This window comes from Pseudoalteromonas sp. SG43-3 (assembly GCF_014164385.1).
In the GTDB taxonomy this organism is placed as follows: Bacteria; Pseudomonadota; Gammaproteobacteria; order Enterobacterales; family Alteromonadaceae; genus Pseudoalteromonas; species Pseudoalteromonas distincta.
On record NZ_JACJFC010000016.1, the window covers coordinates 57672 to 111644 of the forward strand.

Consider the following 53973-nt stretch of genomic DNA (forward strand, 5'->3'; position numbering starts at 1 on the left):
GCTAAAGACTCATTAAGTTGTAACTGTTGTTCAAGAGATACAATGTCAGCATCGCGAGATTTAATTGGAACATACTGAAGCGTAGCAAGCGCACCTTGGTAATCGTCTAAAGCACGCAAAAACAGTGCATGGCTATACCTAAGCTGTGAATTTAGCGGAAATTGCCACAATACATTATTAAACAATGAGCGGGCTTTGTCGGTGAGTCCTTTTTGTTGATATATAAACGCTAAGTCGTAATATAACCAAGGCTCTTCTGGTGTTGCTTGAATAGCCTCTTTTAATATTTTTTCAGCCTCTTCTAATTCACCAGCTTCAGTTAGCTTTGTTGCCTTAGTTCTATACACGCTACTTAATGAGCTTAAATATGACGCTCTTAATATTTCTTTTTGTGAAAATGAAAGTCGATTAAAAAAAGAGGTGAGCGTTTTTTCACTTTGTTCAAGCTTTGCAATTTCGAGTAAGCCAAATAGGGCGCCTTCGTTTAACGGCTCGCTTTTAAGCACCACTTGGTAGGTAAGCGCAGCTTGTGAATATAGCCCTTGGGCAAATTGTAAGGTGCCACGATTTGCCAGTACGGTATTAGGTTCTTCTTCTAATGCGGCGGCTAAATCGAGTTTTAATTTGGCAACTCTAAATTCACTGCTGTCTATAGCGTCTCTTGCTTGGCGAATATACAGCCAAAACGTAGCTGTTTTAGCCATGCTTTTAAGGGTATTTCGCTCTGCAAAGTCGGCAGTGTATTTTTGTGCACGTGTAAAATAGTTATAGGCTTTACCATGCTCCCCTAATTGTAGGTAAAGCATGCCTAAGCTGTTCATTATTTCGCCGTCAGTAGGGCGGCCTTTTAATGCTTTTAATAGAAGAGGTTCTGCTGCATTTAATCTTTCTTGTTCGAGTAGCTTATTGCCTTTTAACCAAAGCTGATAAGCCGGGTCGGCTAATAATTTTTGGCGTGCTTTTAATTGCTTTTTAAAGTCTTGATACTGTAACTCTCCCTTATTACTAAACGGGTAAAGTATAAAGTATTGCTGAAATTGCTTGTCAGTATTACTGTTTATTGGCATATTTTTTAATGCAGAGAGCCAAATACCTTCAACTTCATCACTAAAACCCGATGTCGATCCATACTTACTTAAAATACGCATTGCTGCTTTATCGCGTGGGTTACGTCTTAGCAAATGTCTGGCATAAGCAACTTCTATAGTGCCTAGGTTGTCATAGCGTTTTAATAATTGCTTGTAACCATTTTTAACCCCTTGCCATTGAGCGCTGTCTTGTGCATACCAGCCTAAATGCTCAAGCTCAAAGTTTAAAGTAGGATAAACATCATTAAATATTTTATTGTAAATTTGACGTGCTTGTTCATATCTGCCGGCACGAGCAAGCAGCTTTGCTTCTTGAATTACTGCCTTGTCTTTACCTTGAATACGAGACATAACCTTGAGTTTTTTTACGCAAGGTGTTTGTTGTGTTAGTTGGTTATCAAGCTTATTTAATAACAAGTTTGCCTGGTCTGTATTGCCATTCGTAAAGTCGTAATGTGCAAGCGCACATTGCGTTTCTATTCGCGTAGGGGCAATTGCAACCAATTTTTGCAGGCTATCTTCAACAAGTCTTTTGTTTTGTTGTGCTTCACCAATACTAATTTGGTTTAATAACCAATCAACCGATTGTGTATCAATATCATTTATTGTTGCGGCATTTAAATTAGTGCTTAGTGCCAATGTACAAGCTAAGGCCAACCTTAACGACATTCAGTGCTCCAAGTAGGTTGTAGCGTTCCATCAGCCGTTATTTTAAAGCGCTTGTTTACAGCACTTTCACCAAATAAATGCAATACACTGTCGTAATAACGTGTTTGCGTAAAAGACTTATCAATCATTAGCTTTTGCTGAATGGCCATTACTAGCTCATCATTACCTTGCTCTGCTAACAAAGGCAACAGGGCAGCGTTAAAGCCCAAAGGTCCTCTTTTTTCAGATTTACCTGATTGAGCGTACGTATTTAAAGGAACATAGCCGCGCTCTTCAATAGTATCCACAAATGGTGCAAACTGAGCAAGAAGCTCTTGTTTGTAGGGTGCATCTTTTGCCATCATACTTGCCCAAAGGTAAACACGAATTGCATTATAACTACCTAAATCTGTATTTTTTCTGTTGTAGTAAAAACCACGGTTTGAATCAAACATAACCCAATCAGGGCTAACGCCTTGCTGTGCGGTATCTAAAATTAGCTTAGCTGATCCTTCGTGCAGTTGGTGCCACGGTGAATGTGGATAAAGCTTTTTAAATTGCTGGTAAATAAATAACGGCGAGTAGCTAGGATTTAGCTTATAGCGCTCATTGTCAAACTCAAAACCGGCAGGTGCGGGGAGTAAAGACAGGCCAAGGCCCGTTATGTAGGCGGTTTCTTCTCTGATTATACGTTGAGCAAGCACTGCGGCTAAAATACTATAGCGGCGTTCATCCCATAAAATTGCCGCTTGCGATAAACTGTAGGCAATCCATAGGTCTGAATCTGACGCAGGGTTTGAATCTAAAATACCCCCTACGCGGTTTTTATCTAGTCCCCATTTCCATGCTGGTAAACGCGTACTTAAATCGCCCTCTGATAAATGCTCTTGGGTCCAATTTAAAACAGAATCAAAAGCGGCTTTATCGTTGGCAATAAGCGCAAAAAATAGTGCATATGATTGGCCTTCAGAGGTTGTGATACTTTGATCACTGCCCAAGTCAATAACGCGGCCGTCTTGGCTTATAAAATGATTTTTAAACACTTGCCACGACTGCCAAGGTTCGCACTGTTCAACTTGTGCGTTGGCATTGAAAGCAAATAGTGCCATCACAGTAAAAAACATATTAACGAGTGATTTCATTATTCGTCTCCTTCAGCTAAACGCTTGTAAGTTAGTGCTTGTAATAATCGCCATAAAATAAATGAGATCAGCAATAGCGTTAAAATAGACAGTAATGCCAAAATAAATGGATGATCAGATAAGTGAAACCACACTAATGTATAGACTGGGATATGGCCTACAAAGTATTGCTCATCTACTTGAATGGTTTTAATACCCTGTGAGTTGATAATGGCTGCACTACCTTTTACTTGAGCTAATTTTTCTGAGTTCATTAGAACATCGTCAAGTATAGTAAATGCATTTTGCGTCGTAGCACTCAACGAGACGATAGAGCGGTCTGAGTCAAACGGTGATTGAAACCCTGTTATAACAGCCATATCGCCACTACTTTTAATACTAACCTCTACTTTATCGGTCGTTTGTTCGTCGTATGCACCATTATAAATTGCTTGTTTAATTGCGCGCTGATTATTGTTAAGCAAAACATTTGTTTGTGCATCTTCATCTAAGTCATTAGCAATACTGTTAGGTTTAGCAATAACGAGTATGTCTTTATCATCTAAATCAGCGTCCTCATTTAAATGAGCAACACTCATTCTGTGGGTTGGGTAGCCGGTGATTGCGCCAAAGTGCCCCGTTAAGTTAAATAAAACGGTTAAAGCATTAGGTGTTGGGTTTTCATCAATAAGTACAAGTGTTTTTTGTAAATCAGCATATTTGGTAAAAGGAAAGCCACTATTAGCAAATACGTTCAGATCTGGTAATGCGATGTAGTGATCAAATTCACTTACGTCAATGCTTGAATCGCCATCAATAACACCAAACTCACCGCCAGGAGGTGCAACAGCACATTCGCCTTTTTTGAGTACGCCAAACCTAAAGTCAAAGTTAAGTTCATTTCTGTTAGCTAAATTAATGCCATTGACAGAAAAGCCTTCTGTACTTTGTGTGGTGTCAGTATTGGCAACTAGTGGCAACAACGCTTGTGTTGTTTGTAATAAATCGTTGTTTTCATCTAGTAAAAAACCACTTATAAATTCTTGGTTTATTAGCATATTTAAACGAGAGTCGATGGCTTCTGATTCTGGCGTGCTACGGTACTGAAGAGTAATAGGTATTCCTCTTTCACGCCACGTGAATAGATCAGGTGCAAAGCGAATGTTTAGTTTTACTGGACCATTATTAAGACCTTGCGCCTGTAGTTGCGTAGGGTAGTCAATAAGCTCGTCAAAATGCACTGGACGATCGCTTCTAAGCCAGCGTGGTGCATCATACGCTTTTCGAAGTGGCAACTGATTTATGGCTTCAATACTTGCGCTTCTTCCAGTCATTACTTTGTGGCCAAATGCAAGGCCAGTCACCGCTGTTTTTAAATCAGCTTCATCACGGCCCAATATCAGTAACATTTTATAATAACGATTAAATGGGTTTGAAATGATTTCAATCGTTGGTTTTTCAACATCTGGGTAATCTTTCAAAAAATCAGGTTTTGAATCATTAGTAATAAAAACCACACTGTGTTGATCAGGCGATTTATTTAACGTTACGGGAAAATTAAATCCACGCCAATCAGCTTGGGCTCCAAACCAACTCGATAGCGTTGCTGCTGCTTCAATTGCTTGGGTGTTGGGTGTTTTAGCAAATACAAAGGGTAGGTTAAGTTTATTGTAATCTTTTTCATCAAAAAACGGCTCAGGAAGGTATTCTAAACGGCTATCGATAGCTAGTTGCTTTTGATCGAGCGTTATGTTGCTTGATTTATTTATTTCTGTCCAAATAGTACGGCTGAAGTAATCTTGACATCTAAGGTCGTAATAACCAACCAATTCAAAGCGTACTTGGTTGTAATCTTGGATATATTTAGCGTTTAGGTCGAGGCTATGTTGCACAGTGTTCTTTACAATACTAAGTTGTTCGTTAATAGGTAAAACAGTGACTAAATTATCATTAAAGTATACTTTTAAGTGCGAAACATTCGCGATTAATGAAGGCGAGTTAGTATACGAAAAGTTAAGCTTTAAATTGGTACTCAATTTATCTATTCGGTTTGTAAAGTCAACGCGGGAGTTGTTATTTACCCCGTTAAGCCTAAAACCTGTAAAGCCTAACGCTTCAAACTCTAAACGTAAACTCGACACCTGAGCGCTCTCAGGGTACCCATTAATGAACATTGATTTATTTTGTAATGGCTCAATTGCATGCACAAAGTAAGCGCAACAAATAAGCGACAATGTTAGGGATATATTAAGCAACTTTTTAATCATAATTATTATGCACTATTGGTCTTTTTGGAGTAAATGAGTTTACGTATACAACTATATCAGTAATAAACTGAATGGTCGGTTGGAGCGCTCGTGGCGCATGAAATAGCAAATTACTAAACCCTCTAAGGCTTGTTTTTTGCACTTCTTTAAAACTGTAAGATGGGCGGTCATGTCTAAAGTTATTTTGCCAGTCAAGCCACGCATCAGCTCGTGAAAATGTACATTGTATAAACGCGCGCTGTTTTTCAAGAGATAAATCTTTAATGGTTAAGCCAATTTGATTACCCCGAGTATTACAAACATGGGTAGTAAACGAAAATTGCTTATTACCGCGGCTCATTAATAATTCTATTTTATCGTTTACACGACAAGCATGTGCATGGTCGGTTTCTATTCCTACGCCGTTATCGGAGTAATCTGTAATTTTTACTTTTAATGTGTGGCCATTTGCTAAACGAACTCCCGCTGGGAAGTTTGCTTTAATGCGGTGTGAATGCCTCACTTGGCGTGCTTCTGCTGCCACGGCAACCGCAGCACCCAAAATGATAATATTATAAAGCGCCCACCCCATACTAATCAGCAGTACACCAACTTGCGTAGGGTCGCCAAAAAACAGGCGTAAAATACCGACTAACATACCGACTAAATTAATAGCGAGTAAAACCAAATATGGCTTAGAAATACCCCAGTCATAATGCTCTTTATCGTTTAATCCACCTTTTTCGGTAACGTTAAATTTACCTTTGTTTGGATTAAACAAAGCAACTGTTGTTGGCTTTAATATGTACCAAGCAAGCACAGATTCGTAAACTTCGCCCCAGAACGAATAGCGATACTTACCTTGTATTCGTGAGTTAGTTGCTTTTATTTGAATAAGTGTAGGTACAACGTAGATAAAAATAGCTAAAAATGGCGCGTAAATAATGTACGCATTAAAGTATATGAGTGCCAGGGGCGCGGTTAAAAATACAATGCGCGGAATACCTGATAGAAAATGCAGCATAGCGTTTAAGTAGCAAAGTCGCTGAGGGATGTTCAAGCCTTTGCCTAAAAGCGGGTTATCGAGCCTAAATATTTGCGCCATGCCCCGTGCCCAACGAATTCGCTGGCCAATATGAGCTGATAAACTGTCAGTGGCAAGGCCAGCAGCTTGAGGGATATTTATATAGGCAGTTTTATAACCTGCGCGTTGCATTCGCAGCGCAGTATGAGCATCCTCGGTGACGGTTTCAAAAGCGAAGCCACCTATTTCATCAAGCGCTTCTCTTTTGAGTACCGCACACGAACCACAAAAGAACGTAGCATCCCACATGTCGTTTCCGTCTTGAATAAGCCCGTAAAACAGCATGTTTTCGTTTGGAATTTGACTGTGGTTATTTAAGTTTCTCTCAAATGGATCTGCGGAGAAAAAATGATGTGGTGTTTGTACTAAACACACTTTACTGTCTTTTAAAAACTGTCCCATGGTCATTTGCAAAAACGAACGAGCAGGTACGTGGTCGCAATCAAAAATGGCAATATAGTCACCATCTGTGTAGCGCATAGCACTATTCATATTTCCGGCTTTTGCATGGTTATTATCTGGTCTTGTTAAATAACCCGCACCCACTTGTTTAGCAAATTCACCAAACTCAGGACGTTTACCATCATCTAAAATATAGACTTTCAGCTTATCTGCTGGCCAATCTATGCTTAATGCGGCAAGGGTAGTCGGCCTTACAACACTTAAAGGTTCATTATAAGTAGGAATGTAAATATCTACCGTTGGCCATAAGTCAGTATTTTTTGGCAACATGACAGGTTTTCTTTCAAGTGGGTTAATAGTTTGAAAAAAACCTAAAATAAGTACCATCCATGCGTATGTTTCTGCTAGTAACAAGCCAGCACCTAATGTAAGTGCTAAAGGGTCATCCCAATTAAGTGTTTCAGTGTATCGCCACCACAAGTATCGAGAAGATGTAGTGACAGATAAGGTGATCATTACAATCGTGGCCATATGGCCTTTTACGCGTTTGAGCGCGTAAGCAACCAGTAAAATAAAGCTAATAAACACCGCTTGCGCTTCAAGGCTAAAGGGAATAGTAACAAATATGGCAAGCAAGAATAATATCAGTGCAACAACAATGTATTTAATAAGTTTGTTCTGCCAAATACGAGCGTCGGCCATTGTTTTAAAAGCACTTTTTTTAGGCTTGTTGTTTTTGGAAAAAAGGCGCCTTATTAATCGGCCTAATTTAAGGTCGTACCAACGAAGTTGCCTTAGGCTATAACTGACTCCATCATAAAAGTAATTTACAGCATGTTTTTTTATAGACACTGATTTTTTTCTGGGTTTATGAACAGCAAAAAGCAAAAATATGCTCTGAATAACAAAGCGTATAATATTAGAATAGATATAAGTTCTGTATGGCAACCTTAAGTGTGGATAATAGTTATATAACGCTAACTCAAAGTTTTCTTTGTTCTTTTTTATATTCACAAATAATGAACCGAACAAAGTTATGAAGGGCATTAAAAAGGCTTCAATTACATTTACTTTGTGCTGATTAAAGTAACTATGAAATTTAAATAAAATATAGCGCACAAGCTTATCAGTGAATAATATACTCAAAAGAATATACAATGTACTGTGTATGGGCCTTTTATAAAAAAGAGTAAAGCTCATCGTCAGTTAGCCGCCTTACTTACAAGCCAACCGGCAAGTGTTTCAAAGTCATCGTTCGCTACACTGTATGGAGCGCAATTAAGGGCTACATTACGATTAGCTGTGGCCTCTTTAATAACTTCATCGCTGTTAATAAAAAACGGCGCCATAAATGGCAATGTAGATTGCCAAAGAGAAAATAGATCAAATTCTAACACTGAGGCTGCGTTGTAACGATTAACGACAAAAAAGTGTTTCCAAGTTGACTCTACTGACTTAAGAGTTTGAAGGCGCTTGTATATGAGGCTATGACAAATTGCATCGCAAGTGACTAGCTCAATAACAATATCGTTTTCTTCTAACGGGTAGTGAGAAATATTAATATGTGAAGGGCAATCGAATATTATCCAAGCAGATTCTTTATAATCCAGATTTTTGCAATTGTTAATTGTGGTTATAATTTCATCTAACGTTGATTCATTATCGCCATGGGGTAAAAAAAGAACGCCATCGCTATCTTTACGAAAATGTAATAATGCATCGACAAAAGTACTCTCGTTGCTCCAACCTTTTGTGGCTGTCCATTTAAGTCCAAAGTGCAAACCAAGGTCACTTTTAACATCTAGGTCTATGGCAACCACATCAACATCAGATTTTTTCAAAACGCACGCTAAGTTTGCAACAACTGATGTGCTACCTATGCCGCCTTTAACACCTTTAATAAAAATCCTTTGCAATGGTATTTACCTTTTTTATTTTTTTTCTTTAGATGTTTTTAATGCGTCATCAATTTCTTTCAATAGCGCATACTTGTTAATTGTTTTTTGATTTTTTTGTGTATTCATAATTTCTATATAGTCGTCACTTTTTCCACCAAAACGGCGAGCTAGGTTTTCTATGTCACTTGATGTGAGTATTTGTGAGCTTTTTGTAGCTAAATTGTTCATCACAACCTTTGTAAGCGTAATATTTATTTTTATTAAAAGTGGACAATATTTGGCTATTATATATAGAATAGCGGGCAAAACTAGTAAAAAAGTATTTTTTTTGAGGGCTTTTTAAGTGCATAACTTTAACATAACGGGTTTAGAGCCGGCTGCAAAAGAGTTAAAATCGGCTTCAAGTTATGCTGTTTTAGCCCCTTTAGATAATTTTGTGGTTGAATTTGCTTTACATGCAATTAACCAAAATTGCGCAAACGATATTTACATTGTTTCTCAAGACGTTGAATCTTTTTTTGAGTCGTCATTTTCTGCAGCAATTAATACTGCGTACAAACGTAGTAAAGTTCATCCATTTTCTCTCTCATCTGAGACACAGCATTACTCAATAGAGCGAATAAACAAAGGTATAATTAAAGAGATAGGCGCGTATAAAAAATTAAAAAATGCGCTAGTGTTTATCCACTTCAACACAGAGCTACTTAGTGCAGCAACCGAAGCTAGCACAAAAACAATAATGAACGATTACAGTGAGTTTGCAAAAAAAACAGGGGTTACCTTATTATTTTTGCTATCTGGTCCAGAAGTAACACACTATCGATTTTTAATAAGGCAGCTTAATAAATCTTTTGATGGATTAATTTTTGTAGATAATGATTCCGCTACCCGCGTTTTAGAGTACGATTATTGGCACCACACTACGGGTGTATTTGCTGATATGCAGTTTCAACTGTCGCTTGAAGATAATAAGTTTTTGGTACAAGAGGGAACTGTAAACGATCTAAAAGTATTCAATGGCTCGCATTTTCCAGATGAGGACGATGTCTGGTTAGTGCAAAGCGCGGTGCCAATCGGTACAAAATTGCCTACGCATTATTATACCGCAAAAGACAATAATGAGCTGTTTGACAAAGGCCCCAAATTAAAAGCGGCAACATTGGTGTTTGCTGTTACGCGTTACACAGATTTAGCACTGCTTGGTAAACAGTGCTTTGAACTGAGGAAAAGCTGCGGTCGTTGGTTAAAATTGGTAGTACAAAATGTTGATGGCGTTATTCGCCATCAAGATGAATGTTTATTTTTAACTTTAGGCGTTAACCTTATTTTGTATAGCTTTTCTGAACCTTCGCGATTATTATCTCAAATTCAATCTATTCAAGGGTTTCAATTTTCTAGACCGTTACCGCCATCTGTCGAGCACGTTCTGAAATATACTGAAAATACGTTTTCTAAAGGCTATTTACCTTTTGATGAATTTACGCGCCAAGTGGAGGTTCATAGTGACTCGGCTGTTAATCTTGGGGTTAGCGGCGTGTTGGTTAAGCTTGAGTTACTACCCCGCATAGAGCCCATTCACCCTTTACACTTGTTTCATATTAAGCGTGAAGGGGATGTATTTAGCCTTGCAGACAACACCGTGTATTTGTACTTGCATGCGTGTAGAGAGAACGACGTAAATAATGCAATCAAGCATTTATTCAAGCTACAAACGAGTGACTTTTTTGTGCAGCAAAATGTTATTTCAGATCATTTTCATATACAGCAAGAATGTAAGCAATTAAGGCGGCTTTATAGCGGTAAACAGGTTACTGATTATTCTAAACAGTTAACAGAGAATGATAGCTATAAGTTTGAACCCGGTGTGTCAAAAGGGATTACTGAGTCATTAGACACACCTGAGTTTACAAATGATGCGCGCCCCGATGCTGTGTCATTTGTAATGAGATTAAAGGCTTAACCAATGAGTATTAATCAGCTTTTTATTACCGTTATTTTGGCAATTATAGTCGGTATTGTGCTTTGTATGTCGGCAACTCAAATATTGGCCAGAGTAAAAACATATTATTACAAGCTTACTTTTAAACACGAAGTACTTGAACCTTATACACCGAATAAAAAAAAGAAGGATGAGCAGTGAAATTATCAGGTTTAGGAGTGTGGAATCTTTATTTCTTAGCTAAATTTGCCTTGTTTTATTACGGCGCAATTGATTTTAATGTATTAACCAATGCAGCCCTTGCAGCACTTTTAGCAATCAAATTTAAAAAAGCGATTATTGAAAAGTTAAAACATGTACTTGGTGGTATTTTTGCGATTGTCATACTTTACCAAGACTCTTGGTTGCCCCCAATAAATAGGCTGACAAAGCAAGCTGGTAATGTTCAAGATTTCAGTTTTGGCTATTTTTTTGAACTTTTAGCACGTGTCATCAGTGTAGATATGCTATTGGCATTATTCGTTATTACCGTGTGTTTTTGGTATACATCTCAGTGGTTACGTTTTACAACAATAACAATTGTTGGGCTGCTTTTGATAGGATGGCAAGGAGAGGGTGAACAATCAGGCACAGTAGTAAATGCCTACTCTACAAATACAACAATTAGAAATGAGCCTACTAATCAAGCACAAGTCATTACGCGCGAAAGCCAAACACCTGATCAAAAATTGTCAGACTTTTATCAACAACAAAGCCATTTAATTAGCCATTTTCCTTCGCAAGTTAATGGCGAACTGTTCGATGTCATCGTTTTAAATATTTGTTCAATGGCGATTGATGACTTGAACGCTATTGGCGTTAGTGTTGAAGACATGTTTAATGATTTTGATGTGGTGTTTTCAGATTTTAACTCAGCAACATCTTACAGTGGGCCTGCAGCTATAAGGCTTTTACGCGCAAGTTGTGGGCAAACAAGCCAAACAGCTTTATTTAGTGATGCACCAGAGCAATGTTATCTATTTAAAAATTTAGAAAAATTAGGGTATCAAAGCAGCGTTGTGATGAACCACGATGGCCACTTCGATGACTTTAAAGGCTTGGTTAATCGCTTTGGTGGCCTAAACGATAAACCACTTAATATTGATTCACTTCCAGTAGCGCAATACGGCTTTGATGACAGTCCTATTTATTCTGACGGTGCAGTGCTAGATAGTTGGCTTAAAAATGAAGCGCAAGATTGTGAGCCGTGTGCAATGTATTACAACACAACAAGCCTTCACGATGGTAACCAGCTGGCCAATAAAAAACGCATGAATAGCCTTGAAAGTTACCCAATCAGGCACGCTAATTTACTATCTGATATTAATCGTTTTATTCAAAACCTTGAAAAGCGCGGCCGTAATGTCATGTTAATGATAGTACCTGAACATGGTGCAGCATTAAAAGGTGACAAGGTACAGTTTGCTGGCCTTCGTGAAATACCAAGTCCTACTATTGTATCTGTACCAGCTGCTATTAAATTTATTGGCCCAGACGTTAAAAGCTACTCGCAGATTATGATTAACGAATCGACTAGTTACTTTGCCTTATCTGAAATTGTTGCAAAAACACTTGAGACAAATGTTTTTGGGGGTAATAACAGCATCGCTAATTTAGTTGAAAACTTGCCAAAAGCCCCAAAAGTTGCTGAAAATGCCGGCACAATCATGATGTATGTTAATAAACGACCTTACATACAACTTGATGGCGAAGAATGGTCTGCTTACCCTCAAGGTTAAAAGTAATTTAGCTATGCAGCAGGCTATCTCTGCTGTGTAGCGTGTTTATGTTGTTATTCTTATGTGTTAATTAAAACGCAGACTTGTCCAAAAATGTTTACAATAAGCTACCTTATCAAAGCGACTTAGCGTATTATTCGGCTAATTTAGTTTTTCCTGCTTTGAGGATGTATGCGTCTAGATATTCACTGTGCTGATCGGATCGGTATAGCCCAAGAAATCCTTAATATTTTAGTTAACTACAGTGTTGATTTAAAAGGCATTGAGGTCGATTCTGTCAATTGCCGTATGTATGTGAGCTTTCCAGAAATAGAGTTTGAGCAGTTTCAAAAAATCATGCCTTCTATCCGTCTGATTGATGGTGTGCATGATGTACGCACTACCGCATTTCTCCCTTCTGAGCGAGAGCATAACGAATTAAATACCTTGTTACGTGCATTACCTGATGGTGTTATTTCTATTGATGCTAAGGGCTGGGTACGTTTATGCAACGATGCTGCCTGTAAAGACCTGCAGTTAAGTGAAAAAGAAGTTATTGGCGCTAACATAAATAACCTACTAAAGGGCTTTAACTTTACGCGTTGGTTAGAAGGTAAGGAAGTGTTAGGCCAAACGACTCGGGTTGAAGTAGCTGGCGAAGACTTTATTGCAGATATTTTACCAATTGCCGTGCCACAAGGCAGTGAAGGCGATGTTTTAGCGGGTGCGGTTATTAACATTAAATCGCAAAGCCGCTTAGGGCAGCAGGTCAGTGCATTTAGACGCTACGGGCAAGAAAGCTTTGCTACTATTCATAACTTTAGTACGGCAATGCGCCGAGTTGTGCGCGAAGCACGCAAAATGGCGCAACTAGAAGCCCCTATTTTGATTACTGGCGAAACTGGTACAGGTAAAGAGTTATTAGCTAGGGCGTGTCATTACGCATCTAATCGCTCTGTTAAGCCTTTTATTGCGCTATCGTGTGCTTCGCTTCCTGATGATGTTGCTGAGTCTGAATTATTTGGTTATGCCGGGTACGAAGAAAACGCAGCGCCAAAGCGTGGTGTATTAGAGCAAGCTGATGGTGGAACTGTATTTTTAGATGAAGTTGGCGAAATGTCGACTCAACTACAAACTAAGTTACTGCGTTTTTTACAAGATGGTACGTTTAGAAAAGTAGGCGATGAGAACGAAGTTAAAGTAAATGTACGTATTGTTGCCGCTACTCAAAAAGACTTACCTGCAATGGTACAAGAAGGGGTTTTTAGAGAAGACTTATATTACCGTATAAACGTGCTTACTTTAGAAATAGCGCCACTAAGAGATAGAAAAGCAGATGTAGGACCACTTGCAGAGCATTTTATTCAAAAATATGCGCAACAAAATGGTCATGCAATTCCTGTTTTATCACAAGAGTGTTTAAGCTTTTTACAAGAGTATCCCTGGCCTGGAAATGTACGTCAGCTGGAAAATGCAATTTACCGTGCAGTGTCGTTACTAGATGATAGCGAGCTTCGCGTAGAGCATTTGCAGTTACCAACTTTTACTCATGATTTAGGGTATTTAGAGTCTGATTTTGAAGGCTCACTAGATCAAGCTGTTAAACGTTTTGAAGCGACTTTACTTCGCAAACTCTACCCTGCTTACCCAAGCTCACGTCAGTTAGCTAAGCGATTGGGCCTAAGTCACACCGCTGTAGCTAATAAGTTACGTGATTACGGGATTAATCGAAAAACAGTAAAAGTGTAATTGACTTAAAGAAATTAAAATATGGGGACTAATTTTTAGTGCCCATATTTTTTGTTACCCCATCAATTGCAATCGTCTCAATACCTTCTTCGTTAAAGTTCATTACGATACTGGCGTTATTACGAGTGAAAAAATAGCTACGGCCATTTAGCTCAATAACATAGTCACCTTTTACCGGATCGCTAAACTGCTGCTTTTTTAGAGTGACTGTATGTTCGCCAATTTGCCATTCAAACTCCTCAATAAACCCGTTATTAAATTCTTGAACCCATACTTGGCTGTCATCTTTTGAAAGCGTGATGGCGACAGAGTAAGAGCTAGGAATTTGCTCCATATTGTAACTTTTAGATCCAATAGTGAATTTCTCAGCTTTTTGCTGCCATTCAAAACCAAATTTAAATTCTTTAACTACACCGGTAGGGTAAGTTACTGAGCCTTTACCTGGTAACGAGAAATCGGCAAAAGCATTGTAGCTAGGGACTAATAGGGCCAGTGCAGCGATAATTTTTAGTTTTGATTTCATTAGCTATCTTTTTTATTGTAATAATGATTTAAGATTAAAGTAGAATATTCGTCTTCGCAAGGGGCTATGCTACACTCGAATAAATTTAACTGGTAAGACCTTTATTGTGAACTTATATATTCGACTTTTATTATTATTTTTCAAAATTAAACGCAATAAGCAATATCAAAATCTACTTGATACAGTAGATATTGATTACAAAGCTTTGCCGACTGATTGTGATATTAATCTACATTTAACGAACTCACGCTATCTTGCGATGATGGATTTATCTCGCACGTGGATGACGGAGCGTGTTGGCTTACTAAAGCAAATAATGAAGCGTCGTTGGTTTCCGATTGTTAACGCAACTGCTATTACTTATATCCGCGATATTAAACCTATGCAGCGATATACAATAAGTACTAAGTTAGTTGGCTGGGATCATAAATACTTTTATATTGAGCAAAAGTTTCACTCAGAGCGAGGCTTACATGCTATTGCTTATGTACGCGGTGTATTTAAAAGTAAAAAGGGTATTATAAGTATTGAAGAAATGCTTGAAGTTGCTGGTTTTGATGGGCAAACACCTATATTGCCAAGTGAAGTAATGTACTGGAAAGAAATGTTAGAGCAGAAAAAGTTAAGTAACCTGCCAAATCGCTAATACCCTACAAATGAGAAAAAAGGCCTTTCGGCCTTTTAACACACATTGTAATTGGGTAACTATGTACTACTTCATATATGCTTTAAAAGCTGTACCTAACACCAAACATAGCCACAACAGGGTCAAGCTCAACAGTTGATGTAAGCGATTTTTCACCATTAGCATAAACAGTGGCATCGGTATCAATATCCATAATTGATACCATAGCGTGTAAACCCCAGTTTTTATCAATTTTATAGTTAGCACCTACCTGAGCCATAAAGCCAAACGAATCATCTAACTTTACTTCTACATCGTCTGTTCCTAGTGTTGCTTTAAGTGCTTGAGAGGGTTGCTCATCAAAAAATGTAGTGTAGTTTATGCCTACGCCTATAAAAGGTCTTAGCGCATAGCTTGTATCTAAAAAGTGGTATTGTGCAACCAATGACGGTGGAAGTTGTTTTATATCTGCAATTTTGTTGCCTGCTAAGCCGCCTGCGCCATTTACATCGTGTGAAAACGGTGTTGCTGCTATCAGCTCTAACACCCATTGATCGTTAAATGCATAATCTACGGTGATACCTAGTTGAGTATCTGAATCACCTTTAAGGCCTAGCGTAGGTGCTTCATTAATCGCTGAGCTATTGTTATCAGGGTTTACGTTAATAGCACCAACATTTACGCTAAAGTTAGCGTGTGCAGCTGGAGAGAGTGCTAATAAAGAGGTTAATAATGCGATGCTAATTTGAGTTTTCATGTTGTTCTCCAAGAACTACTGTTTAATTAGCGCTATTATTACCGAGCAATAAATATGAAAACCTGTTCTAGATCAAAGTTTAAAAAGCATTTGAAGCTTATAAAATGTTTTATTGATTTAGATTAATTTTAGTGTCGTTATGCTTTTGTAAAGATTGACATATTTATTTAATTAACAGTCACATGAATATAAGGCAGGCACTGCTTTGCCATAATCTCGTGTTTCACCAAGGGTCTTAATAAACAAGAAAATATGTTTTTAGCAGGGTTCAAAAATAATTTAAACACCCGACACTTAAAAAGTATTGGAAGACTTAAATGCGATTGAGTCGGTTTGTATAATTAAATATAAGCCGAGTATTTTATAATGCATAAAATACTCGGTGCACTGACTTTAGTTATCAATAGTTATTCTAAATAACGTTTAGCTTTGTTTTCTTTAACACTTTTAAGATCGACTAATACCAATCCATCAATACAATTATTAAAATCGGGATCAATGCTAAAGCTTAAAAATTGTACACCGCCAGGGTTGCAAAGCTCAGTATATTGTTTAAATAAAGTAGGGACTTGAGCGCCCATATTAGCTAACACATGTTTTAACTCTACAAAATCTTCTTTAACATCGTTTCCATTAAAAAGAATATTGCATTGAGTTAGCTGTTGCTCAGTTAATTTAAGCTCATTATTAGGGGTAGCTAGTTCTATGCTGCTTTTATAATAATGTTGATAGTAATAAACGAGCATGGCTTTGGCTTGCTCAGGTAGAGCGTTGGACACGCTTACAGCCCCAAATAAATATCTATACTGTGGGTAGTTTTTTATAAAAGCACCAATACCGTACCATAAATAGTCAAGACTCTTACGTCCCCAATACTTAGGTTGTACAAAACTTCGACCAAGCTCAATACCTTGGTGTAGATAGGGCGTCATAGCGTCGGTGTAAGAAAATAAACTATCGGTATATAAACCTTCACGTCCATGCTTTTGTATTATCTGTTGTGCGCAGGCTAATCGATAAGCACCTACTAGCTCTAGTTGCATAGGGTCCCACAGTACAAGGTGTTGGTAATCCATATCATATTTATCTATATCACGACGCTTACCGCTTCCTTCACCTACTGCTCTAAATGCTATTTCTCTGAGGCGTCCCAGCTCTCTAAAAATAGGGGAACTACCTACATATTGATATAGATGAATGTGCATGCCATCGTGTGTTTTACCCAGAAGCTGACATTGCTCAATTGCTCTTTTTAGTTCTTTTCTACACTCAGGCACAGCAATAGGTGTTTGTGTTTTTAGCGGTAGTGTTTTTTTAGTTGTAAGCCTATAAAGCTGTTTACGTATGAGGTTTACAATTTCTTTATCTTTAAGGTTTTCTATTAAGTAGGACTCAGGAGGGATAGAAGCACCAATCTCAAACTCTAAAGATTTTTTGCGCTGCTTAAACATTTCTGTCACTAATAATAAACTTGCCAGAGGCTTATAAATCATTGATGTACCATAAAAAAGTGGACTATTTTTGGCTTTAATAAAAATAGGTAAAATGGGGCAGTTGGCTTTTTTTGCCATACGTAAAAAACCGCTATTCCATTTGCAATCCTTAATGCCGGTTGGTCCTAGGCGCGACACTTCCCCTGCAGGAAATATAAGTAAGGCACCTCCACCTTTTAAATGGTTTTGTATATTACTAAGCTCTTGCTTTTTACTCATACCAGATAAGTTATCAACAGGGAGTAAAAGAGAATGCATTGCGCTGACCGACATTAACATGCGGTTTGCGACTACTTTTAAATCTTGCCTTACTGTAGAGAGTACTTTGATAAGTGCTAAAGCATCTAATGAACCAATAGGGTGGTTAGCAACAATAACAAGTTTACCCTCGTTAGGAATATGTTCTATCTGCTTAGGTTTATAGCGCGTATCAAAATTGAGTTCATCAAGTACTTGCTCAACAAATTCTAATCCTTGTAGGTGAGGGTACGTATTACCAAAGGTGATAAACTCTTGTTCATGCAATAAGTAACCCAAGCCCTTTTTTACTAAACCTTTTACTTTTGGAGAGTTCTCTAGTTGTGGTAAGTTTGCTGCAATTACTTTATCAACACTTATCATATTAACCTCATATTCCGTTTGGTCTATTCGCCATACATGTAAGATTAAAAAAAGGGTGTGACAGTTACTTTGCAGTAGTGTGACTTTTTAAAGTACTAAATTATAAACTGTGAATTGCTAGGAGAATTTATGTCGGTATTAGTGGCTATAACGGGGCGCAACAACGAAAAGCTAATAACGAAGTTACAAGAGCGATTACCAAATACATTGATAGAGCAATGGCCTGATTGCAAAAACGCAAATAATGTGGATTTTGTACTTGCGTGGAATGCTCCTGAGTCTCTGTGGCCGCAGCTGCCTAACTTAAAAGCTGTGTCGTCATTTGGTGCAGGCGTAGATAGTATCGATTTAACATTATTACCTGAACATGTCCAAGTAGTACGTATTGTTGACATGCAACTAGCTGAAGATATGGCGGAATATGTACTTACACATGTCTTAGCTCAAAAATTACGCTTAAAAGAGTATTACATTAAACAAACACAGCAAACATGGAAGCCAAAACGAGCTTTTAGTAATAAACATGTTGGTATACTTGGATTTGGCGAATTAGGTAAAGCATGTGCGCAAAAACTTATAATTAATGGTTTCAAAGTAAGTGCCTGGGCGCAAAGTGATAAAAGCACGGCTAATGTCGAGGTTTATTATGGCGATGAAGGACTTAGCGGTATGCTTTCTGACGTTGACTACCTTGTATGTCTATTACCCCTTACGCAAGTAACTACAGGCATTATTAATCACTCAATGCTCGCTAAGCTACCTTCACATGCTGTTGTTATTAATGTGGCACGTGGTGCTCATGTGGTTGAGCAAGATTTATTAAATGCATTGAATAACGATAGCTTACGCGCTGCTACCTTGGATGTTTTTGACCAAGAACCTTTAACGCAGAACCACCCTTACTGGGGAAATCCCAAAATAACACTTACACCACATTGTGCAGCGCTATCTGATTTAAATAGCGTTATAGACCAAATAGCCGATAATATTGAACGTTTGAATAAGGGCTTAGCACTCAATAATTCAGTGGATAGAACTAAAGGTTATTAGCTGATAGCTAATTAGTTTAAAAAACAGCTTGTTAACATTTGTAATTTTCATTAGTGTAAAAGATATTCTCACTAATAAAAATATAAAGAGGGTGTTATGAAATCCAGTCAGAGTGGGGCTAAATTAAGCCTCGTTGTTATTTCAATTATCGTGCTAGGTGTTTCAGCTTGGTTTAATCAGGCTAACGCTGAAGATAGCCCATCTAAAACACAAACCCAAAGTGAATTAACAATAGCAGATTAACCTAGCTTATTAGGTATTTTCGGTTTTCGTCTTTCTTCTCGTTTCTCTCAACAGTACATGCACAGCACCATTATTGCAGTGGTGCTTTAGTGGCGCTTAATACTGTCCTGATCTAACGTGTTTCTAATATTTTAAAAATTCGCAACAAAAAAGCCCAGCAATGCTGGGCTATTAAATATTCTAAGGAAAAGTTGTTAACTTTGGGTTACATTAAATTGCCCAAATGTATAAACTTTAAACAGGTAAAAAGTGTTGATCAACACTAAACTCATATTTGAAATAACGCTCGACGACATAAGATCTAGGCTAAATGATAAGAATAATAAACCACATGCACTAATGGCGGCAACGCGCAGCAGTGTTATCTGGTTAATAAAGAATGCACCTAAACCTAGTGCAAGTAGTGTAGTATTTAAAAGCCAATCTAGCTCATTTAGCATGGTCGTTTCAATAGTTCAGTTGTTGAAAAAAGGAGCGCCATTATGTTGATCTTTTGCACACCTTTCAACCAAGTAATTTTAAATTTTCAGATTAGTTTTTTTAATGCTAAAAGTAACTGCCAATTGCCGAAAACAAACCATTGTCAGCAATTACTTGATACTTCTGACAGCTCTGTGGTTTTTGTAAATCACTGCATAAATAAAGGGATTCACGGCTAGAATCATAGTTGGGGTGCAAGTTGGAATCAATTAAAGTAGCTCCGTAACCTAAAAGTCCAGGCCAGTAAACACTCTCACTTACCATCCCTAATTTTTTATAGGTGAGCAAGGTTGGTTTTGGAAAAGCTAAAATTATTACAATAACAATGGCCAGAGATATAAATAGCCCCTTTTTTGACTTTGTTTTTTGGCTAGTGCCATTGTTTATGTTTGTTTTTTCCTCTGCGGGTATAGAGCGCTGAGTAGGGCGTTGCGGCTTTCTTTTTTGCGCTGTTTTTTTTCTTGTTGGTGCTTTACCTAGCAACGACTGTTTATTTGGGGTTTTAGACATAAAGCAAATCTGGCCTTTTTTCCGTAGGTCTCTATAATTAAATGAGCAAATTTATATACTAAGCTAATTATTATGATAACTTAAAGTTAGCTTATAGCCTACGAGGAATAAAGATGAATACGCAGCTATCAATTTTAATTGTAGATGACGTTAGCACAGTGCGTAGTTTTTTGAGCCAAACGCTCATGCACTTAGGGATAGATAACGTAAAGGAAGCATCTACTGCCTCACAATGTATTAGTGAGTGCCAGGCTGCAAATTATAATATCATTTTTTTAGACATAGAACTGCCGGACGGCGATGGCAAAGATTTGATTGCGCAAATCAATGAATTAAGCCCTGAGACAAATGTAGTAATGGTATCTGCACATTCAGGTATTGAAAATGTTAAGGATGCAATTGATAAAGGCGCTAAAGGATTTGTAGTGAAGCCGTTTACACCTAAAAAAATAGCGGCAATGCTTAAGAAGTTTTATCCAGACTTGGAAAATGTATGACACTAATCTGTTTAAATATTTATGTCGACTGTTATTAAAGTACGAGATTAAATCTTAGATAAAAAAAAACCGGCAAAAGCCGGTTTTTATATTCTATCAAAAACAAATTATAGAGCTTTAATCTTAGCTGCTATACGGCTCTTATGACGAGCTGCTTTGTTTTTGTGAATTAGACCCTTAGTTGCGTAACGGTCTAGGATAGGTGTAGCAACAGAAAAAGCTTGCTGTGCAGCTTCTTTATCGCCCGCTTCAATAGCAACAATTACTTTTTTGAAGTAAGTGCGCATCATTGAACGACGGCTTGCGTTGTGCTGACGGTTTTTTTCGCTTGTGATAGCGCGTTTTTTTGCAGACTTGATGTTAGCCAAGGTTTGCTCCTAACAATCTTAAAATAAAGCTTAAATTAAAGGCCGTGGAATATGCCTGTTTCTATCATGGATGTCAATTTAAATTTAACAATCCAAGAAAAACTGCACCATATAACGAGCATCAATTTGCCGCTTTAGCAGTTAATATAGACATTGTAACAAAGCACAGACCCCCAGCCTAGTGCTTTAAAGCGATTTATAAAAAAGACTGTGGCATAATCGCCTATCTTGAGGATTTTTGAGTAGGTTTAAGGTGTCAAAAGGTTTATTTCGCTCTGGTATGATTGTTAGTTGTATGACTATGATATCGCGTATTTTAGGGCTCGTTCGAGATGCTGTCGTTGCCAATTTATTAGGCGCAAGTGCAGCGGCTGATGTTTTTTTATTTGCTAACCGTATTCCTAATTTTTTACGCCGTTTATTTGCAGAAGGTGCCTTCGCACAAGCATTCGTACCTGTGCTAAGTGAAATTAAAGAACAGCAAGGAGACGACAAGGTCAGACTTTTTGTTGCACAAGCAGCAGGCACATTAGGAACCATTTTACTAATTGTCACTATTATTGGTGTTGTTGCTTCCCCTGTTATTGCAGCACTATTTGGTACCGGTTGGTTTATAGATTGGTGGCAAGGCGGACCTAATGCCGAAAAATTTGAACTTGCAAGTTCACTACTTAAACTTACATTCCCCTATTTATTTTTTGTAAGTTTAGTTGCACTTAGTGGTGCGGTAATGAATGTGTATAACCGTTTTGCTGTTGCTGCATTTACACCAGTTTTGCTTAATGTTTCTATTATTACGTGTGCAATTTTTTTACATGATAAATTTTCGGTAGGTGCTTATTCACTTGCCATAGGTGTATTTGTCGGTGGTGTAGTGCAGCTACTATTTCAATTACCGTTCTTGTATCGCGCTAAAATGTTGGCGCGTCCGCGCTGGGCATGGCAAGACGAAAACGTAAAAAAAGTACGAAAACTTATGCTACCGGCTTTGTTTGGTGTCTCTATTAGTCAAATTAATCTGTTGCTCGATACCATGATTGCGTCATTACTGATGACGGGCTCAATTGCATGGCTTTACTATTCAGACCGCTTAATTGAATTTCCGCTGGGGTTATTTGGTATTGGTATTGCGACAGTTATTTTACCGGCGCTTTCTAAACTACATAGCAGTAAAAAAAGTAGCGACTTTCAGCATACTCTCGATTGGGGAGTTCGTTTTGTTATATTTTTAGGCCTGCCAGCAATGATAGGTTTGATGATCATCAGCCCACTTATTATTACCGTGTTGTTCGACCACGGTGCATTTAAAGAAGACAGTATTGATCATGTCAAAGCTGTAAGCTTAGGCGTAGTCGCATATTCGGTCGGACTTGTAAGCTTTATGCTAATAAAAGTACTCGCTCCTGGCTTTTATGCTCGTCAAGATACAAAAACACCGGTGCGTATTGGTATTATTACCTTAGTACTTAATATGGTGTTTAACATTATGCTGGCTCCTTTCATTGGTTATTTAGGGTTGGCACTTGCTACTTCGTTATCGGCTAGCTGCAATGCATTTTTATTATACAGACAGCTTAAAAAAGAAAATGTATACCAGTTCTCATCAATGAGTATGCGTTTTACACTTAAATGTGTTGTTGCAAGTATTGTTATGGGAGCTGTCACATGGTTTGTGAGCAGTTACTATTATTGGGCTACATGGGCCTTTACACAGCAAGTAATATTATTAGTAGCGCTAGTGGCTTTGGCAGGTATTAGCTACTTTGCAATGCTATTTGTGATGGGCGTTAGACTAAATACGATAAAAAGTGTAGCAATTACTGAATCAAACTAAAAAAAAGATTATAATCGGCAACTCTGCGGCTTTAATCATTTTTTAGCCGTAATTAATAGCTCGCTAAACAAGGCATTAGGTGGCATGGAGTTAATTAGAGGTATACACAATATTCGCCCACACCATTTTGGTTGTGTGTTAACTATTGGTAATTTTGACGGCGTTCATTTAGGCCACGCAGAAGTACTAAAAGGTTTACTTAGCGATGCTAAAGCGCATAGTTTGCCTAGCACTGTAATGCTGTTTGAACCCCAGCCACAAGAGTTCTTTGCTAAAAACAATGCCCCTGCACGGTTAACGCGCTTACGAGATAAGTTACGTTTATTGAGTGATTTAGGTATTGAGCGAGTTATTTGCATTAGCTTTAATCAGCAATTTGCAAACATGCATGCTGAGCAATTCGTTAATGAGATTTTGATTAAAAAGTTAGGTGTTAAAGCACTTACTGTTGGTGATGATTTTAAGTTTGGAAAGCAACGCCAAGGTAACTTTCACTTACTTGCTAGCATGGGTAAGCAAGCGGGCATGGATGTAAAAAGCACCGCGAGCTTTCGTCAATTAAATGCTAGAGTAAGCAGCACTTTAATACGAGATGCTTTAGCATCCGGTGACTTAGCGAGTGCTAAAATAATGCTTGGTCACGATTATGCTATTTCTGGGCGTGTTATACATGGCTGGAAAAGAGGACGTGAACTCGGTTTTAGAACGGCAAATATAGCCCTAAAACGCCAAGTGTGTCCTGTCAACGGAGTGTTTGCAGTGCAAGCAACGATTGCAGGAAAACAGATTTTTGGAGTTGCAAATGTAGGTAATAAGCCGACATTTAATGGAACTCGTGCATTATTAGAAGTTCACCTTTTTGATTTTGCACAGGATATTTACGGACAATTTATGCATGTGGAGTTAATAAAAAAACTTCGCGATGAGAAAAAATTCGAGACATTAACACAATTAACGGCGCAAATAGCAACTGATGTTGCTGCCGCTAAGCAGTGTTTTGGTTTAAATCAGGTAGCCGATAGAGACGGAATGTAGGATAAATGAGCGACTATAAACATACTTTGAACTTACCGGAAACACCGTTTCCAATGCGTGGCAATTTGGCACAACGTGAACCAAAAATGCTTAAAGCATGGTATGAGGACGACCTTTATGGTCAAATTCGCAGCGCTAAGAAAGGTAAAAAAACCTTTATTTTGCATGACGGCCCTCCGTATGCAAATGGCGATATCCATTTAGGCCACTCAGTTAATAAAATATTAAAAGATATTATTGTTAAGTCTAAAACATTATCTGACTTTGATTCACCATTAGTTCCAGGTTGGGATTGTCATGGTTTACCAATCGAGTTAATGGTTGAGAAAAAAGTAGGCAAGCCGGGTGTAAAAGTTACTGCGAGTGAGTTTCGTGAAAAATGCCGTGCATACGCTAAAAAACAAGTTGAAGGTCAAAAAGTTGATTTTAAACGTTTAGGCGTATTTGCAGATTGGGATAAGCCATATTTAACAATGAACTTTGACTTTGAAGCGAATGCAATTCGTGTGCTTGGTCGAATTATTGAAAAAGGTCATTTGCATAAAGGCGCCAAGCCTGTGCATTGGTGTACAGACTGTGGCTCTGCATTAGCAGAAGCTGAAGTTGAATACCAAGATAAGCAGTCACCAGCAATCGATGTGCGTTTTACATTTGTTGATCAAGATGCTGTTGTTAGTGCCTTTGATCTGGCTGATGGTCATAAAGGTGAAGGCAGTGTTGGTACTGTTATTTGGACAACAACACCGTGGACGCTTCCTGCAAACCGCGCTGTGGCTGTGCATGCCGATTTAGAGTATGCGTTAGTACAGGTTGAAGATGAAGGCGTACAACAACGCCTAATTTTAGGTTCTGAGCTTGTTAAAGATGCTATGGACCGTTTTGGTTTTAATCACTTTCACGTACTAGGGTATGTAAAAGGTGCAGCGCTTGAAAACTTGCAAGTAGCCCATCCTTTTTATGATTTTAATGTACCAGTGATTGTTGCAGAACACGTAACTACTGATTCAGGTACTGGTGTTGTACATACCGCCCCAGGCCATGGTCAAGAAGATTTCGTGGCAGGCTTAAATTACAACCTTGAAGTGGCTAACCCTGTTGGTGCAAATGGTGTTTATTTACCAGATACCGAACTTTTTGCAGGTCAGCACGTATTTAAGGCGAATGCGAGCGTAATTGAAGTGTTAAAAGAGCGTGGTGCGCTTATGCATCACCATGCGCTTACGCATAGTTACCCACATTGTTGGCGCCACAAAACACCAATCATTTTCCGTGCTACACCGCAGTGGTTTGTAAGTATGGATCAGGCTAACTTACGTCAAGATTCTCTTGCTGAGATTAAAAACACGCAGTGGTTACCAGAGTGGGGTGAAAGCCGTATTTCTAACATGGTTGAAAGCCGCCCAGATTGGTGTATTTCTCGCCAGCGTACTTGGGGCGTTCCTATTGCATTGTTCGTTGATAAAGACACCGGTGCACTTCACCCAAATACACAAGAGTTAATTGCTCAAGCAGCAGAGCTTGTTGAAAAGTCTGGTATACAAGCATGGTACGATTTAGAACCAGCTACTTTACTTGGTGAAGAAGACGCCAAGCAATACATGAAAGTGCAAGATACGCTAGATGTATGGTTTGACTCAGGTGTGTCACACGCTTGTGTAGTAGATGCACGTGAAGACCTGGTTGGTCCAGCTGACTTATACCTTGAAGGTTCTGATCAGCACCGTGGTTGGTTTATGTCATCAATGATGACATCTGTTGCTATTAATGGTCATGCGCCATACCGCCAAGTATTGACTCATGGTTTTACTGTTGATGAAAACGGCCGCAAAATGTCTAAGTCACTAGGTAATGTTATCTCTCCGCAAAATGTGATGAATAAACTAGGTGCTGACATTCTACGTTTGTGGGTGGCTTCTACCGATTACACGGCAGAAATGACTGTGTCGGATGAAATATTTAAACGCTCAGCCGATCGTTACCGCCGTATTCGTAACACCAGCCGTTACTTGCTTGCTAACCTAAATGGTTTTAACCCAGAAACAGATCAAGTAGCTGTTGATGATATGGTTGAGCTTGATAAGTGGATTGTTGGTCGCGCAGCTCAGTTGCAAGACGAGATTTTAGCCGCATACGACAGCTACCAAATGCTATTAGTAACTCAAAAGCTAATGAACTTCTGTACGGGTGAGCTTGGCTCGTTCTATTTAGATGTTATTAAAGATCGTCAATATACAGCTAAGAGTGATAGCCATGCACGTCGTTCTTGTCAAACTGCGCTTTATCATATTGCAGAAGCAATGACGCGTTGGATGGCACCTATTATGAGCTTTACCGCACAAGAAATTTGGGAAGCGTTACCGGGTGAGCGTAGTGACTACGTATTTACATCAGTTTGGTACGATGGCTTACAAGCACCAACAAATAGCCAATTTAGTAACGATGATTGGTTAGAGATTTTAACTGTACGTGACGAAGTAAACCGCTTATTAGAAGCTGCACGTAAAGAAGAAGTCATTGGTGCAACACTTCAAGCAACGGTGAATTTATTTACGGGTAAAGAGCTTGCCGCTAAATTAAACGCGCTTGGTGATGAACTGCGTTTTGTATTGTTAACATCAGCCGTGAATGTTACTGAAGTTGATAGCCAGCCTGTAGATACACAAGCTACCGAGATTGAAGGTTTGTTCATTAGCGTTGCTGCAACAGATGCTGCTAAATGTGAGCGTTGTTGGCATTACAGCGAAGATGTAGGCGTTGAGCCTGCTCATCCTGAAATTTGTGGTCGTTGTGTAAGTAATGTTGACGGCGAAGGTGAAAAGCGTCAATTCGCTTAGGAGTTATTCTTAGTGAGCAAACTAGCCCAAAAAAGTGGTTTAGTGTGGCTTTGGTTGAGTCTATTACTTTTAGTAATAGACTTTGCCAGTAAAACACTTGTTGTAGGAACTATGGCTTATCAAGAGTCTATAAACTTACTCCCTGTTTTTAGTATTACTTATGTACATAACTATGGTGCTGCTTATAGCTTTTTAAGTGAAGCGGGTGGTTGGCAGCGTTGGTTTTTAAGTGCAATTGCCGTTGCTATTAGTGCTTTGCTTGTATGGTGGCTAAAACGCTTACCTGCTACAAATAAAGTACTATGCGGTGCTTATGCATTGGTACTTGCTGGCGCTATTGGTAATTTATACGATCGTATTGCGTATGGTTATGTAATCGACTTTATTCACGTTTTTTATAAAGACTCACATTTTCCTGTATTCAATATTGCCGATTGCGCTATTTGTATTGGCGCAGCATTATTGTTATTTGACGCCTTCACCGGCGAGAGTCCAAAGGAGCATAAAGCATGAGCCAAGCTGTAATTGGTGAAAACTCGCAAGTTATTTTCCATTTTTCTATTAAATTAGAAGATGGCTCTGCCGCTGATTCTACCAAGGTGCACAACAAACCTGCTAAATTAACAATGGGTGATGGCAGCTTAACGGCAAACTTCGAAAAGTGTTTATTAGGTTTAACTGCAGGCGAAAGTAAAACGTTTGAATTAGAACCTGAAGATGCTTTTGGTCAACCAAACCCAGATAATATTTACTACGTTGACCGTAGTAAGTTTGGTCCAGAAACACCAGCTAAGGTAGGTGCAATTATTGCGTTTACTCAACCTGATGGCACTGAGCTTCCTGGTTTAGTTCGCGAAGTGCAAGGTGAGTCGGTAACGATTGATTTTAATCACCCTTTATCTGGCCAGCGTTTAACCTTTGAAGTTGATATTATTGAGGTGGAAGGTTAATGGAAATATTACTAGCTAATCCTCGCGGCTTTTGCGCTGGTGTTGACCGTGCTATTAGTATTGTTGAGCGCGCTTTAGATATTTTTGAAAAGCCAATTTATGTTCGCCACGAAGTAGTACATAACCGCTATGTGGTTGATGGACTAAAAAGCCGTGGTGCGGTATTTGTTGAAGAGCTTGATCAAGTACCTGACGACAGTATTGTTATTTTTAGCGCACATGGCGTATCGCAAGCGGTTCGCAGCGAGGCTAAACGTCGTGATTTAAAAGTATTTGATGCAACGTGTCCGCTTGTAACTAAAGTGCATATGGAAGTTACACGTGCGAGTCGCAAAGGTATTGAGTGTATTTTAATTGGACATCATGGTCACCCTGAAGTAGAGGGAACAATGGGACAATATGATAACTCAGACGGTGGTATTTATCTTGTTGAAACCGTTGATGATGTTGTTGCGCTTAATGTAAAAAATGCTGAAAATCTTTTTTACTGTAGTCAAACGACTTTATCAGTTGATGATACTGCTGATGTTATTGATGCACTACGCAATAAGTTTCCATCAATTGACGGACCTCGTAAAGATGATATTTGTTATGCAACGCAAAATCGTCAGGATGCTGTTCGTGACTTAGCTGACAAAGTTGATGTGCTATTAGTTGTTGGCGCTAAAAACAGCTCTAACTCTAATCGCTTACGTGAACTTGCAGATAAAATGGGCACTGTTGCTTATTTAATTGATGACGCAACTGATGTGCAAGAGCAGTGGGTTTCAGGTTCTAAATCAGTGGGTGTAACTGCGGGTGCATCTGCGCCAGAAGTGCTTGTACAACAAGTTATAAGCCGATTAAAAGATCTTGGTGGTACGCAGGTTGTTGAAAACCCAGGCGAAGAAGAGAATATTGTATTTGCTGTTCCTGTAGAGCTACGTTAATTTAAAATTTAGATTATAGGAGAGTCGTTATGAGCAAGTCACTAAAAAATGATGGTTTGCTTTTTTCGGCTCTTTTTAATGAGCGAGGCGTATTAGCTTCGCTTATCGTTTCTCAAGTTATTGCTATTGTTTTAGCCTTTGCACCCAATGTAGAAGGAGATATTTGGCTTCGACTTGGGATCATCAGTTTGTTTATGCATTTAATTGTTTTAGTCGGTACCTCTTCTTTATACTTTTGTAGATTTTTCTTACAAACGCGCACTCAAACTTTTCAATTAAGTTTGTTTTTTATCTTTTTTTTATTATCTACATGCATTTTTAGTATTTTATTTTCCCATTTTGCTTTTGATATAGATGATACAGATAACTTAATTTATTTCACACTTCGCAATTGCATTATAGTGGCTTTGCTGGCGGCTTTATTCGTCCAATTTTTATTAATTCATTTTGAGAAAGAGCAGCAAACTAAAGCGCTTTCTCGAGCTGAGCTTGATGCCTTGCAAGCTAGAATACGTCCTCATTTTTTATATAATAGTTTAAACACTGCTGCAGAGCTTACTCATCATGATGCCGATGCGGCAGAGCAGGCTATTTTAGCATTAGCCGCCTTATCGCAGGCTGCAATGCACTCAGGAAAAAATGTATCTCTTGACGATGAAATAACGCTGAGTAAGCAATATATAGCACTTGAAACATGGCGTTTCGGTAATCGCTTAAGCGTTGATTGGCAAATACCCAATGAACTACCTGCATTGAGTATTCCTTGTTTAACACTGCAGCCATTAATTGAAAATGCAGTATGCCACGGTGTTGAAACAAGTGAGCATGGTGCAGAAATAAAAGTAGAGCTACATATTACTACCGGCTATATAACCATGATTGTTTCTAACCCAATAACAATTTCTAATGCTCAAACTAGGCCTAATAACGGCATGGCGCTTGAAAATATTCGCCAGCGATTAAATATTTATTATAAAAATAAAGCGCAGCTAACAATTACTAATAAAAATGATGTGTTTAGGGTCAAGGTCGTGATCCCTAAGCTAATTGAGGGCAGTGTATGAACGTACTCATTGTTGATGATGAACCTCTTGCGAGATCGCGCTTAATTCGTTTGCTGGCACATGATAAAAGCATAGTTGTACAAGGCGAGGCAAGTAATGGTAATGAAGCCCTAGTACTGGCTAAAAAGCAAACGCCGGATTTGATTTTTTTAGATGTTGATATGCCTGGTATGAATGGTTTACAAGTTGCTAATGAGCTCAATAGTTTAACTCTACCTCCTGCTATTGTTTTTATAACTGCTCACCCTGAGCATGCCTTCGATGCTTTACAATTAAGCGCTGCAGGTTATTTAGTTAAACCTATTTCAGAGCAATCATTGCAAAAGGTGCTTAAGCAAGTCGGGCGCTTAAATAAAGTACATATTCAAAAACAACAAAATGTAAAAATCTCTTATCAGCTAGCTGGTACTCTACGCAGTGTTGATATAAATGATGTTTTGTATTTTAGTGCCGAAGAAAAGTATACCAAAATGATATTCTGTGGTGGAGAAGCTTTACTTGAACAAAGTCTAAAACAATTAGAGTTACAATTTCCTACACATATTTTGCGAATTCATCGCAATACATTGGTTAATAAACAAAAAGTAATTGCTTTGCATTCAAAAGCGAATGGCAATCATATGATTGAGCTACAAGGGTGCAGTGAGTTATTGCCAGTGAGCCGCCGTGAGCTTAAATTAGTAAAAAATTCGCTTTAGGCTTACCTTGCAATTAACCTCCCCTTGATTTAAATACATTTGAGTCTTAATTATCAACGGTGTTATTGAATAAACAGGTTTAATTAACCGTTTATCAACAAATATAACCGCTTGTCTTAGTCCTCATTGATTCCTCAAATAAATAACATAAACTTAAAATCAGATAATTTTTATTTGGTTTTATTATGCAATCACCTCACGTAAAAGTGCAAAGAGGCTTCACTCTGATTGAAGTGCTAATTGCATTTATTATTCTTAGTTTTGGCCTTTTAGGCGCAGTTGCTTTGCAAGCAAAAGCAAAGCAAGCAAGCTTTGATTCTATGCAGCGTGCTGCTGCAGTTGCACTTGGTAATGATATTGTGCAGCGTATCCGTGCTAACGATACCCCGCAAATAGCTAGCCTATATACCCAAACATTTAATAGCGAAGCCTCAACTAAAACCTCACAGACGTGTTTTACAAGCACTTGTAGCGCAGCGCAAGTTGCAGCCCTAGACCTTGAGCAATGGAAAAGAGCTATAAAAGCAAGGGAAAACACAGGCTCTTTAGATGACGCAACTGTATGTATTGCGGCTACTGCAGTTGCAGGTACAGGTGGTAAAGCATTTAATTTAGAGGTCGTTGTATCTTGGCAAGGGCGTCAAGAGTTTAATGCAAATAGTACGACTGGAGACATCAAGTGTGGAACGGCTGATAAAAAGCGCCGTTTAGTTGTTTTAACTAGTTATATTTACCTTAGGAGCTAACATGAAGCAAAAAGGTTTTACACTTGTAGAAATGATGATTTCATTATTTATTGGTGGGTTAATTTTAGGCGGCGTTATGTTTACCTATATAGGTATGAAAGTAACCACTAAAGATACGATGACTATTGGTGAACTTCAAGAATCAGGACGCCTTGCAATTAACATAATGCAACGTGATATTGAGCAAATTGGCTTTTGGGGCACTTACTATGATGATTCTTTTACTTCGGTAAACACAGAAGCATTATCAAACCCGCTAAATGACTGTTTCGAAGGACTAAATAACGGTAGTTTTCCTGATTTGGCAACTGCGAGTAACTTTAGAACTATTTATGCGAAGGTTGCAGATGCTTCAAAAGAACTAAACTGCGTAACGAGTCCAGTAAAAGGTACCGATATTATTCAGTTAAAGTTTTTACAAGGTGATCAATTAACTGAAGCTGAGACTCAAACGAGTGAAAACTATTTCATAGCGGAGCAAGAGAGAGCTCAATTCAAGCGAGGTGAAATTACAGGAAGTTCTGTTAATGCCTCTATTTGGCCGTATAGCCATCATGTTTATTATATTTCAGAGCAAACATATAAAGTAAATAACAAGAACCTAACTGTACCTGCATTAATGAGAAAGCGCTTAGTTGGTGGAAATATCACCACAGAAACTATTATGGAAGGTGTCGAAAACATGCGGTTTGTTTTTGGTCTCGATACAAACAGCGACAATCGTGTAGATACATACCGAAGTATTAAAAGTATGGAGCACACTGATTGGGAAAATCGAAAGGGTATTTTAACAGTACAGGTATTTTTATTAATACGCGCATTGGAGCCAGACCCTGGGGTTAAAATTAAAAACCAAACTTACATATTAGGTGAAGATGAAAACAAGCGTGAATTGAAATTCACAGATAGTTTCAGACGCACAGTGTTTACCACGACTATTCGATTAAATAATGTTGGATCAAATTTATGGCGTATTTAAAACAATCACAGAAAAAGCAGCAGGGTGTAGTACTGATCACTGCTCTAATAATGGTAATTGCAGTGACGGGTATAGCGGTGACCCTTATGAGCAGTAGTAGTATTGATATTAAAATTACCAATGCAGCGCAAGAGCGTGAAGTGGCCGAAAATGAACTTATTGGCGAAGTACAGCGCATGATTTCTGATGAAGCAAATAAAGGTGCGAATAATCAGTTTTTTTTGAGTCCAGATGAAGTCACTTCGATTGCAGCCTCTGATAAAGAAGGCATGGTGATCGCAACACATGATGGTATGCAAAGCAAAATGGTTAATCTAAACAAAGGTGCGCTTGACCTAGAGTGTCCTCGACGCTTTAATTTTACTGCAGGTATATCGTGCAATATGTTACAGGTCGCCACGACAATAGAATATGGCTCTAAAAGTAAGCATGAACTAACCATTGTTACAGGTGTAGCGCAAGAAATGGCTAGCATAAGTAAGGGGATTTAATATGAAATTAAAATTAAACAAAGTGTTAGCCTCTTTACTTGGCTTAACAATAAGTGCGTCAGTTTATGCTGAAGATATAGAGCTTTATGTTAATCATGATGTGGATGTTGAAGAAAAACCTCGAGTATTACTGATTTTTGATACATCAGGAAGCATGGCTTTTTCATCAAGTACAGGTAGTAATTGTGGGCAATATTCGAGTGGAGGTTGGGCTTTATGTTCTGATAGTCGATTAGCTGCAGCACAGTTTGCGATGAATAAAGTTATTACCGATAACGAAGATACTATCGACTTTGGTTTAATGCGCTTTAAAGCCACAGACGGTGGTTATATAGTTAATGGAGTTGGTAAAGATTCTACAATTATACGAAATTCACTTGCTGCTTTACCTGCTGCTGGGGGGACCCCTTTAACAGAAACTCTTTGGGAAGCTTATTTATATATTACTGGGCAAGGAGTTCAGTACGGGCTTGAAGCTTCAATAATAGAGCGTGATACGAGTGTAGAAAGTTCCTCTACTGTCCAAGTTGAAAATCAATATTGTTACTGGGCTGGTCGGGGACGAAATCGCTATCAGGTATGTAATACATATTATGTACCTGAAACGAATTATACCTATATATCACCTTTTGCAGATAGTACAGCAGAAGCTAAACGTTGTGATAATTCAATAAATATCATTTATATGACGGATGGTGACCCATCTGGTGATAATGATAGTGACAGCCAAATTAGTGCAGAGCATGAGAAGTACTTTGGGGAAGGATTAAACTGGAATACGGATAGTTACTACAGTAGTTACCTACACCAAATGGCTAAAATTATTCATGGTACAAGTGATACTACTGTTGATTTATACCCGTCGACTCCCGATATTCATGAAACAGGCCGTTTATATACTATCGGTTTTGGCTCTGGTATGAGCGCGAGTGGACAAGAGCTTTTACGTAGGGCCGCTTCTTTAGGTGGTGGTGAAAACTTGCCCGCAAGTACGCCAGATGAGCTTTCTGAATCATTAAACAGTGCAATTTCTCGTATTCGTGAAGTAAATGATAGCTTTTCATCGCCGTCAGTTGCTAGTAACAACGTAGATCAAACCCGTAGTCGAGATGCTATTTATTTTGCAATGTTTTATCCAGAGACAAATACCCGCTGGGGCGGTAACTTAAAAAAGTTAAAGGTATCGGGTAGTAACATAGTTGATTCAACAGGCAATGTAGCGCTTGATTCTAATGGTTTGATAGACACTGATGCAAAAACATTTTGGCTTCCTGATGGTAAGTCAGCAGATGGGAACTTAGTAGCACAAGGTGGCGTTAATTATCAACTAAGTACCTTAACAGGAACCAACGCAGAAGAACGAAGAACACTATATACAGATAAACAAGGCGATATAGTACGATTTACTACATCGATTGTTAGTGACATTCTTGATTTAATAACTAATAACCCAATTAGCTTATCTAGTTCAGATATTAAATGGGCTATGGGTATTGATGTTGATGATGAAGATAACGATAACGATACCACGGATCAAAGAGATGATATTTTTGGTGATCCTCTGCATTCAAAGCCTGTTGCGCTTGATTACGGTAATGATGATATTCGTATTCTTATTGGTACCAATGCTGGCTTTTTGCATATGTTTAAAGACGATGATACAAATAATGAAGTATCTGAAAGCTGGGCATTTATACCCTCAGATCTGTACAGTATTATCCAACCGCTGCGCAACAAAGAAACGGGTAAAAAATATGGTATGGATGGACCAATCAGCGTTTATTTTAATAATAAAAACTTAAATAGCGATGGTTTAAACGACGGGATTATTGATGCGAGTGGTGATGATGAAGTATGGGCTTTTGCAGGAATGCGTCGAGGTGGTAAAAACTACTACGCACTGGATATAACAAATCCCGATCAGCCTAAAAAACTATGGAGCGCACCAATAGAAGGCGGAAAAGGTGATTTTAAAGAGCTTGCGCAAACATGGTCAAAACCGCAAATAGCCTACATTAAAGCATTTGGTGACAAGCCTTTATTAATTTTTGGTGCTGGGTACGATACAAACAAAGATGCGGTGATTAAAAGTGAAGATAGTACAGGGCGAGGTATTTACATTGTTGAAGCCGAAACAGGTAAAAGAGTATGGGCATTAACACCCGATATTAATGGCTTTAAAGGTAAGCATAGTATTGCTGCAGATATTACCACGCTTGACTCAGATTATGATGGATATATAGACCGAATTTATGCGGCAGATACTGGTGGAGATATTTGGCGTATAGATATGCCAGGCACTAGTACTAGTGAATTTAGTCACTTTAAATTAGCTGAGCTTGGCAGTAATAAAGCAACTGAGGACAGACGCTTTTTTTACAAACCACTCGTTGCACGAACCATTTATAGTAAAGTAAGCGAGACAACCGTTGATGGTGGTACCGTTATAACACGCTTAGATACGCCGTATGATGCAATAGTTATTGGTAGTGGTAACCGCTCAAAACCAACCGGTACCAATGAGAAAGATCAACTGTTTATGATCAGAGATGAAAATACAGTTACTAAATCATATAAAACGAATGCACCGGATACTATTGTACCTGCTGATTTGATGCAAATGAATTCAGACCCATTTGGTAATGCTCTAGATGACGTTGATGATTTTGTTGACTTAGAAGTCGACTTGGCTAAATTTAATGGTTGGAGATATGAGTTAGGAACGGGTGAAAAATCACTAGCTGCTGCTACAGTTGTTGGAGGTGTTGCTTATTTTACAAGTTTCACACCTGCATCAGATACATCGACTGAAAACCAATGTTCCCTAAGTGGTGGTGGTGGTTCTTTATACGCATTTCACCTACATTATGGTACGAAAGTGTATGACGATCTTAAATTTACAACCAGCTATGATGTACCAGATACACCTCAGTTATACTTTGGCGAAGGCCCTTCATGCGTAGATGGTAATGGAGATGGTAAGTGTGATGACAACCCAACAGTTGACGTAACACAAGAAAGTCAGTTTTATCTAATTGGGCCGGGTATCAAAGGTGAAAATGCTGAAAACCCAATGAAGCCTGTTGAGATAAAGGGCCCCGGCTTAACAATTGTTGATGGTAAAGTTGTATTGGTTAATGACAATGCTGTAGGGTTTGGCTTTAAAACTCAACAAACATATATCTATAAACGTGAAGAAAATGACGAAGTTAATAATTAAGGAAATTAAATGAAGAAACAACATGGGTTTACCTTAATTGAGCTGATGATAGCGGTTGCAATTGTAGGCATACTTGCTTCAATTGCATTGCCCAATTATACAGAATATGTAAAGCGTGCTTCGCGCGCTGAAGCTGCTGCAGCATTGTTAGATGCTGCAAACAAAGAGGAGCAATATTTTGTAGATAATCGTGAGTATACGCAATCCTTTACTGACTTAGGGCTACAAAGTAAAACCGAAAATGGTCACTTTGAACTATCTATCAGCGTAGTCGATAGTAATACCTTCACTATTACAGCTAAGCCTATAGACGGTGCTGTAAAAGGAGATACTGATTGTAAAGAGCTTTCAATCACTGATATTGGTCTCAAAGGTGCAAAAGGGTCTAAAGGTGACACCGATGTTGGTTATTGCTGGGGTCGATAGCCTAGATTACTTCTTCTGGCACTTATCAGTTGATTTAATACGTATTCTGCCAGTTTGACTTACTGATAAGGCCAACCCCTCGAGGTTGGCCTTATTGCTGTTGGGGCAATATATAAAAGTACCATTTTGAAAACCATTCAAAGAACCATCAGGACGAAACGTAATTGCGCTGCGAGGGTATTTAAGACTGTCAGCTTCATGGATCTCCTCAAAAGTACTTAAGAGTAGTTCATCATCATCTAACGAGGTTGATTTATCTTTGTCGATAAAGAGTGACATTTGGCCATTCCACTCGTCCTTTGTACATTGACTGTCTTTTAGTGCACAAAGCGTGACGTAAGTAGTATTTTCAATGGCATATAAACGGCCATAATTTATATTTCGGTGTAGGAGGTTTACGTGGTTATCTAAGCGGTTTTTAGCTAAAAAATCTGGGTAAAACCACATAGATAATTGGCTGATAATACTGACAACAGCCATAGATACCATTAATTCGAGAAGTGTTACTCCCTTACTTTTTGATATTGATAATCTCATCCTTGAAGACCTGAGTTAATAAATGATTAACTCAGTCTAGTAAATGATACAAATATGACAAGATATAATTGTACGTTTTTTAATCACACTTTTCAGTGGTGTCACCAAGGTAAAAAGCAGTACCAGATACTGATACATTCAGCGCTTTATTGTTTTCGTTGTCATTATTGGGGCAGTATACAAAGCCCGTAAAGCTACCTGAGCCAGCTAAACTTGTCGTAATACGACCGCTCGTATTAAACCGAAGGCTATTATTACCAGAGAATTTTATTCTATCGCTAGACGGAGTTTCTGACATTACACGTAATAGACTATCATTTGCGCTTTTATAACTTCCGTCATTATCAGTATCTATAAATAAAATAACGGTATTAGTTGATGCCCATTCACTTTGGCATGTGAGACTTGAGCTACTACTTGTAACTGTATTGGGAGCAGGGCATACAATGACTATTTCATCTGTACTTGCAGCTTGAGCACGGGCGTAGCTAATATTTCTTTTTAATTCCAACAAAAAATTCTCAGCTCTATTTTCTTCTAGCATATCGCTGCTATTCCAAATCGCAATTGATGCAATAATGCCAACGATAGCTACGGTTACCATGAGTTCTAAAAGGGTGAACCCGTTTTGTTTGTTTTTCATATTAATCTCATTTACTGCTAGTCATTTAAGTATAGCTATTTTTATATAATAAATTATATCACGATCGGTTGTTTTATCACCGTAATTCAATTGCTTTGTTTGCTATGAACACTATGATTGTCTAAAATCGAGGCAACTGAAGCTTTCAAAAGTAATTAATATGAAAAAAATAGAAGCAATTATCAAACCTTTTAAGTTAGATGATGTGCGTGAAGCGTTGTCTGATGTAGGTATTACGGGGATGACGGTAAGCGAAGTTAAAGGCTTTGGACGTCAAAAAGGTCACACAGAGCTATATCGTGGCGCAGAGTATATGGTCGATTTTTTACCTAAAGTAAAACTTGATATTGTATTGACTGATGAAGATGTAGACCGTGCAATTGAAGTTATTGTAAAAACGGCGCAAACAGGAAAAATCGGTGATGGTAAAATATTTGTCACAGATGTTGAGCGTGTAATACGTATTCGTACTGCTGAGGAAGATGAAGAAGCGATTTAAGCTTGTTTTTCTATGTAGTTAAAAGGCGCTTTAGTAAGCGCCTTTTTTATTTATTTAGTTCTTTTATTTAGTTTTCGTGTTTGCTTTGCGTGCTCACTAAGCTCAGTTAAACCTAATTGGTCGTAACTTTTCTCCATCATTTCAAGCGCGGGATCTAAGTAACTGCTTTGTGAATAATGCTCAACAACAAACTTACCTCTATTAGCAGCAGCTAAATAAGCTTCACGTTCGTAATAGTAAGTTGCTACTTTTAATTCATAACGTGCCATACGGTTTAAAAGCCACACTAAACGACGCTTAGCTTCAGGCGCGTAATCACTTTTAGGAAAACGTTTTACTAATGTCGATAAATCTGTAAATGCAACACGAGTACGGTTAGCATCACGGTCGGCTCTATCTACACCAAAGTACTCTTGGAACGCATTTTTATCTGCTTTAATATTTACTAAACCACGCATGTAATACATGTAGTCTAAATCTTTATGATTTGGGTTTAAGCGAATAAAGCGGTCAATGGTTGCAAGTGCTTGTTCAGTATTACCTGATTGATAATGTGCATAGACTAAGTCCATTTGTACTTGCTTAGAGAATGGGCCAAATGGGTAGCGAGAGTCTATAGCACTCAAAAGTTCAATTGCACGAGCATATAAACCAGAATCTAGCGTTTCTTTTGCATCTTCATATAAAGCGTGTGCAGACTTATTCGGTACACGTTGAATGTCTTCTTGGTCTGGAGCAGACGAACAAGCGCCTAAACTAAGTACAGAAACTGAAAAAACAATGGCAAATGCACGTTTCCCTATTTTATTTATCATTTTATTTGTTACCTTCGATGTCTTCGGCTAGGCCAAGTCGGTAAAACCGAGTAAACTATGCGTATTATATTATGCTTTTATTAAAAGCGATTCTAACCCAGTCGAGCAAAGCTTGCACTGGTAAATTGGGTAAAGTTACTAATGTCAGAGCAAATTTCTCTTCAAGCCGACGTTCCAACCGAATTAGGTGGTAAACGTCTAGACCAAGTATTAGCACAATTGTTCCCTGATTATTCACGTTCTCGTATAAAAACGTGGATTTTGGATGATAAAATCACTGTAGACGGTGAAATTTTCAACACTCCACGCGAAAAACTACTAGGTGGTGAAGTTGTAAGTGTTGAAACAACAATTGAAGCACCACGCGAATACGAAGCACAAGATATCAAATTAAACATTGTTTATGAAGACGATGATATTTTGGTAATTAATAAACCAATGGGCCTAGTGGTTCACCCAGGTGCGGGTAACCCTAATGGAACAGTGCTAAACGCATTGCTACATTACTACCCTGAAATAATTAACGTGCCACGCGCAGGTATTGTACATCGTTTAGATAAAGACACGACCGGTTTAATGGTTGTAGCTAAAACGATTCAGGCCCAAACGCATTTAGTGAAAGCACTACAAAAGCGCGAAAATTTCACTCGTGAATATGAAGCACTGTGTAATGGCACCATGACTGCTGGTGGTATGGTTGAAAAAGCAATTGGCCGCCATCCTACGCAGCGTACGCATATGGCCGTACATGAAATGGGTAAGCCGGCAATTACACATTATCGTGTTGCTGAAAAATTTCGTGCTCATACTCGTTTACGTCTGCGCTTAGAAACAGGCCGTACTCACCAGATTCGTGTGCACATGGCACATTTAAATCATCCGCTAATTGGCGATCAATCTTATGGCGGCCGTCCGCGTCCACCTAAAGGTGCAACACCTGAGTTATTTGAGTTACTTCGTAGCTTTAGACGCCAAGCACTACATGCTGTAAAATTGAGCATTGCGCATCCAATCACGGGTGAAATGATGACATGGCAAGCACCTATCCCTGATGATATGGTTGCTATGACACATGCACTACGTGAAGATACTAAAGCTAATCCTGATATCGATAGATAATGCACTTATTGTCAGCGACATGGCAAAACCTTCATAAAGTAGGAACGTTAAGTACTACTTGTGGAGGTGGTGTTTCAAAAACCCCATTTAAAAGTTTCAATTTGGGGTACCATGTTGGAGATAATCAAGATCATGTATCAAAAAACCGCTCACTATTAACCAAACACTTACCTAAATCTGCCGTGTGGCTAAATCAAGTTCATAGCTCTGAGGTTGTTATTGTTGATGAACATTTTGACTCTAATAAGTTACACAATGCTGATGCGCTTTATACTCAGTTATTAAATCAGCCTTTGGCTATCATGACTGCCGATTGCTTGCCTATTTTATTAGTGAGTGATGATGAAAAGGAAGTTGCAGCTATACATGGCGGCTGGCGAGGGCTTGAGCAGGGAATTATTAAAAATACTTTAGAATGTTTTAGCTCAAAGTATGAAAATATAAATGCTTGGCTAGGGCCTGCAATTGGGCCAACTCAATTTGAGGTTGGGGGTGAAGTGTTTGAGTTATTTCAAAAAAGGTCTTCTTCATTTATTCAAGCATTTACACCACAAGCTAATGGCAAATATCTTGCTGATATTTATGGCATTGCGCGTACTTTACTTACCCAGCAAGGCGTTAAAAAGATTACAGGCGGCGACTATTGTACAGTCTCTCAAAGTGATTTATTTTTTTCTTATCGACGGGATGGACAAACCGGACGTATGGCAAGTTTGATCTGGCGCAAGTAATTAGCACCTTTAGCTATTATATTTCTCTCTACACCTTGAACAAACACCTAAACATACCCATTAATTAAGCAATTAGATTATTTAATAGGTAACACCATGCGTTTAGATAGATTTACAAGTAAATTTCAATCTGCGCTTTCTGATGCGCAATCGCTAGCCCTTGGCCGCGACCATCAATTTATTGAACCCGTACATTTAATGTATTCACTACTGCAGCAAAGCGGCTCCAGTGTGCGCGCGTTATTTGCCCAAACGGGGGTCAGCGCAGATGAACTTAACACCAAGCTTTCACAAGAAATAGAAAAACTATTTAAAGTAGAAGGTGTAGGTGGCGATGTGCAGCTATCAAATAATATGGCTTCACTTATTAACCTATGTGACAAGTATGCACAAAAACGCAAAGACAAATACATTTCAAGTGAATTATTTGTACTGGCAGCATGCGACGATAAAGGTCCACTTGGCGATATATTCAGATCGTTAAATATTACCTCGACTAAAATTGAAACTGCAATTAAAGCGATTCGCGGCGGTCAAAAAGTTGATGATCCAAACGCCGAAGAAACACGCCAAGCGCTTGAAAAGTTCACGATTGATCTAACTGAGCGAGCAGAGCAAGGTAAGCTTGACCCTGTTATTGGTCGTGATGACGAAATTCGCCGCACGATTCAAGTATTACAGCGCCGTACTAAAAATAACCCTGTATTAATCGGTGAGCCAGGTGTTGGTAAAACAGCAATAGCAGAAGGTTTAGCACAGCGTATTATTAATGGTGAAGTACCTGAAGGATTAAAAAACAAACGTGTTTTATCGCTTGATTTAGGAGCACTAGTTGCGGGCGCTAAATATCGCGGTGAATTTGAAGAGCGTTTAAAATCAGTGTTAAACGAATTGGCTAAAGAAGAAGGCCAAGTCATTTTATTTATTGATGAAATACACACTATTGTGGGTGCAGGCAAAAGTGATGGCGCAATGGATGCGGGTAATATGCTAAAACCTGCTTTAGCACGCGGTGAGTTACACTGTGTTGGCGCAACCACGCTTGATGAATACCGTAAATATATAGAGAAAGACGCAGCACTTGAGCGTCGATTCCAAAAGGTACTCATTGAAGAGCCGTCGGTTGAAGATACCATTGCAATATTGCGTGGCTTAAAAGAGCGATATGAGCTACATCATTCAGTAGAAATTACTGATCCCGCGATAGTTGCTGCGGCGCAGTTATCTCACCGCTACATTAGCGATCGTCAGTTACCAGATAAAGCAATTGATTTAATTGACGAAGCGGGTTCTTCAATTCGATTACAAATTGATTCAAAACCAGAGTCGTTAGATAAGCTTGAGCGTCGTATTATCCAATTAAAATTAGAAGATAATGCACTTGCTAAAGAAAAAGATGAGGCGAGTCAAAAACGTCGCACTGAAATGCAAGAGTTGATCACCGACCTTGATGGGCAATATCGTGAGCTAGACGAAATTTGGAATGCTGAAAAAGCATCGCTTCAAGGTACACAAGTAATTAAAGCCGAGCTTGAACAAGCAAGATTAGATTTAGATGTAGCGCGAAGAGCAAGTGATTTACAGCGTATGTCAGAACTGCAATATGGGCGAATTCCAGAGCTTGAACGAAAACTTGATTTAGCCTCACAAGCCGAAATGCAAGAAATGACTCTGCTTAAGAACCAAGTAGGTGAGGATGAAATTGCTGAAATTTTATCTCGCTGGACAGGTATTCCTGTTGCAAGAATGCTACAAGGTGAGCGTGAAAAGCTGCTGCAAATGGAAGATAAGTTACACAGTAAAGTAATAGGGCAAGATGAAGCGGTCGTTGCTGTTGCTAACGCAATAAGACGCTCACGTGCAGGACTTGCAGATCCTAATCGCCCAATTGGTTCTTTCTTGTTTTTAGGTCCAACAGGTGTGGGTAAAACCGAGCTTACAAAAGCACTGGCTGGTTTTATGTTTGATACCGAAGATGCCATGGTGCGTATCGACATGTCTGAGTTTATGGAAAAGCACTCAGTTGCACGTCTAGTGGGCGCACCTCCAGGTTATGTGGGTTATGAAGAGGGCGGTTATTTAACAGAAGCTGTTCGTCGTAAACCTTACTCAGTCATATTGCTTGATGAAATAGAAAAAGCACACCCAGATGTGTTTAACATTTTACTGCAAGTGTTAGATGATGGCCGATTAACTGACGGACAAGGTAGAACCGTTGATTTTAAAAATACTGTTATTATCATGACATCAAATTTAGGCTCAGATATTATCCAAGAACAAGCGGGTAATAATGACTATACGACCCTTAAAGCTAAAGTAATGGAAGTATTGATTAATGAGTTTAGACCTGAGTTTATTAACCGTATTGACGAGACTGTTGTATTCCACCCGTTAGCAAACGAGCATATAAAAGAAATAGCTGATATTCAGTTAATGAAATTACGTGAGCGTTTAACAGAGATGGGGTATCTGCTTGAAATAAGCGATGCTGCACTTGAGCGAATTGCAGCAAGTGGGTTTGATCCTGTGTACGGTGCACGCCCGCTTAAGCGTGCTATTCAGCAAACGATTGAAAATCCGCTAGCACAAAAGCTACTTAATGGGGACTACATACCAGGTAGCGTGATTGTTATTGATGCAAATGACGACTCTTTGGTATTTACCAAACGCTGATTGTAAATAATTAAACTCTAAAGCCGCTAAAATAGCGGCTTTTTTATGTTTGTTAAACTTTAAAGGTTAGTAATAAATCATTCACTCTACGTGAGCCTTCAACAAGCTCAGCTGCACCTTTTGCCACATTAAAGCTTAAACTTAAGTTGTTATCGCCAAAGTCTTTAATTTGCGAAACATTATTACTAATGTCGTTACTAACCATTTGTTGCTCTTCTGCAGCGGATGATATTTGTATTGCCAAGTGAGATATTTCACTGATTTGGATAAAAATATCCTCTAATTCAACTTGGGTTTTATCGGTTGTCAAAACACAGTTATCGGCTTGTGCTTTAGTGCTTTGCATTACTTTGGACCAGCTAAATAAAGTGTCTTGTATTTCTTTAATAGAACTATGGATTTGTGTCGTAGCATTTTGAGTGCGTGACGAAAGAGTCCTTACCTCATCGGCGACTACAGCAAAGCCTCGACCATGTTCTCCCGCTCTAGCTGCTTCAATCGCTGCATTAAGAGCAAGTAAGTTAGTTTGATCGGCAATTCCTTCTATTTCACTCATTACCTTACCAATTTTATCTGCTTCAGAGGCTAAGCTGGTGGCTGTATTTGCAGCTTGTTCTACTTGAGAAGCTAAGTCAGATACCATTTTACTATTATCAGCAATGTGGTCTTTTATCTCTGAGCAACTTTGATGGGTGTTATTCACTTTATCCGCTGTTTGAGCGGTATTTACTGATATTTCACCAATAGTAGAACTCATTTGAGTCATCGCTGATGCAATTTGTTCTAAACGCTCACCTTGAGAAGAAATCCCTTTTTCGGTGAGTGTTGATTGTTTGTCTAAATCAGTTGCGATGCCATTAAAGCTTAATGTTGAGTCTTTCATACGGCCAAGGACGGTGCGCAATTTTGCACTTAGCATTTGCTCTCTATAATCACTTACACTGTGCGGTGTATGGCCGCTGTAAATATAACGAGAGATTGAATCGGCTTTTGCTTTTTGTTCGCGTAATATTTTAGGGGTAACAATGAGTTCGTCATAATTTAGCACAATAACTAAAGCACAAATAAATAGGCTAATTGCAGCAATGGTGATTGATGCCGCAACAGCAATAAAAATCAGCCAAAATAATAGGCTTATAAAAGTAAGGCTTTGTCTTATTGTGGTGTGTTCTCGTAGTTTAAATAATGACTTGTTGGTATTTATTTTGTTGTAAAGTGTTTGTGCACGTTGCTTAAGTTGAGAGTTTGCTTTGGTTCTTACAGATTGATAACCAACAAGTCGGCCATGTTCAAAAATGGGGGTTACAAAGGCATCTACCCAGTAATAGCGGCCATCTTTACAGCGGTTTTTAACCATACCGCGCCACGAGTGTTCTTGTTTTAATGTTGCCCACATTTCTTTAAAGGCTGCTTTTGGCATATCAGGGTGGCGAACAATATTATGATGCTGACCGATAAGCTCTTGTGCGCTATATCCTGCTACAGCACAAAACGCTTGATTGACGTATGTTATTACACCTTTAAGATCAGTAGTGGAAACCAGCTCTTGTGATTCATCAAAGTATACCTCTTCATTTTTTAAGCTTTTATCATTGTGCATTGTATTTATTATCATCCTTTATTGTTGCAGTCATTATATTGCTTACACTCTACAAAGCAAAAAATAGCGTCCTTCCTTCTATGCTCATAAGACAAATAATTGTATTTATTGATCTAGATCAAGTTTAAATACCGGACAGCTAAATTGAACTGATTTTGCATAAGTTCCGGTCTATTACTTTAAGCTGATATTTTACTTATTTGATTTATAGTTAAATACGTATTTAAAGCATTTGTATAATGCACATAGCAATGGCAATATTACGACTTAATATAATGATGTTGGTCATATTAAGCGCATGTATAAAGTGGGGAAATAATTATTAAATTTGAAAGTTATATAGTTCTTAGCAATTTATACCAGTTGCATTAAATAAGTGATCTATTATAGCGCTAAGAAAATAGCACAATAGCACGTCGAAAATTATGAAATATAGTTGTTCTATATGAATAATTTTTAACGCAGTGAATGCGCTATTTAATGCGATACAATGATCATATTTTCAATAAAAATTGGTATTAATCTTGAGTCTAAGTAATTAGTCCCCATAACCTTATGATTAAGCCACGTGGCCCGAGGAAAGATTTTTTGACAACACATGATTTAGCTAACGCACTTGAAGCGTTATCAGTAAATGAGCACCAACATGCAGTTAAAGGCATTAAACGTGGCATAGAGCGAGAGTCGCTGAGAATACAAGAGAATGGTGCTATATCACCTAAAGGCCACCCAGAAGGGGTGGGCAGTGCATTAACTAATGGCCATATCACAACTGATTTTTCTGAATCTTTACTTGAATTTATTACTCCAGTTAGCGAGTCGTCAACGCAAACTCTTAAGCAATTAAAAGATCTTCAAAAGTTCACTCTAGAAAAAATGGACGATGAACTGCTTTGGCCTATTAGTATGCCATGCTTTATTGAACACCAAGATGATATTGTTTTAGCTCAATTTGGTAGTTCAAATACTGGTCAAATGAAAACACTATACCGTGAAGGGTTAAAAAATCGTTACGGAAGTATGATGCAAGCAATTGCAGGTGTTCACTTTAATATTTCATTCCCAGATACGCTTTGGCAATCGCTTCATTCGTTACAAAAAAGCAATGCTAGCCTTCAAGATTTTATTTCAGAAGGTTATTTAGCACTTATTCGTAACTTTAAACGCGAACTATGGCTAATAAGTTACATGTTTGGTGCATCGCCAGCATTGTGTAACTCATTTTTACAAGGTCGAAAAACCGATTTACCATTTAAAAAACTAGGTAAAGGTACACTTTACTTAGAAGTTGGTACGGCACTGCGTTTAGGCAATTTAGGTTATACAAATAGCGCTCAGTCGTCACTACGCGTAATGTATAACTCGTTAGATGAATATGTAGCAGGCCTTAAAAAAGCAATCAACACACCATCAGAAATTTATGGTGATCTTGATGACTACAAGAGTGAAAACCCTAAGCAGTTAAATAAAAATATTCTGCAGATTGAAAACGAATTTTACTCGCCAATTCGTCCTAAGCGTAATGCTAAAAGTGGCGAAACGCCAACAGATGCACTGCTTCGAGCAGGCATTGAATACGTAGAAATTCGCGCATTAGACGTTAATCCGTTTAGCGAAGTTGGTATTGATATTGAGCAAATTCACTTTTTAGATGTGTTTTTAACGTATTGTTTATTAAAAGATTCAGCTCCAATGGATTGGAAAGAACAAGCACGCAGTACTGAAAACCTCGACACAGTAGTCAATCAAGGTCGAGAAGAAGGGCTAATGCTTAACTTTAATAACACACAGCGTAGTCTTCAGTCGTGGGGCGATGAAATATTTGCACAGCTCACTGATGTCGCTAAATGGATGGATAATGCTTATGGTGTTAATTATTACTCCGATACTATAAAGCGCATGGCAACGTGGGTGCATAATCCAGAGCTTACTTATTCTGGACGTTACGTGTCGCAATTAAAAGAGTCTGGTTTAGACAACGGTCACTTTGCACTAGCACTGGCTAATAAATACAAGCAAAGCCACGCAGACACTGATTACAGTGAGTTTTTAAAGCCTTGGCTGGAACAACAAGTTGTAGAGTCTAACGAAGCACAAACTGCAATTGAGCAAGCAGATACTCAGTCATTTACCGCCTTTTTAGATGCGTATTTTGGCGGTAAATAATCTTAATACTTAGTAAAATTTAAGCAAAAAAAACGCAGCCTAAGTAGGCTGCGTAAATATATATTCAGGGATGAACTAATGCTGTACTGCTGCATTCATTGAGTCAGACCCACACTTTTTAGAAAAGTTCTGTGAGATCTTAGAAAAATGAAAAAAAATGCAATTATTTTATCTCTTGCCATTACTTTAGCTGGTTGTGCTACAGCCCCTCCAAAACAACCTAACGATCTATGTAAAATCTTTGAAGAAAAACCTGATTGGTATTTTGACGCAAAAGATGCGCAAGAAAAATGGGGTTCTCCTAAGCATGTACTCATGAGTATGATGTACCAGGAAAGCTCATTTAAGCATGATGCCGCTCCACCTATGGAGTACTTCTTATGGATAATTCCAACCGGTCGCGCAAGTGATGCTTATGGTTACTCACAGGCTAAAACACCAACATGGTCAGATTATATTCGTGAAACAGGCAACAATGGTGCTGATAGAGACGACTTTGATGATGCAATCGACTTTATGGCGTGGTTTGTTTATAAAACGCATAAAGTAAATAAAATCTCTAAATGGGATGCTTACGCACAATACCTTAATTATCATGAAGGTTGGGGTGGCTATAAGCGTGGCACATATAAAAAGAAAAAGTGGTTAATGGGTGTAGCAAACAAAGTTAAACACAGAGCGAGCCGTTATGGCGCGCAATTAAAGCGCTGTGAAGACGAGCTTGATAAAGGTTGGTTTGAACGTCTTATATTTGGCTAGAGAGTTATTAATGGATATAAAAAAGGAGCCAATCGGCTCCTTTTATACTTAGCGAGAACGCTTATTAGGCTGAATCTTCACCTGTTTTATCATATTCTCTTTTACTTCAAGTACTTCAATAGGGTAGCCCGCAATACGTAGACTAATATTTGCATCGGGAATATCTTCCAAGTATTCAACAATTAAACCACTCAAAGTTTTTGGGCCGTCTAGTGGGAAATCCCAACCCATCTCTTTATTTAAATCGCGTACGTTAGCGCCGCCATCTACAATACAAGAGCCATCAGTTTGTGTTTCTACTTCTTCACTTGGCGTACGAGTTTGTGTAGTTGTAAAATCGCCAACAACTTCTTCTAAAATATCTTCAAGCGTTACTAAACCTTGAATATCGCCATACTCGTCTACTACTAAGCCAATACGCTCTTTAGACTGCTGAAACTTTAACAGCTGAGTGTTAAGTGATGTTCCCTCTGGGATAAAGTAAATTTCGCGTACAGCACGCAGCAAAGATGGTTTATCAAATTGCTCTTTTGTAAGTAGACGAAGTGCATCTCGAGAGTGAATAAAGCCTACTGCGTCATCTATATTGTCGCGATACAACAACACGCGAGTATGTTGTGCATGGGTAAGCTGGCGACTAATTAGTTTCCAATCATCATTAATATCAATAGCCACAATTTCGTTACGTGGGATCATGATATCTTCAACGGTTACTTGCTCTAAATCTAAAATTGAGGTCAGCATACTTTGATGGCGAGCAGGGATAAGTGCGCCTGACTCATTGAGCACTGTTTTTAATTCTTCTTTGCTCATGCTGTGCTCGTCGATTTGAGCGGCACTAATACCAAATAATCGCAATATCCCGTTGGTCATCCAGTTAACGATAACAACAAAAGGAAAAAGAATTTTTAGTAACCCTTTAAGTATTATTGAGCTTGGAAAAGCAACTTTTTCAGGATAGAGGGCAGCAAGAGTTTTAGGTGTTACTTCGGCAAATATAAGCACGACTAAAGTTAACACACCCGTAGCGATAGCAATACCAAGGTCACCGTAAAGGCGAATACCTATAATGGTAGCAACTTGAGCTGCAGCTATATTGACAAGATTATTGCCAATTAAGATTAAACCGATGAGCCTATCTGGACGGCTAAGTAATTTACTGACTCGTTTAGCTGCACGATGATCCTCTTTAGCGAGGTGTCGCAGGCGTATACGATTGATTGACATAATTCCGGTTTCTGAACCAGAAAAATAAGCAGAAAAAAGCACCAAAAAACCTAAAATGATAAATAGGGTACTTGTCGATATGTCGTCCAACGATGGATCCTTTTCTTATAAATCAATGCGTATTAAGCTAGAGTGAGCAAGCAGAGTCAAGTTAAAACTTATTTAGTATTACTTCTTGTATGAAACGGCTGCCAAAATATGCGAGTGTGAGGACAAATGCAGCGACCATGATCGTAATAACCACAGGTTTACCGCGCCAACCCTTTTTCATATGCCCGATGGCTACAATGGCAAAAATAGCCCACGCAACTAACGACAATATCGTTTTATGAATGAACTCTTTAGCAAACATCCCATCAAGAAATACAAACCCCGAGAGTAATGCGAACGTGAGTAATATGGTGCCTAAATTAAGGAGTTGGTAAAGCTGGCGCTCAACAACCATCAAAGGCGGAAGGTGACTATGCACAATTGCTAAATCTTTACGTTTTAAACGTTTATCAATAAAGTAGAACTGTACACCATATAAAGTAGCAATAATTAAAATACAGTAGGCCAATAGGGATAAGGAAATGTGTGTTACTAAGCCAACCTCAATATTAATGCTTTGCAGTAAAATATGATGAGGAATAAATAAACTGGCAATTGTAAGTAAAGCACCAAAACCATAAACAACGGGCAATAATAAAGTGGCAGGGAACTTTAGCGACACAGCTGTTACTGAAACTACAATAACCCAGCATGTTAAAAGGGAGACGTTTACAATACTTAAGTCTTGACCGTCGGATCTAAAAACAGAGTTAACTAACAGCAGCATATGCGCCACTATAGCAACCGTGCTCAATATGACGGTTACCTTTTGGCTAGGGCCTTGTTGATGAAACAGGCGTGAGAGCACGTGAGACGTTGCTAACACATAAAATAAACTGGCAATAATAGTTAAACTAATAATCAGCATTGTGCTTGGGCCACTTAATTTGAGACAAAATAATCCTTGTTGTTATATAGCCATTGTATTTTATAGCAAAGCAAATGCATAGACCTTAAAAAAAGAAACTCAACAAGGTGCACTTGAACACTGTATTGTAAGACGCCATATACGGTATACTACTTTTAATTGAAACTTAATAAGTCAATCCTGGTTAATTGAAAATCAAACTAACCGTAAAATTTTAATGGATTGATATAAACGTCTTATCGGAACCGTTACATGTTTGAGAACCTCCAAGAACGATTAGGTAAAACCTTAAAAAATATCAGTGGCCGTGGCCGTCTGACTGAAGACAACATAAAAGACACACTTCGCGAAGTGCGTATGGCATTTTTAGAAGCCGATGTGGCACTGCCTGTTGTTCGCGAGTTTGTAAAACAAGTTAAAGAACGTGCAGTTGGGGTTGAAGTTACAAAAAGCTTAAGCCCAGGCCAAGTATTTATAAAAATAGTGCGTGAAGAACTAGAAAAAGCAATGGGTGAGGCCAATGAAGAGCTAAGCCTAAATGCACAACCGCCAGCCGTTGTTATGGTAGCGGGTCTGCAAGGTGCGGGTAAAACCACCAGTGTAGCTAAGCTTGCTAAGTTTTTAAAAGAACGCAAAAAGAAATCAGTGCTTGTAGTAAGTGCCGATGTTTATCGCCCTGCTGCGATTAAGCAGCTAGAAACGCTTGCTACAGAAGTTGACGTTGATTTCTTTCCAAGTGATATTTCGCAAAAGCCAGTGGATATTGCAAACGCTGCAATTTCTCATGCTAAAAAGAAATTTATAGATGTAGTACTTGTTGATACCGCAGGTCGTTTACATGTTGACAGCAACATGATGGACGAGATTAAAGATCTTCACAAAGCAATCAACCCAATTGAAACTTTATTCGTTGTTGATGCAATGACGGGTCAAGATGCGGCAAATACAGCTAAAGCATTTGACGAAGCCCTGCCACTAACCGGTGTAATATTAACAAAAACCGATGGTGATGCACGTGGTGGTGCTGCTTTATCTATTCGTCACATCACAGGCAAACCAATTAAATTTATGGGTGTGGGTGAGCGTACTGACGCACTTGAGCCTTTTCATCCAGACCGTATAGCGTCGCGTATTTTAGGTATGGGTGATGTACTTTCATTAATCGAAGAAGTCGAAATGAAAGTAGATAAAGAGCAAGCTGCCAAAGTTGCTGAAAAAGTATTTAAAGGTGCCGGTTTTACCCTTGACGACTTTGCTGATCAATTAAAGCAAATGAAAAACATGGGTGGCATGATGTCGATGCTTGATAAGCTCCCTGGTATGTCTAACTTACCAGATGCTGTTAAAGGCCAAATGGGTGACAAAACATTTATCCAAATGGAAGCTATTATTAGCTCAATGACTAAAAAAGAGCGCGCACGTCCAGAAATCATTAAAGGTTCGCGTAAAAAGCGCATAGCTGCTGGCTCTGGTACACAAGTACAAGAGATTAATAAGTTGCTTAAGCAGTTTACGCAAATGCAAAAAATGATGAAAAAGATGAAAGGTAAAGGCGGCATGACCAAAATGATGCGCGGTATGAAAGGCATGTTACCACCTGGGATGATGGGTGGCGGTGGTCCTAAGTTTTAAAAAATACTTTTGAGTTATTTTTTAAAATAATAGCGAATCATATTTAAAGGAGCAAATAGCTCCTTTTTTGTTGAATAAATTATGCATGTAATACACCTTTAACCCTAATTTGTCGTTGAGATCACGGTTTAACCTACTAAACTGTCTTTTTGCTTCACTTCTTACTTGCGTTATTGCCAAAAACTCGTACAATTCCCCAGCTCCCCATTCTGGGGAGTAAATCTTATTAATGAAAACAGTCAATCTTTATAGAGGACGGTATGGTAACTATTCGTTTGCAACGTGGTGGCGCTAAAAAACGCCCTTTCTATCAAATTGTGGTTGCGGATAGCCGTTTCTCGCGTGACGGTCGCTTCATCGAGAAAGTAGGCTTTTTTAACCCAATTGCTTCAGGTCAAGAAGAAAAAATTCGTTTAGATTTACCACGTGTTGAACACTGGGTAGGTCAGGGCGCATCTCTTTCAGATCGCGTAGCTAAGTTAGTAAAAGACGCTCGTAAAGCGGCTTAATAGGCGTAAGTGTAACCATGAGTCAAGAGAACACCTCATCAATAATTGTCGTAGGAAAGCTCGGTGCCCCATATGGTATAAAGGGCTGGCTTAAGGTACATTCATTTACTGATGATCCCGTAGGGATCTTCGATTTCAGCCCGTGGTTGATAGGGCAGCAAGGTAAATGGCAGTCCTTAGAAGTGGTCGACTGGCGTCGCCACAACAAAGGCTTTATCGCTAAATTTGCGCAGATAAACGACCGAGACGAAGCAATGGCTTATACCCATGCTGAAATCTCAATGGATGCAGCGCATTTACCAGAACTTCCGCAAGGTGAGTTCTATTGGCGAGATCTCATTGGCATGTCTGTTGTAACCGATAAAGGTTATAGCTTAGGCATTGTTGATGACCTTATGGAGACAGGGTCAAATGACGTACTAGTTGTGAAAGCAAACAGTAAAGACGCATTTGGTCAAGCTGAACGTTTGATTCCTTTTTTAACTGATTCAGTTATTAAAGAAGTTAAATACGACGCAAGAGAAATTACCGTAGATTGGGATCCAGGGTTTTAATGACGCAAACTAGTTCATTATGGGTAGGGGTGATAAGCCTTTTTCCAGACATGTTTGACGCTATTACAGACCAAGGTGTTACCGGTCGCGCAGTAAAAAATGGTTTAATTGATTTTAACTGTTGGAATCCGCGAGACTACGCTTTAGATAAGCATAGAACCGTAGATGACCGTCCTTACGGGGGCGGACCAGGTATGTTAATGATGGTTGAGCCATTAAAAAAAGCGATTGCCGAAGCTAAAAAAGCAGCTGGTGATGGCGCTAAAGTAATTTATATGTCCCCGCAAGGGCGCAAACTTGATCAGCAGGGCGCTAGCGAACTCGCTAACTCTAATAAACTGATTTTGATTGCCGGTCGCTATGAAGGTATAGATGAGAGAATAATAGAATCATATGTTGACGAAGAATGGTCAATTGGTGATTTTATTTTGAGTGGTGGTGAACTACCTGCCATGACATTAATTGACGCAGTAGCGCGATTAGTGCCAGGTGTGTTAGGTCATAACCAGTCAGCAGAACAAGATTCGTTTTCGGATGGCTTGTTAGATTGCCCACACTATACACGACCAGAAACATTGGACGACAAACAGGTTCCTGCTGTATTACTCAGTGGAAACCACCAAGAGATAGCAAAGTGGCGGCTTAAGCAGTCATTAGGTAGAACTTGGTTACGACGTCCTGACTTGTTGCATAACCTAGCTCTGACTGAGGAGCAAGCGGTATTACTCGCAGAATTTCAGCAAGAGTACCAAAAAGCTTGTGGCTAGAAGACAGTTACACCTAGGAAAGTGAGAAACATAATGGCAAAAGTAAACCAAAATATTATTAAAGCGCTTGAAGATGAGCAGCTTAAAACAGACGTACCTGCATTTGGCCCTGGTGATACAGTGGTTGTACAGGTAAAAGTAAAAGAAGGTGCTAAAGAGCGTCTACAGGCCTTTGAAGGTGTTGTAATCGCTAAGCGTAATCGTGGTCTTCACTCAGCATTCACAGTTCGTAAAATTTCGAACGGTGAAGGTGTTGAGCGTGTATTCCAAACGCACAGCCCTCTTATTGATAGCGTAGCAGTTAAGCGTCGCGGTGCAGTTCGCCGTGCTAAGCTTTACTACCTACGTGAGCGTTCTGGTAAATCTGCACGTATTAGAGAAAAACTTAACTAATACGCGCTGTTTATCAACGCAAAAAAACGGGTTGCATCCTTCGGGTTGCAACCCGTTTTGGTTTTAGAATATTATTATCTCAATTC

Annotated in this window: 50 protein-coding genes (1 of these 50 cut by a window edge); 32 read left to right on the forward strand and 18 right to left on the reverse strand. The window is 38.7% G+C overall.

The features are described from left to right. The 6 genes in view from H5157_RS14825 to bcsR are tightly spaced (at most 15 nt apart) and all read right to left on the reverse strand, a layout consistent with a single transcriptional unit that may run on beyond the window. Positions 1-1757, reverse strand: the 5' portion of a protein-coding gene (locus H5157_RS14825; RefSeq protein WP_182724983.1) for a cellulose synthase subunit BcsC-related outer membrane protein. 2062 nt of this gene lie to the left of the window's left edge; 1757 of the gene's 3819 nt are visible here — the first part of the coding sequence; its start codon is at positions 1755-1757; its stop codon lies off the left edge, out of view. Then, positions 1748-2878 carry a cellulose synthase complex periplasmic endoglucanase BcsZ gene (gene bcsZ / locus H5157_RS14830; protein ID WP_182712578.1) on the reverse strand — a complete coding sequence of 377 codons (1131 nt, stop codon included), beginning with the start codon at positions 2876-2878 and terminating at the stop codon, positions 1748-1750. The genes H5157_RS14825 and bcsZ overlap by 10 nt, the downstream gene beginning before the upstream one ends. After that, on the reverse strand, positions 2878-5124 hold the full coding sequence (gene bcsB / locus H5157_RS14835) for a cellulose biosynthesis cyclic di-GMP-binding regulatory protein BcsB (RefSeq protein WP_182724984.1): 2247 nt from the start codon (positions 5122-5124) through the stop codon (positions 2878-2880). Before bcsB ends, bcsZ begins: the two co-directional genes overlap by 1 nt. Then, entirely contained in the window at positions 5117-7789 is a 2673-nt protein-coding gene (gene bcsA / locus H5157_RS14840; protein ID WP_182696004.1) for a UDP-forming cellulose synthase catalytic subunit, read from the reverse strand. The genes bcsB and bcsA overlap by 8 nt, the downstream gene beginning before the upstream one ends. A gap of 2 nt (positions 7790-7791) precedes the next feature. Beyond that, positions 7792-8505, reverse strand: a complete 714-nt coding sequence (bcsQ, locus tag H5157_RS14845) for a cellulose biosynthesis protein BcsQ (RefSeq protein ID WP_182724985.1) — start codon at positions 8503-8505, stop codon at positions 7792-7794. Positions 8506-8520: 15 nt separating this feature from the next. Continuing rightward, complete coding sequence (bcsR, locus tag H5157_RS14850; protein ID WP_006791406.1) at positions 8521-8715, reverse strand: BcsR/BcsP family cellulose biosynthesis protein; 195 nt, start codon at positions 8713-8715, stop codon at positions 8521-8523. Between the two features lie 115 nt (positions 8716-8830). Here bcsR and bcsE point away from each other — a divergent pair, with 115 nt between their 5' ends. The 4 genes from bcsE to tyrR all read left to right on the forward strand — a co-directional run bounded on the left by bcsE (position 8831) and on the right by tyrR (position 13932). After that, positions 8831-10447, forward strand: a complete 1617-nt coding sequence (bcsE, locus tag H5157_RS14855; RefSeq protein WP_182724986.1) for a cellulose biosynthesis protein BcsE — start codon at positions 8831-8833, stop codon at positions 10445-10447. A gap of 3 nt (positions 10448-10450) precedes the next feature. Then, positions 10451-10627, forward strand: coding sequence for a hypothetical protein (locus H5157_RS14860; RefSeq protein WP_006791404.1), 177 nt, complete (start codon positions 10451-10453; stop codon positions 10625-10627). Next, positions 10624-12204 (forward strand): cellulose biosynthesis protein BcsG, encoded by a 1581-nt coding sequence (gene bcsG, locus H5157_RS14865; protein WP_182724987.1) that lies wholly within the window; start codon positions 10624-10626, stop codon positions 12202-12204. Before H5157_RS14860 ends, bcsG begins: the two co-directional genes overlap by 4 nt. A 171-nt stretch (positions 12205-12375) precedes the next feature. After that, complete coding sequence (gene tyrR / locus H5157_RS14870; protein ID WP_182720533.1) at positions 12376-13932, forward strand: transcriptional regulator TyrR; 1557 nt, start codon at positions 12376-12378, stop codon at positions 13930-13932. Between the two features lie 28 nt (positions 13933-13960). On the opposite strand, the gene H5157_RS14875 is transcribed toward tyrR, so the two are convergent. Continuing rightward, positions 13961-14455 carry a hypothetical protein gene (locus H5157_RS14875; RefSeq protein WP_024596632.1) on the reverse strand — a complete coding sequence of 165 codons (495 nt, stop codon included), beginning with the start codon at positions 14453-14455 and terminating at the stop codon, positions 13961-13963. A 106-nt stretch (positions 14456-14561) separates the two neighbouring features. Between H5157_RS14875 and H5157_RS14880 the strand changes: the two genes are divergently transcribed. After that, positions 14562-15101 carry a thioesterase family protein gene (locus H5157_RS14880; RefSeq protein WP_182724988.1) on the forward strand — a complete coding sequence of 180 codons (540 nt, stop codon included), beginning with the start codon at positions 14562-14564 and terminating at the stop codon, positions 15099-15101. 82 nt (positions 15102-15183) lie between these two features. Here the strand turns inward: H5157_RS14880 and H5157_RS14885 are convergent, their stop codons facing one another. Both H5157_RS14885 and H5157_RS14890 read right to left on the reverse strand, forming a co-directional pair. Continuing rightward, complete coding sequence (locus H5157_RS14885; protein WP_182724989.1) at positions 15184-15837, reverse strand: OmpW family protein; 654 nt, start codon at positions 15835-15837, stop codon at positions 15184-15186. Positions 15838-16244: 407 nt separating this feature from the next. Continuing rightward, positions 16245-17951, reverse strand: a complete 1707-nt coding sequence (locus tag H5157_RS14890; protein ID WP_002958219.1) for a lysophospholipid acyltransferase family protein — start codon at positions 17949-17951, stop codon at positions 16245-16247. 129 nt (positions 17952-18080) lie between these two features. On the opposite strand from H5157_RS14890, the gene H5157_RS14895 reads away from it, so the two are divergent. Then, on the forward strand, positions 18081-19001 hold the full coding sequence (locus H5157_RS14895) for a glyoxylate/hydroxypyruvate reductase A (protein WP_182724990.1): 921 nt from the start codon (positions 18081-18083) through the stop codon (positions 18999-19001). A gap of 96 nt (positions 19002-19097) precedes the next feature. Further along, positions 19098-19244, forward strand: coding sequence for a hypothetical protein (locus H5157_RS14900; protein ID WP_002958221.1), 147 nt, complete (start codon positions 19098-19100; stop codon positions 19242-19244). Between the two features lie 194 nt (positions 19245-19438). Here H5157_RS14900 and H5157_RS14905 read toward each other — a convergent pair whose 3' ends face one another. Further along, entirely contained in the window at positions 19439-19684 is a 246-nt protein-coding gene (locus H5157_RS14905) for a hypothetical protein (RefSeq protein WP_002958222.1), read from the reverse strand. Positions 19685-19790: 106 nt separating this feature from the next. Beyond that, positions 19791-20234: a hypothetical protein gene (locus H5157_RS14910; protein ID WP_024603734.1), complete on the reverse strand. Its 444-nt coding sequence runs from the start codon at positions 20232-20234 to the stop codon at positions 19791-19793. Between the two features lie 113 nt (positions 20235-20347). Here H5157_RS14910 and H5157_RS14915 point away from each other — a divergent pair, with 113 nt between their 5' ends. Continuing rightward, entirely contained in the window at positions 20348-20731 is a 384-nt protein-coding gene (locus H5157_RS14915; RefSeq protein ID WP_002958224.1) for a response regulator, read from the forward strand. 107 nt (positions 20732-20838) lie between these two features. Here H5157_RS14915 and rpsT read toward each other — a convergent pair whose 3' ends face one another. Then, positions 20839-21099 (reverse strand): 30S ribosomal protein S20, encoded by a 261-nt coding sequence (gene rpsT / locus H5157_RS14920; protein ID WP_002958225.1) that lies wholly within the window; start codon positions 21097-21099, stop codon positions 20839-20841. Between the two features lie 295 nt (positions 21100-21394). Here rpsT and murJ point away from each other — a divergent pair, with 295 nt between their 5' ends. From murJ to H5157_RS14985, 13 genes are all read left to right on the forward strand, one after another. Continuing rightward, complete coding sequence (gene murJ, locus H5157_RS14925; protein WP_370660919.1) at positions 21395-22933, forward strand: murein biosynthesis integral membrane protein MurJ; 1539 nt, start codon at positions 21395-21397, stop codon at positions 22931-22933. An 84-nt stretch (positions 22934-23017) separates the two neighbouring features. Further along, entirely contained in the window at positions 23018-23968 is a 951-nt protein-coding gene (gene ribF / locus H5157_RS14930; protein ID WP_096793492.1) for a bifunctional riboflavin kinase/FAD synthetase, read from the forward strand. A gap of 5 nt (positions 23969-23973) precedes the next feature. Further along, positions 23974-26802, forward strand: coding sequence for an isoleucine--tRNA ligase (gene ileS, locus H5157_RS14935; protein WP_182715389.1), 2829 nt, complete (start codon positions 23974-23976; stop codon positions 26800-26802). A gap of 12 nt (positions 26803-26814) precedes the next feature. After that, positions 26815-27315, forward strand: coding sequence for a signal peptidase II (gene lspA / locus H5157_RS14940; protein WP_002958230.1), 501 nt, complete (start codon positions 26815-26817; stop codon positions 27313-27315). Beyond that, entirely contained in the window at positions 27312-27752 is a 441-nt protein-coding gene (gene fkpB / locus H5157_RS14945) for an FKBP-type peptidyl-prolyl cis-trans isomerase (protein WP_002958231.1), read from the forward strand. Before lspA ends, fkpB begins: the two co-directional genes overlap by 4 nt. Further along, complete coding sequence (gene ispH, locus H5157_RS14950; RefSeq protein ID WP_002958232.1) at positions 27752-28681, forward strand: 4-hydroxy-3-methylbut-2-enyl diphosphate reductase; 930 nt, start codon at positions 27752-27754, stop codon at positions 28679-28681. Before fkpB ends, ispH begins: the two co-directional genes overlap by 1 nt. A 29-nt stretch (positions 28682-28710) precedes the next feature. Then, positions 28711-29745: a sensor histidine kinase gene (locus tag H5157_RS14955; protein ID WP_002958233.1), complete on the forward strand. Its 1035-nt coding sequence runs from the start codon at positions 28711-28713 to the stop codon at positions 29743-29745. Then, positions 29742-30443 (forward strand): LytTR family DNA-binding domain-containing protein, encoded by a 702-nt coding sequence (locus H5157_RS14960; protein WP_024596571.1) that lies wholly within the window; start codon positions 29742-29744, stop codon positions 30441-30443. The genes H5157_RS14955 and H5157_RS14960 overlap by 4 nt, the downstream gene beginning before the upstream one ends. A gap of 185 nt (positions 30444-30628) precedes the next feature. Further along, the gene (gene pilV, locus H5157_RS14965; RefSeq protein ID WP_024596572.1) at positions 30629-31189 is read left to right on the forward strand and encodes a type IV pilus modification protein PilV; all 561 of its coding nucleotides are present in this window, start codon (positions 30629-30631) and stop codon (positions 31187-31189) included. 1 nt (position 31190) lies between these two features. After that, entirely contained in the window at positions 31191-32168 is a 978-nt protein-coding gene (locus tag H5157_RS14970; protein ID WP_182712589.1) for a PilW family protein, read from the forward strand. Beyond that, positions 32156-32659: a hypothetical protein gene (locus H5157_RS14975; protein ID WP_024596574.1), complete on the forward strand. Its 504-nt coding sequence runs from the start codon at positions 32156-32158 to the stop codon at positions 32657-32659. The genes H5157_RS14970 and H5157_RS14975 overlap by 13 nt, the downstream gene beginning before the upstream one ends. A gap of 1 nt (position 32660) precedes the next feature. Then, on the forward strand, positions 32661-35879 hold the full coding sequence (locus H5157_RS14980; RefSeq protein WP_182724991.1) for a PilC/PilY family type IV pilus protein: 3219 nt from the start codon (positions 32661-32663) through the stop codon (positions 35877-35879). Positions 35880-35888: 9 nt separating this feature from the next. After that, entirely contained in the window at positions 35889-36305 is a 417-nt protein-coding gene (locus H5157_RS14985; RefSeq protein ID WP_182712591.1) for a type IV pilin protein, read from the forward strand. A gap of 6 nt (positions 36306-36311) precedes the next feature. Here H5157_RS14985 and H5157_RS14990 read toward each other — a convergent pair whose 3' ends face one another. Together H5157_RS14990 and H5157_RS14995 are read right to left on the reverse strand one after the other, a co-directional pair. Next, positions 36312-36842, reverse strand: a complete 531-nt coding sequence (locus H5157_RS14990; RefSeq protein WP_024596577.1) for a GspH/FimT family pseudopilin — start codon at positions 36840-36842, stop codon at positions 36312-36314. Between the two features lie 79 nt (positions 36843-36921). Further along, positions 36922-37485: a GspH/FimT family pseudopilin gene (locus tag H5157_RS14995; protein ID WP_024603774.1), complete on the reverse strand. Its 564-nt coding sequence runs from the start codon at positions 37483-37485 to the stop codon at positions 36922-36924. Positions 37486-37645: 160 nt separating this feature from the next. Between H5157_RS14995 and glnB the strand changes: the two genes are divergently transcribed. Beyond that, positions 37646-37984: a nitrogen regulatory protein P-II gene (glnB, locus tag H5157_RS15000; RefSeq protein WP_002962211.1), complete on the forward strand. Its 339-nt coding sequence runs from the start codon at positions 37646-37648 to the stop codon at positions 37982-37984. 50 nt (positions 37985-38034) lie between these two features. On the opposite strand, the gene H5157_RS15005 is transcribed toward glnB, so the two are convergent. Further along, on the reverse strand, positions 38035-38799 hold the full coding sequence (locus H5157_RS15005) for an outer membrane protein assembly factor BamD (protein WP_002962210.1): 765 nt from the start codon (positions 38797-38799) through the stop codon (positions 38035-38037). Positions 38800-38940: 141 nt separating this feature from the next. Here H5157_RS15005 and rluD point away from each other — a divergent pair, with 141 nt between their 5' ends. The 3 genes from rluD to clpB all read left to right on the forward strand — a co-directional run bounded on the left by rluD (position 38941) and on the right by clpB (position 43322). After that, complete coding sequence (rluD, locus tag H5157_RS15010; RefSeq protein WP_149594281.1) at positions 38941-39918, forward strand: 23S rRNA pseudouridine(1911/1915/1917) synthase RluD; 978 nt, start codon at positions 38941-38943, stop codon at positions 39916-39918. Then, on the forward strand, positions 39918-40649 hold the full coding sequence (gene pgeF, locus H5157_RS15015; protein ID WP_165723616.1) for a peptidoglycan editing factor PgeF: 732 nt from the start codon (positions 39918-39920) through the stop codon (positions 40647-40649). Before rluD ends, pgeF begins: the two co-directional genes overlap by 1 nt. 96 nt (positions 40650-40745) lie before the next feature. After that, positions 40746-43322, forward strand: coding sequence for an ATP-dependent chaperone ClpB (gene clpB / locus H5157_RS15020; protein WP_165723615.1), 2577 nt, complete (start codon positions 40746-40748; stop codon positions 43320-43322). Positions 43323-43374: 52 nt separating this feature from the next. Here the strand turns inward: clpB and H5157_RS15025 are convergent, their stop codons facing one another. Next, entirely contained in the window at positions 43375-44922 is a 1548-nt protein-coding gene (locus H5157_RS15025) for a methyl-accepting chemotaxis protein (RefSeq protein WP_182724992.1), read from the reverse strand. A gap of 588 nt (positions 44923-45510) precedes the next feature. On the opposite strand from H5157_RS15025, the gene gshA reads away from it, so the two are divergent. Together gshA and H5157_RS15035 are read left to right on the forward strand one after the other, a co-directional pair. Then, positions 45511-47088: a glutamate--cysteine ligase gene (gshA, locus tag H5157_RS15030; RefSeq protein ID WP_182197979.1), complete on the forward strand. Its 1578-nt coding sequence runs from the start codon at positions 45511-45513 to the stop codon at positions 47086-47088. A gap of 147 nt (positions 47089-47235) precedes the next feature. Next, a complete protein-coding gene (locus H5157_RS15035) occupies positions 47236-47847 on the forward strand; it encodes a transglycosylase SLT domain-containing protein (RefSeq protein ID WP_002962200.1) in 612 nt (203 codons plus the stop codon). Positions 47848-47895: 48 nt separating this feature from the next. On the opposite strand, the gene H5157_RS15040 is transcribed toward H5157_RS15035, so the two are convergent. Continuing rightward, the gene (locus H5157_RS15040; RefSeq protein WP_002962198.1) at positions 47896-49164 is read right to left on the reverse strand and encodes an HlyC/CorC family transporter; all 1269 of its coding nucleotides are present in this window, start codon (positions 49162-49164) and stop codon (positions 47896-47898) included. A 61-nt stretch (positions 49165-49225) separates the two neighbouring features. After that, complete coding sequence (locus H5157_RS15045; protein WP_002962197.1) at positions 49226-50032, reverse strand: inner membrane protein YpjD; 807 nt, start codon at positions 50030-50032, stop codon at positions 49226-49228. A 252-nt stretch (positions 50033-50284) separates the two neighbouring features. Between H5157_RS15045 and ffh the strand changes: the two genes are divergently transcribed. From ffh to rplS, 5 genes are all read left to right on the forward strand, one after another. Next, on the forward strand, positions 50285-51664 hold the full coding sequence (gene ffh, locus H5157_RS15050) for a signal recognition particle protein (RefSeq protein WP_002962194.1): 1380 nt from the start codon (positions 50285-50287) through the stop codon (positions 51662-51664). Positions 51665-51924: 260 nt separating this feature from the next. After that, entirely contained in the window at positions 51925-52173 is a 249-nt protein-coding gene (gene rpsP, locus H5157_RS15055) for a 30S ribosomal protein S16 (RefSeq protein ID WP_002962192.1), read from the forward strand. A 17-nt stretch (positions 52174-52190) separates the two neighbouring features. Beyond that, positions 52191-52727: a ribosome maturation factor RimM gene (rimM, locus tag H5157_RS15060; protein ID WP_024596584.1), complete on the forward strand. Its 537-nt coding sequence runs from the start codon at positions 52191-52193 to the stop codon at positions 52725-52727. Beyond that, positions 52727-53494 (forward strand): tRNA (guanosine(37)-N1)-methyltransferase TrmD, encoded by a 768-nt coding sequence (gene trmD, locus H5157_RS15065; protein WP_002962190.1) that lies wholly within the window; start codon positions 52727-52729, stop codon positions 53492-53494. Before rimM ends, trmD begins: the two co-directional genes overlap by 1 nt. 33 nt (positions 53495-53527) lie before the next feature. Continuing rightward, positions 53528-53887: a 50S ribosomal protein L19 gene (gene rplS, locus H5157_RS15070; RefSeq protein ID WP_002962189.1), complete on the forward strand. Its 360-nt coding sequence runs from the start codon at positions 53528-53530 to the stop codon at positions 53885-53887. Positions 53888-53973: the final 86 nt, after the last annotated feature.

Excerpts from the sequence above, each read along its gene's own strand:
- bcsZ (WP_182712578.1), bottom strand. The coding sequence starts at position 2,878 with ATGAAATCACTCGTTAATATGTTTTTTACTGTGATGGCACTATTTGCT.
- bcsB (WP_182724984.1), bottom strand. The coding sequence starts at position 5,124 with ATGATTAAAAAGTTGCTTAATATATCCCTAACATTGTCGCTTATTTGT.
- bcsA (WP_182696004.1), bottom strand. The coding sequence starts at position 7,789 with ATGAGCTTTACTCTTTTTTATAAAAGGCCCATACACAGTACATTGTAT.
- bcsR (WP_006791406.1), bottom strand. The coding sequence starts at position 8,715 with ATGAACAATTTAGCTACAAAAAGCTCACAAATACTCACATCAAGTGAC.
- H5157_RS14860 (WP_006791404.1), top strand. The coding sequence starts at position 10,451 with ATGAGTATTAATCAGCTTTTTATTACCGTTATTTTGGCAATTATAGTC.
- tyrR (WP_182720533.1), top strand. The coding sequence starts at position 12,376 with ATGCGTCTAGATATTCACTGTGCTGATCGGATCGGTATAGCCCAAGAA.
- H5157_RS14875 (WP_024596632.1), bottom strand. The coding sequence starts at position 14,455 with ATGAAATCAAAACTAAAAATTATCGCTGCACTGGCCCTATTAGTCCCT.
- H5157_RS14885 (WP_182724989.1), bottom strand. The coding sequence starts at position 15,837 with ATGAAAACTCAAATTAGCATCGCATTATTAACCTCTTTATTAGCACTC.
- H5157_RS14890 (WP_002958219.1), bottom strand. The coding sequence starts at position 17,951 with ATGATAAGTGTTGATAAAGTAATTGCAGCAAACTTACCACAACTAGAG.
- H5157_RS14895 (WP_182724990.1), top strand. The coding sequence starts at position 18,081 with ATGTCGGTATTAGTGGCTATAACGGGGCGCAACAACGAAAAGCTAATA.
- H5157_RS14900 (WP_002958221.1), top strand. The coding sequence starts at position 19,098 with ATGAAATCCAGTCAGAGTGGGGCTAAATTAAGCCTCGTTGTTATTTCA.
- H5157_RS14905 (WP_002958222.1), bottom strand. The coding sequence starts at position 19,684 with ATGCTAAATGAGCTAGATTGGCTTTTAAATACTACACTACTTGCACTA.
- H5157_RS14910 (WP_024603734.1), bottom strand. The coding sequence starts at position 20,234 with ATGTCTAAAACCCCAAATAAACAGTCGTTGCTAGGTAAAGCACCAACA.
- H5157_RS14915 (WP_002958224.1), top strand. The coding sequence starts at position 20,348 with ATGAATACGCAGCTATCAATTTTAATTGTAGATGACGTTAGCACAGTG.
- murJ (WP_370660919.1), top strand. The coding sequence starts at position 21,395 with ATGACTATGATATCGCGTATTTTAGGGCTCGTTCGAGATGCTGTCGTT.
- ribF (WP_096793492.1), top strand. The coding sequence starts at position 23,018 with ATGGAGTTAATTAGAGGTATACACAATATTCGCCCACACCATTTTGGT.
- ileS (WP_182715389.1), top strand. The coding sequence starts at position 23,974 with ATGAGCGACTATAAACATACTTTGAACTTACCGGAAACACCGTTTCCA.
- fkpB (WP_002958231.1), top strand. The coding sequence starts at position 27,312 with ATGAGCCAAGCTGTAATTGGTGAAAACTCGCAAGTTATTTTCCATTTT.
- ispH (WP_002958232.1), top strand. The coding sequence starts at position 27,752 with ATGGAAATATTACTAGCTAATCCTCGCGGCTTTTGCGCTGGTGTTGAC.
- H5157_RS14955 (WP_002958233.1), top strand. The coding sequence starts at position 28,711 with ATGAGCAAGTCACTAAAAAATGATGGTTTGCTTTTTTCGGCTCTTTTT.
- H5157_RS14960 (WP_024596571.1), top strand. The coding sequence starts at position 29,742 with ATGAACGTACTCATTGTTGATGATGAACCTCTTGCGAGATCGCGCTTA.
- pilV (WP_024596572.1), top strand. The coding sequence starts at position 30,629 with ATGCAATCACCTCACGTAAAAGTGCAAAGAGGCTTCACTCTGATTGAA.
- H5157_RS14970 (WP_182712589.1), top strand. The coding sequence starts at position 31,191 with ATGAAGCAAAAAGGTTTTACACTTGTAGAAATGATGATTTCATTATTT.
- H5157_RS14975 (WP_024596574.1), top strand. The coding sequence starts at position 32,156 with ATGGCGTATTTAAAACAATCACAGAAAAAGCAGCAGGGTGTAGTACTG.
- H5157_RS14980 (WP_182724991.1), top strand. The coding sequence starts at position 32,661 with ATGAAATTAAAATTAAACAAAGTGTTAGCCTCTTTACTTGGCTTAACA.
- H5157_RS14985 (WP_182712591.1), top strand. The coding sequence starts at position 35,889 with ATGAAGAAACAACATGGGTTTACCTTAATTGAGCTGATGATAGCGGTT.
- H5157_RS14990 (WP_024596577.1), bottom strand. The coding sequence starts at position 36,842 with ATGAGATTATCAATATCAAAAAGTAAGGGAGTAACACTTCTCGAATTA.
- H5157_RS14995 (WP_024603774.1), bottom strand. The coding sequence starts at position 37,485 with ATGAAAAACAAACAAAACGGGTTCACCCTTTTAGAACTCATGGTAACC.
- glnB (WP_002962211.1), top strand. The coding sequence starts at position 37,646 with ATGAAAAAAATAGAAGCAATTATCAAACCTTTTAAGTTAGATGATGTG.
- H5157_RS15005 (WP_002962210.1), bottom strand. The coding sequence starts at position 38,799 with ATGATAAATAAAATAGGGAAACGTGCATTTGCCATTGTTTTTTCAGTT.
- rluD (WP_149594281.1), top strand. The coding sequence starts at position 38,941 with ATGTCAGAGCAAATTTCTCTTCAAGCCGACGTTCCAACCGAATTAGGT.
- pgeF (WP_165723616.1), top strand. The coding sequence starts at position 39,918 with ATGCACTTATTGTCAGCGACATGGCAAAACCTTCATAAAGTAGGAACG.
- clpB (WP_165723615.1), top strand. The coding sequence starts at position 40,746 with ATGCGTTTAGATAGATTTACAAGTAAATTTCAATCTGCGCTTTCTGAT.
- H5157_RS15025 (WP_182724992.1), bottom strand. The coding sequence starts at position 44,922 with ATGCACAATGATAAAAGCTTAAAAAATGAAGAGGTATACTTTGATGAA.
- H5157_RS15035 (WP_002962200.1), top strand. The coding sequence starts at position 47,236 with ATGAAAAAAAATGCAATTATTTTATCTCTTGCCATTACTTTAGCTGGT.
- H5157_RS15045 (WP_002962197.1), bottom strand. The coding sequence starts at position 50,032 with ATGCTGATTATTAGTTTAACTATTATTGCCAGTTTATTTTATGTGTTA.
- ffh (WP_002962194.1), top strand. The coding sequence starts at position 50,285 with ATGTTTGAGAACCTCCAAGAACGATTAGGTAAAACCTTAAAAAATATC.
- rpsP (WP_002962192.1), top strand. The coding sequence starts at position 51,925 with ATGGTAACTATTCGTTTGCAACGTGGTGGCGCTAAAAAACGCCCTTTC.
- rimM (WP_024596584.1), top strand. The coding sequence starts at position 52,191 with ATGAGTCAAGAGAACACCTCATCAATAATTGTCGTAGGAAAGCTCGGT.
- trmD (WP_002962190.1), top strand. The coding sequence starts at position 52,727 with ATGACGCAAACTAGTTCATTATGGGTAGGGGTGATAAGCCTTTTTCCA.
- rplS (WP_002962189.1), top strand. The coding sequence starts at position 53,528 with ATGGCAAAAGTAAACCAAAATATTATTAAAGCGCTTGAAGATGAGCAG.